Below are 57,671 nucleotides of genomic sequence, written 5' to 3' on the forward strand. Positions count from 1 at the left end.
GAGTCCGTTCGATTATCCCAAGCAGGTCCGGCTTCATTTGCATCGGGACATTCCCGATCCGTCCGTCCTTACGCCGCAATACGAGCAGGAAGTAATTCGTCGTTTGCCGGCCGCGCTTCAGCAGACGGAGGGGCGGGCCTTTGTGTTGTTCACCAGTTACCAGTTTCTTCAACGAGTGGCCAAAGAACTCCGACTGTGGTGTCAACGGGAGGGTTACACGCTGTTCGTGCAGGGGGAAGGCTTGCCGCCGGGGAAGTTGCTTGCGGAATTCCGCAATGCCCGCAAACCGGTGTTGTTGGGCGTGGATAGTTTCTGGCAGGGAGTGGATGTCAAAGGGGAGGCACTCTCGCAGGTCGTCATCACGAAACTGCCGTTCGCCGTGCCTGATCGGCCATTGACGGAAGCCCGCATTCAGAAAATCGAGGAAGAAGGGGGCAAGCCTTTCTTCGATTATCAGATTCCACAGGCGATCATCAAATTGAAGCAGGGATTTGGCCGGTTGATTCGCACGAAAACGGACACGGGCATCGTGACCTTGTTTGACCCCCGCGTGTTAAGCAAACACTACGGGAAGTCGTTTTTGGCCGCGTTGCCCGAATGCGATCTATACATCGACGGCGTGCGTCAATCAACGGTCACTTCGCCGGGATAAAGTCTTCCGTGTAAGTGCTGACGAATTTGTAGCTGGTACCATCGCCTTGGTGGTTGGCCAGTTCTTTTTCGATTTTCAGACGGGAGCCGTAATACCGTCCCGATTCGGCATGGAAGAACAAAGGGCCGGCTTGCATCGAGGGAATCAATGGGATTTGTTCGGCCGCCCCTTTGGGCAATTCGGTCACGTCGGTCGTCAGTCCGTAAATCAGAAACCCGTTCTTCGGATCGATCACTTTGTACGTTTGTTTGGCCGCGTACTTCTCCCCGGTGCCGTGCGGCGGGTCCAGTTGGATGGTGTAATCCCGTGTCCAATTCTCTTTGATCTCGCCTTCGGGAAAAGCCAGTTTGAAGGGGATGTCCGCCAGAAATCGGTGGGCCGGGCCAACTTTCGTTTCCTTGACGGCGATCACTTTGCCCGTGATGTCGACGGTCAGCACCGCCAGCACGGGGCCGACGTTTTTGGCCATGACGCTTTTGTTCAATTCATCCGGCTTGGCTGAATCAAACACATCGGCCTCGGCCTCGCCAACCTTTTGTTCCCAGCGCATTTTGATGATGGACATTTCAAGAGTGGCCGTCCCCTTTGCATCCACGTCCGACACTTTCCATTGCCGCACGAGGTCGAGGGCCGTGGCCACTTTTTTCGTTTCCGGCTTGCTGGTTTTTTCATCGATCACCGTCTCGGTGATCTCGGTTTTCTGGTCGATGTGGTACTGGAGCGTTTCGCCCGTCTTGAACTTGAAGCGGGGCGAATCGGCACTCGCTCCCGTCAATGAAAAAAACAAGGTGGCCAGCGAGAGGAGAATTCGTTTCATCCCTGATCATCCTTTTCAATCATCTTCCGCAATCATCCTGAATTGAGAAACATATATCCGATGATCCGCCGTGAGGGAAGGCCAGCTTGTTTGCGGGCGCCATCGGCATTGACAGAATTCCCGATTCGGGAAATCATGTTACGGGGGTTTATTGGCTGACGCTGGTTCCTGTTCAAGGATGTAAACGGGATGTCGAAACACTGGAACGCCTTGGAAGCCCGGATTCGGGAAAAGCGAGCCACCGTCGGGATCATTGGTCTCGGGTATGTCGGCCTGCCGCTGGCCCGCGCCTTCGCCACAGCCGGGTTTCACGTCATCGGCTTTGACCTCGACCCGATGAAGGTTCAAAAGCTGAACCGGGGCGAGAGTTACATCCGGCAGATCCCGGCGTCCGACATTGTCGCCATGCGGGAGAATCGCTTCGAGGCGACCGACCGTTTTGACCGGCTCGACGAGGCCGATGCCATTTTGGTTTGCGTGCCTACTCCACTGACCGACGCACGCGAACCCGATCTCAGCTATGTGGTCAACTCGACCCACGCCATTGCCGGACAACTTCGGGCCGGTCAATTGATCGTCCTTGAAAGCACGACCTATCCGGGGACGACCCGCAAAGTCGTGTTGCCCATCCTTGATCGCACCGATTTGAAAGTGGGAGAGGATTACTTCCTCGCGTTCAGCCCGGAACGCGAAGATCCCGGCAACCACACCTTCGGCCTCACCAGCATTCCGAAAGTGGTCGGCGGGCACGACGCAAAAACCACCGATCTCGCGGCTTTGTTGTACCAGCAAATCGTGCCGAGTGTGGTGAAGGTGTCCGCACCGGAAGTGGCCGAGGCGTGCAAGATTTTGGAGAACACCTACCGGGCGGTGAACATCGCCTTGGTGAACGAGATGAAGATTCTCTACGACCGCATGGGTATTGATGTTTGGGAAGTGATTGATGCAGCGAAGACGAAGCCCTTTGGTTTCCAAGCGTTTTATCCCGGTCCCGGCCTTGGCGGGCACTGCATTCCCATCGATCCGTTCTATCTGACATGGGTGGCCCGCCAGTATGGTCTCAGCACCCGCTTCATTGAACTGGCCGGCGAAGTGAACATGTCCATGCCGGGCTATGTGGCCGGGAAAGTGGCCGACGCCTTGAATGAACACGGCAAACCAGTGAAGGGGAGCAAGATCGCCATCCTTGGGATGGCTTACAAGAAAGATGTGGACGATCCCCGCGAATCACCGGGTTTTGAACTCATGGATCTCTTGTTGAACAAGGGAGCCAGCGTGAGTTACAACGATCCGCACATCCCGACACTGCCCAAAATGCGGCATTGGCCGCACCTGAAAATGAGCAGCAGTTCGTTGACCACCGAATATCTGGCTGGTCAGGATTGCGTACTGATCGCCACGGAACACTCGGCCTACGACTGGGGAATGATCGCCAAGAATTCCCGGTTGATCGTGGACACCCGCAATGCGCTGAAGAACATCAAAGAGGGGCGTGAAAAAATCGTCCGGGCCTGAAGCAACGATGCCAAAGACAATTTTTAGCCACGGATCAGACGCATGTTCGATCCTTGGCTAGCTGATTTTTTCATCCACATTTTCATTTCTTGATCCGCTTGAGGAAGACACCGCCCATCAGGTTGTCCACCGGGGCGTATTGATCGGTGAGGATCAGTTTCGGTCGTTGGGCGAGGTATTCGTCCATCTTGGCCTCCTCGAAGACTTTTGAATAATCCCGTTCACGGATCACGCTGGCAGCACCCTCCATCACGGGAGTCAAGAATGTTCCAAGAGCGGCGACAGCATCGACCTTGGTTGCGAGACTTTCGTTGAACTCCCTCGTCACTTTTTGGATTCCTTCTAAATCCAGCGGTTTGTCCGATCCGTAAATGACGTACACATTACGGTTTTCCACGGATTTGAAACCGATGGGCGACAGCATCACCACATGGGGGAACGAAGCCCGCATCGTGTTCACGGCCGCCCGCCACAGTTCGCCGTCCTTGATCGAATCAATCAACGTCAGCAGGTAAGCTCCGTCCGGAGTCAGGGTCGCTTTCACGGCGTCGTTGTATTCTTTCGTCATCAGGTGGGTCGGAACGGACAGGTCGTTCACGGCATCCTGAATCACCAGTTGGTAATGCCCCTTCTCGGCCGTTTCCCGCATGAACTGTCGGCCATCCATGTGGAATGATTTGATCTTGGTGTTGCGAGAGAGGCCAAGTTCGCGGTGGGCCACTTCCGTCACGCCCGGATCGATTTCCACAACATCAACGCCCACATCCGGCATCATGTGTTCCACCCAGCGGGGGAAGGTATAGCCGCCGCCGCCAATGATAAGGATGTTGGTTTTTTCTTTGGAATGGGCATATCGCACAAGTTCCCCTTGGATTTCTTCGTGCTTGTATCCCAACCAACTAGGATCATCGAGTTTCACATAAGAGTGGATCAACAGGTCCAAAGCCATCGTCATGATGCCGGATTCTTCATCTTGCTTGTTCACCTTGATCGCGTAATATTTTGTCTCCAACGTGTAATTTCCCCCGCCGAATTTCGTGGCGATCAATCCGGTCAACGCCCCGCCCAAGATGATGCTTCCCACGAACAACATCGAGGTGCTTTTCCACAACTGACCAATGAAAAAAGTGAGCAGCATCAGAACAAACGCGAGGCCATAAAGCATCCGGGCCGTTCCAAACTGCCCCAGCAGAAAATAACCGGCGGTGAACGTTCCGACGATGGCCCCTGCGGTGGACCAGGCGTAAATACTTCCCGATGTCTGCCCGGCTCGGGCGGTGTCCCGGATGCTTAGTCGGATCACTTGCGGGGATATCGTGCCGAGGAAAAGCATCGGCAAAAAGAACAGCAGGAAGGTCCAGGTAAGGATGTTCCAGATGAGATCGTAACCCATCAACACGTGCATCAGTCTCAATTTTTGGTTTTGAAACATGCCGTTCATAATGACAATCAGACCGATGAACAATGCCGCCATAAAGAAGCAAACTGTCAGATTAAGGGTCTTGGGGCGTTTTTCATTGGGCTGTGGATTCTCATAGAGCAACCCGAGCGAGATTAAGCCTCCCAACAGCGCCATGCTGGAGTGAATAACTAATGAATTGAGAAAATATTCAGTTGAAGTGCCCGTTTCCGGATCGAACAAAAAAGTGTCAGGATTGAACTTCATCAAACGGTCCGCCAGACCGCTCAAGGAACGCGCCACGGGGAATGCCATTGTCCATCCGAGCGCCGCGCCAAGCACAAACAGGTTGATGATTTTGCCGATAGTCAGTCCGCTGATGGCATTGCCAATCAGCACCAAGCCAACGGCAATCCCAGAACCGATCAGGCGGTATCCGATCAACATCACCACCTCGCCATCCTCCTCTTCACCGAGGGGATAACCGTCCATGCTAAATGATCGTAAAAACGCCGGGGTCGCGGCGAAACCGATCAGCACGGCCATCAACACAGCGAAACGTTTGAGAGCGTTCCCATGTCCCCGGTCGGCCAGAACTCCGCCGAGGTAGTTGCCGCAAGTCGTTCCTGCGAGCATCACGCCGATGATCCCCGTCCAAGAATAAAGCGACACCCCCAGCACGGGCGCCAACACGCGAGAAGCAGTCAGTTCCAAGGACATCCCGCAAAAACTGCTGACGAACACCACCGCGTAAGCGAGCCGGATGTCACGCTTGAAACCCAACGGATCGTCTTCCAAAATTTTCGAGGGGGCGGCGACCGTGGAGGCCGGGGCTGTGAACGTGGTGAAGAACATTGGCAACGACAACACAACCATCCCAATGGCCACAATGTAGGAAATCGTGTCCAAGGAGTAGAAGGCCATTAGTTTGAAACCGGTGACATAGTTGCCCGCCAGACACCCGAGCGTGCTGAGGGCGAAAACTAACCCAGCCACCCGGCCCGCTTTGGTGACATCTGAAAGCATGAGCTTGATCGTCAGCGGGGTGATAAGACTAATAATGAAGGCTGGAGGCAAACAGAATATGCCTGCCAGGATGGGAATGCGGATCGTGAGTGAAAGAGAAGAGTCAAATCCGGTTTTCTCGCATAAGATCGAACCCGCCAGCATTGACAGAGAACTGATACCACCGAGGAGTAGTAGAATTCCGAGCGTGCGTGAGTTGGGGGAGCGGTCGGCGATTGTTCCGCCGAAGTGGTTGCCCAAGGCAATCCCCGTGAGAAACACGCCGATCACCGATGTCCAAGTCTCCACCGAAGAGCCGATGAAGGGGGCCAGATAGCGCCCGGCCAGGAGTTGCAACACGAGCAACCCGGCGTTGGCGAGGAACACGACGGCCCCGAGGCCGGTGAGAAGAGCCGGAGATAAACGGGTCGGCATAAAGTCGGCCACCACGAAAGAACTGGTAAATTTGCTTCTTTGAGGAACTACGAAGCCGGACGAGGAAAGCAATCGTGTTGTTTGCGAGTTCGGGCGTGCAACCGGCCAATTGTCACAGGCAACCCGATCAACCGGACCGCCTGATTCTTGGTGAGAAATTCTTAATAAGGGGCAAGCATGAGTCAGAAAATCCGTGCGTATGCGATCACGAAGCAGGGGGGCGACTTCGAGCGTTACGATTTCGATCCGGGTCCGCTCGGGGCTGATCGGGTTGAAGTGGCCGTGGAATACTGCGGCGTCTGCCATTCCGATTTAAGCATGGTGAAAAACGACTGGGGCATGACCGCTTACCCGTTGGTTCCCGGTCATGAGGTTGTTGGAAAGATCACGGCCGTCGGAGAAGGAGTGACGACGCTGAAGCCCGGCCAAACCGTTGGAGTTGGCTGGTACAGCGGGTCATGTCTCCATTGCAAACAGTGCATGTCGGGCGATCAAAATCTTTGCCTCACCGCCGAATCAACCATCGTTGGAAGGCATGGAGGCTTTGCCGACCGAGTTCGCTGTCAGGCGGCATGGGCGGTGCCGTTGCCGGACGGGGTGGACATCGCCAAGGCGGGGCCGTTGTTCTGCGGCGGGATCACGGTGTTCAACCCGTTGGTGCAGTTCGATGTCCGCCCGACAGACCGCGTGGGTGTGATCGGCATCGGCGGCCTCGGCCACATGGCGTTGAAATTTCTGCGGGCTTGGGGATGTGAAGTCGTTGCCTTTACCTCATCGGATGGCAAGCGGGATGAAGCGATGAAACTGGGGGCGCATCGCGTCATTAACTCTCGGGACGAATCGCAACTCAATGCCGCGAAGGGAACATTTGATCTGATTCTCAACACGGTGAATGCCAGCATGAATTGGCCTCTCTATGTCGATTGCCTCTCCCAACGGGGGCGGTTGCACACGGTCGGGGCGGTGGCCGAACCGATTAGTCTGGGGGCTTTTCCACTAATCATGGGGCAAAAATCGCTTTCCGGTTCGCCATTGGGCAGTCCCGCCACGACGGCCAAAATGCTGGAGTTCTGCGCCCGGCATCAGATCAGCCCTGTCACCGAGACATTCCCGATGTCCAAGGTCAACGAGGCGTTCGCTCATCTGGAGGCGGGCAAGGCGCGTTTCCGGATCGTCTTGGCCAATGATTTCTGAACAGCCATTCGGCTTCCTTGAAGTGTGGCGATGAGGCATCATGAAACATTCCGAATCCAGCATTCAATGGATTCGGGGTGTTTTCAAGCAAGCCATTTTCACGATGCCCGCGACCATTAGATCACTTGAACAACTCGAAACCCCAAATATTCCCCGTAAAATAAGCATCGGATTCTCCGGGGAACATCAATGAACGGGTCGCGTTTCGCTGTCGGCATTGACTTGGGCACCACCAATTGTGCGTTGGCTTATGTGGACACCGGGGCCGGGGATTCGCCCGCCTGCCAGTCGATGGCTGTGCCGCAAGTGGTCAATCCGGGCATCGTCGAAGACCGGGCGTTGCTTCCGTCCTTTCTCTATCTGCCGGGACCGAACGAACAACCGGCCGGGAGTTTGAAACTCCCTTGGGATGCCCAACGAGATTGGTGCGTCGGTGAGTTCGCTCGGAACTTCGGCTCACAGGTTCCCACACGGTTGGTTTCCTCGGCGAAATCGTGGCTCGGTCATTCTGGTGTGGACCGAAAGGCGGCTATTTTGCCTTGGAAGGCCCCCGAAGGGGGCCGCAAGGTTTCTCCATTGGAAGCGGCCACCCGCTACCTCAAACATCTGGCCGAGGCGTGGAACGCCGGGATAGCCAAGGATGTGACCGAGAATCGGCTCGAAGCCCAGGAAATCATCCTCACAGTGCCGGCTTCGTTTGATGCCGTCGCCCGTGAATTGACGGTGGAGGCCGCGCGGGCGGCGGGTTTTGAACACCTTACATTGCTAGAAGAGCCGCAGGCGGCTTTTTACGCCTGGCTCAACGCCGCCGGGGATGACTGGCGAGAGCAGGTCAAGGTTGGCGATCTCATTTTGGTGGCCGATGTCGGCGGCGGCACATCGGACTTCACATTGATTGAAGTGACTGAAGAAACCGGAAATCTATCGCTGACCCGGCTGGCAGTCGGGGACCACCTGTTGCTCGGCGGCGACAACATGGATTTGGCGCTCGCCCACACGGCGGCCCAAGGTTTTGCGGCCAAGGGGTTGAAATTGGATGCGGGCCAGATGCACCAATTGTCCCACAGCGCGCGTTCGGCCAAGGAAACGATCCTCGGGAACGCGGCCGTCAACGCCGCTCCGGTGACGGTGCTGGGCCGTGGCAGCAAAGTGATCGGCGGGACGGTGAAGGGGGAGTTGACGCGGGCCGAAGTCGAGAAGGTATTACTGGATGGCTTCTTCCCCGGTTGCCCACGCGATGCGGAGCCGACCAAGGTTCGCACGACCGGCTTTCAAGAGTTGGGCCTGCCATACGTCGCGGATGCGGCCGTCACCAAACACCTCGCCCACTTCCTTACCCGGCAATCGGAATTCCTCCTCAACCGGGAGAACAAAGGGAAGAAAAAAAAGGCCCCAAGTGGATTGCCAACGGCGATCCTGTTCAACGGCGGCGTGTTCAAATCCCCGGTGTTACGTGAACGCTTAACCACGGTGTTGAATCAGTGGGCCAAGGATGCGAAAGCCGAATCTGTTCGCACATTGCAGGGAACTGACTTGGATTTGTCTGTGGCCCGCGGCGCGGCTTACTACGGGTTGGTGCGGCGGGGCAAGGGGGTTCGCATTCGCGGGGGAACGGCTCGCGCTTACTACATCGGCATCGAGACGGCGATGCCGGCCGTGCCCGGAATGCCGCGCCCGATGAAAGCCCTCTGTGTGGCTCCCTTCGGAATGGAAGAAGGAACCGAGAGCGATCTGCCGGGGCAGGAATTCGGCTTGGTGACCGGCGAACCGGTGGAATTCCGCTTTTTGGGTTCCAGCGTGCGGCGACAGGACACCACCGGCGTGATGGTCGAGGAATGGCAACCGGAGATTGAAGAACTCAGTCCGGTGACGGCCACCCTGCAGGGACAGGCGGGCCGCGTGGTGCCGGTTCACTTGCACACGAAAGTAACCGAGGTGGGGCAGCTTGAGTTGTGGTGTTTCGGGCGGGACAACAAAGAGAAGTGGAAGCTGGAATTCAGCGTTCGGGAAAAATCCGGCGAATGAGTATTGATTCCGCTTTCAATTGTCAAGGTTCTGCGGTAGATAATGGAAGATGAAATGAAGATCGCCCGCATCTTCCCACTCCGAGGGGCCATGTCATGCCCCGATTGTCGGCCTTGGTCGTCGTGCTGCTTGCATCCCAAGGGATGTTCGCCGACACACCGGCCGAAGAACAAATTCGCCAGTGGATCAGGGACTTGGATCATCCCCGTTACCGGGTGCGAGATGTCGCCACTCTGAAACTTCAACAAGCGGGCGTCCCGGCGGTGGCCGCGTTGGTCGGACCGGCGAAACACGGGAACGCGGAAGCATCCGACCGAGCGATGAAAATCTTGGGGGAATTGGCCGAGTCCAAAGACGAACCAACTGAACGTGCCGCTCGAAACGCCTTGAGACAACTCACCTCCGAACCCGGCAGCATTTCATCTGTAGCCCGGTCAATTCTGGAGAGGCGGCGAAATGAATACTTGGCCCGTTTGGAGGCTTACCAAGCAAGCCTTACCCGTCACGGGGATCAATTGCGAAGTATTCAACTTGAAGAAGTCTCGGAGGCAGACATTCTGAAGTTGATGCCTCTTTTGAAGGAGTTCCCCGAGATTGAAGAACTCTCGGCCCGAACCAAGGCCTTCGGCGACCAGGCGGCGAAACACCTGACGCTTTTGCCAAACCTGCGAGACTTGAACCTCTTTGAATCATCCATTAGTGATGAGGGATTGAAGACCATTGGGAAACTTCAAAACCTTCGCAGTCTCCCGATGGGACGCACCAAAATCACAGATGCGGGATTGAAACACATCGCCAAGCTCACGGAGTTGGATTATGTCGGCGTTCGCGGCAACCCCATCACAGATGAGGGGGTCCGAAATCTGAAAACGCTGGTCAACCTTTCCGGGATGAACTTGGCCGAAACCAAGGTGACTGATTCGGGTATTGCCGAACTCAAGCGGTTTCCCAAAATGCGAAGCCTTTTTCTCGACAACACCGCCATCACGGATGCTGCTTTGCCAGAACTGGCCAAACTGAAAGAACTGGAGCAGGCGACACTGATGAAAACCCGGACAACCTTCGAGGGGCGAAGCCGGTTGAAAGAAGCCCTGCCGAATCTGCGAATCACCGACGAGGAGCGGGATTACCCGTGAATGGATTCCAACAAAAAATCCCGGACGTTTTTGTCCGGGATTGCGTGAGTCAGAATTTTCCGGCGGTCAGGCCGACATGGATTGCGTTTCGGAGTTTTCCGAGGCCAGTTCCCGGTCCAAATCCATCCGGTCGTTCCATTCTTCCCGGCAGGCATCCAGAATCACGTTGCGGAGATCCCAGTTTGTCTGCCCGCCGTCGTCCCACGCCCGGATCACCACCGAGGTGGCGGGATTCATCCCGGCGATGTGGCTCAGCCAGATCACCCCGGCGTCATGCGTCATTTTGTTGGTCACCGGATGATGCCAGGCGATGTGCGTCGCCAGACAACCCATCGGGAGGGATTTGGTGAACGCCCCGTGGACAAGGAGGGGACTTCCCGATTCCAACAGGCCGATCAGGCGTTTCAAGCCACTATCCGTGGTGTGGGGGAACCATCCCTCTTGCAATTCCTTCACGCATGGTGCAAAGCTCATGGTCGTACTCCTAGACCGACGGAAGAACGGTTCGGTTCCGCTGACTACCTCAAATGCTGCCCACCGGGGGTGGGAATTGGACGACAAGGCCGATAGGGGTGAACGCACCGGCCGAAGAAAATTACCGATACGGGAGTGTGAGATTTCCCGGGGTGGAACGGTTCGGGGAGGAACCCGGCCGATCCGAAGGTGGATGTGTCATCCGAATGGCATCGTATGGCACGCTTCCAATGTGTGTCAAGTGGACGAGGATGCGGATTTTTCCGGTCGTGAGGCAAGTGATTGATTTGCAAGACGTTGCGAATCACCGAATCGGCAGATTTCCGTCGTCCGCGACGGGCAGCCACGCCGTTGCAGACGGCACAATCAGACAATCCGGCCCTTCATGCTTGGAGCTGTTGACCACTGGATTGGCCAGAATTATTTCCAAAACACTTTCAGAATAAGGCTTTAAAATTTTTAAGAGCGTGGCTTGATCGGTTGTGTTCGGGTCCAGCCAGTTGGCATGATCTTCTGGCGAGAGGATAACAGGCATCCGATCATGGAGGCTGCGAGTGAGTTCGTTGGCCTCGGTGGTAACAATCGCGCAAGTGAACAGTTTCTCAGTTCCCCGCTTCCAACAATCCCATATTCCGGCAAAACTCATCAGTTCCAAGTTCTTGTGACGGATGAACATGGGGATTTTCTGCCTCCCCTTGGTCAGCCACTCATAATATCCGCTTGCCGGGATGATGCAGCGACGTTTGCGAAAACTATCCCGAAACATCGGTTTGTTCGTCAAGGACTCGGCTTTCGCGTTCACCGGGCGCGGACCATTGGCCTCGGCGGCCCAATAGGGCACCAAGCCCCAATGAAATTGGGTCGCCCCCAGCGTGCGACGGTCGGCCTTCATTCCGAGGGCCAAAATCGGTTGGGAAGGGGCAATGTTGAAGCGGGGCGTTATCTCGGAGGTATCCGCAAAATGGTATTTTTCCATCATCATTTTGAGACTGGCATAGAGCGCGAAACGGGCACACATGATGAAGAATCCTGATGTGAGAAACCAGTTATTTCAGCTTAACATTTGATCGAAAAATTGAGATGTTGGTGATGGAAGTTCGCTGGCGAAATCATGTCTTGTAAACGATTATGAGTGATGCAATGGCAGGTTGTTTTGGCTTCCCAGATATCGAAGAATCCCCATTCCGGTAACAGATGAAAATCGGACCTCATTCTCGTGGTATTCGGGTATCAATTCTGGTATGATGAACAATTGCTCACATACCTGTCACGACAGAGAGAAGGCACCCATGCGTAAAACAGCCGAATCTTGGGTCATCTATCGGATGACTGTCCGTGGCAAAATTCCGGGCGGCAATGCCGTTTGCGAAAAGGGTGAGTGGGACGCGATGGAACTGTCCAATCCCGGATATCATGCCCTCATTCAAAGCGGAATTGCCACCGAAGAAGAAGCCGAAAAACTGGCGAGAGGGACATCAGGCGATAACTTTGGTCGCCGGGGTCGCAAAGTCTAACTCTCAATTATTCCTCTCCAAATCGTGAACAAGCCATCTCCTCTCATCGGCTTGCCGTTGGTTCATCAACCAACCAAGGAAGCCGTTACAGCCTTCGTCGAAGTATCGCTTTCCACATATCCGAAACTCGATCAGACCGGGACGGACTGGCTTGCCCACGAAGAACCGTTGGAAATCTCCTTGGAGTATTCCAACGGGAGCGAACGCATTCGCAAACCTATCTCGATCACGATGCGGACTCCTGGCGAAGACTTGGAACTGGCGACTGGGTTTCTCATTGGCGAGGGAATCATCTCATCCTCGCAACAGGTGGCCGATCATCACCTCGGGGCGAACCGTGTTCTCCTTCGCCTGTCAGCCGGTCATCAACCCGATGTTGCCCGGCTTGACCGCCATTTTTACACTTCTTCCAGTTGCGGTGTCTGCGGCAAAGCAACACTCGAAGCCATCAGCACCGTCTGTCAGCAATCATTGCCACATGACGGATTTCAAATATCCCCCGAGCAATTGATTCGATGGCCCAATATGTTGCGAAAAGCCCAGCCAACATTTGACCGCACGGGGGGGCTTCATGCCGCCGGGTTGTTTGATGCTTCCGGCCGTTTGGAATTCGTCCGGGAGGATGTCGGCCGGCATAATGCGGTGGACAAAGTCATCGGGTCGGCCTGTCTGGCCGGTCGGTTGCCGTTGGCCAATTCGGCTTTGCTTGTGAGCGGCCGGGCAAGTTTCGAGTTGGTGCAAAAAGCCTTGATGGCGGGTATTCCCCTGTTGGCGGCGGTTGGCGCTCCATCGAGTCTTGCGGTCGAACTGGCGAAGCGATACGACATGACGTTGATTGGCTTCGTGCGAAATGATCGCTTCAATGTGTATCATGGGGCATGGCGACTCTCCACGCCCGTTTCAATGAGTGACTGAACATGGCTGACACAAATCCAACCATCGACGGTGTTCCTCCCGAAGAATTCACCGGGCTGAAACTGACCCCGCCAAAAACGGCGGCCGCCGGTTTCACGGCTGTCGTCAAATCAATGAAAGAAGTGTGGGGCAAGGCGGGCATACTGCGGGGCACAAAAGCCCTGACGGTTCTAAACCAAAAAGGCGGAGTCGATTGCCCGAGTTGCGCCTGGCCCGACCCGGATGAACATCGATCGTTTGCCGAGTTTTGCGAGAATGGCGCCAAGGCCATCGCTTGGGAAACGGATTCACGACGAATCACCCCGGAGTTTTTCAAGCAGCATTCCATCGCCGATCTCGCGGCTCAATCGGACTATTGGCATGGTCAGCAGGGCCGCCTCACCGAACCGATGGTTGTCCGGGTGGATGGCACTCATTACGAGCCAATTTCTTGGGATGATGCTTTTCAGTTGATCGCCACGGAATTGAATTCGCTCGCTTCGCCCAGCGAGGCGGATTTCTACACTTCCGGCCGGGCATCCAACGAGGCGGCTTTCCTTTATCAACTGTTCGTGCGAGCCTACGGAACCAACAATCTGCCGGATTGCTCGAACATGTGCCACGAGTCGAGCGGTTCCGCGCTCAGCCCGACGGTCGGCATCGGCAAGGGAACGGTGAAACTGGAAGACTTTGAGAAATCGGAACTCATTCTGATTCTCGGCCAAAACCCCGGCACAAATCATCCACGAATGCTCTCGGCGTTGCAAAAAGCCAAGAAAGCCGGAGCGAAGATCATTGCCGTGAACCCACTGCCGGAAGCCGGGTTGCTCAATTTCCGCAATCCGCAATACCCCGGAGGGATGCTCGGTTTCGGCACCGACCTGACGGACCTGATGTTGCCGATCCGAATCAATGGCGATTCGGCCTTTCTTCAAGCGGTCATCAAGATTCTGTTCGAGAAGAATGCCATCGACACCGCCTTCATCGAGGAAAAGACGGAAGGCATCGCGGAATTGCGGGAAACGATCGCCGGGCTTTCTTGGGATGTCGTCCTCGAACAAACGGGCCTGTCACGGGAGCAGATCGAACAGGCGGCCGACCTGATCGCCAAGTCGGAACGCATCATCACCTGTTGGGCGATGGGATTAACCCAGCACAAAAACGCCGTGGGCACAATCCGCGATGTGGTCAACATCATCCTGTTGCGCGGCAGCATCGGCAAACCGGGCGCGGGCCTTTGTCCCGTTCGCGGGCACAGCAATGTGCAAGGCGACCGCACGATGGGCATCTGGGAGAAGCCCCCGGCTTGGTTCTTGGAAAACCTGAAGAAAGTATTTGGCTTTGACCCGCCGACCCATCACGGGCATGACACGGTAGAGGCGATCCGGGCCATGCACTCGGAGGAAGTAAAAGTGTTCATCGGGTTGGGGGGGAATTTCCTCTCGGCGACCCCGGACACCGTGTATACGGCGGCCGCCTTGCGGAAATGCCGCCTCACAGTTCAAGTGTCAATTAAGTTGAACCGCTCGCACTTGGTGCATGGCCAGACGGCCTTGATTCTTCCGTGTCTGGGACGCACCGAGGAAGACCTTCAAGGAGGCGAGCCGCAGTTCGTCACCACCGAGAATTCGATGGGCGTGGTGCAGATGTCTCAGGGAAAAATGAGGCCCGCTTCGCCACAGTTATTAAGCGAAACGGCCATCGTTGCCCGACTGGCGAAAGCAACACTCGGCTCAAAGTTTACCATCGACTGGGAAGGATTCTCCCAAAACTACGACCGTATCCGCGAATTGATCTCCCGCGTGATTCCGGGGTTTGACAATTACAACGAGCGGGTGCGAATTCCCGGCGGTTTTTACCTTCCCAACGGCCCGCGTGACGGAAACTTCAAGACGCCCAACGGCAAAGCCAAATTCACGGTCAATCCGCTTTCGGATATTCGGCTGGAACCTGGTCAGATGTTGATGATGACCATCCGGACACACGACCAGTTCAACACCACGATTTACGGCCTTGATGACCGATACCGGGGCATCAAACACGAACGTCGGGTGATTCTGATGAACAAGGCCGATGTGGCCGAGCGGGGTCTGAAAGCCGGGGAAATCGTTGACATCACCTCGCATTGGGCCGGTCAACAACGGGTGGCCCACAAGTTTATCATCGTCGAGTATCCGATCCCGACGAAGTGTGCGGCCACTTATTTCCCGGAGACGAATGTGCTGATTCCGTTGGAGAGCGTGGCCGACACGAGTAACACACCGACATCCAAATCAGTAGTCATCACTGTCAGCCGACATTCGGAATCGTAAGCGAATTGGCGAAGGTTCACTTTTTCAGTGGGGGGATCATTCCCGGTTCGCGGGCACCGGTTCCCGTTTTCTTCGTCAGGCTGTCGCCCAAGTCAGCCCGTATTTTGTCGGCAAGTTCTTGCAGGTGTTTCGCCACCTCGGGATTGTCGGCAAGAACATCTTTGGTTTCGCCGATGTCCGATTCCAAGTTGAACAGCGACAAGCCGATCTTGTTCGTCCCGTAGTCGGCCGGTTGGCCGTCTTTTCCCCCTTTTTTGAACTCCCGGTATTCATGCGGGAAGTGCATCTTCCAAGGCCCGGAGCGAACTGCGTGGAGTTCCTTGCCCCAGAAAATGAAATACGCATCCTGCGGCGATTTCGCGGTCGCCGGTTCCGTGAGCAAGGGAAGAATATTCTTGCCGTCGATGGGTAATTTCGGAAGCTCGGCATCAATGATCTTGGCCACCGTCGGCAGGATGTCGATGGTCATCGCCGGGGTTTTGCAAATCGAATCGGCCGGGATGTGATTTGGCCAGCGGGCGATGAAGGGGACGCGAACGCCCCCGTCGAAACTAGTTCCCTTGCCCTCCCGAAGCGGCCCGGCGGTTCCGGCGTGGTTGCCGTAATTGAGCCAAGGGCCGTTGTCCGAGGCAAACATCACCAGCGTATTCTGGTCGAGTTTGTTGTCCTTCAACGTCTTCAAAATCTCGCCGACGGACCAATCCAGTTCCTCGATCACATCACCGTACATCCCGCCGGCTGATTTGCCTTTGAATTTGTCCGATACATGCAACGGCACATGCGGCATCGCGTGGGGCATGTACAGGAAGAAGGGTTTGTTCTTGTTCTCGTTGATGAATTTGATGCCGTGTTCCGTGTACCAAGTCGTGAGTTGAGTTTGATCCGGGTTGGTCTCAATGACCTTTTCCTGATCGAACAACGGCAGTGGCGGGAACTTGGCGGTTGGGTGCTTCGGCCACATGTCGTTCGAGTAGGGCAGGCCAAAGTATTGATCGAAACCGTGCCGGGTGGGCAGAAACTCCGGGTGATGGCCGAGATGCCATTTGCCGAAAATGGCCGTGGAATATCCCTTGGACTTGCAGACTTCCGCGAGGGTGGTTTCTTTGGCGCTGATGCCGTTGCGGCTGGTGTGGGACAGCGCGCCGAGGATGCCCAAACGGTTCGGGTAGCACCCCGTCAGCAGGGCAGTTCGGGATGCGGAGCAAACCGCTTGGGCCACGTAGAAGTCCGTAAACCGTACTCCCTCTTTGGCCAGCCGGTCGAGGTTTGGCGTCTTGATGGTTTTGTTTCCGTAACATCCAAGATCGCCATATCCCATGTCGTCCGCATAAATGAGGACAATGTTCGGCGAAGGAGCGGCGATGGCGAATGTGGCGAACAGTAACAGGCCGAGAAGGGTGATGCGAAACATGATTGCTCAAAGGGAAGGAAGAGTTTCTCGCAAAGACACAATGGGGCAGGCTCGCCAAGAGTCTACGAAAAAGAGGAGAGGTTTCGCCAGAGAAATACCTCAAATCAATTTTCGTTAATCCGTGGCGAAGCTCGTCCTTTCACGCGGCTGCGTGTGACTCTTCTCTTCCGAGCGGCAAACAAAAAGACCCGGACACTTTTGGCGTCCGGGTCGCGGGGTTCGTTACTTTAGTTCAACATCCCAATAGGCCGCGTCGAGGAAGTTCTGCCAAGAGCGGTATTTTCGTTGGGACAGCTTCATCACCAACAACGGGCTGCGTCGCGGCTTCTCCGGCTTGCGGATCAGCGCCATGTTCGCCTGTCGCGGCGTGCGGCCCCCCTTGCGGACGTTGCAATCCACGCAGGCGCACACGATGTTCTCCCACGTTGTTCCCCCCTTTTGGGAACGCGGCAGCACGTGGTCAAGGCTCAGTTCGGAGGTCGGGAACTTCTTGCCGCAATACTGGCATTGGTTCCCGTCCCGCGCGAAGATGTTCCGGCGGTTGAACTTGACCGTTTGCTTTGGCACTCGGTCATAATCCAACAGGCGAATCACTCGCGGGGCTTGAATCTCGAAACTCGCCCCTCGCACCCAGTCGTCGTCTTCCGCCCGCTGGAAGTTCTTTGCCTTGAACTCGCTGACCTCCCGCCACGTGGCAAAGTCGTACGTCATGTACTGGCCGTCTTCCATGACCACCACTTCGGCAAGGTCTTTGAAGAGCAGGCAGAAGGCCCGCTTGACGCTCACAACGTGAACGGCCATGAACATCTTGTTCAGGACGAGGACGCTGGCCTCAAGCGGGGAAGGCTGGTGATAGTCGGACATCGCAGCATCCCTTTCTCCGGGTAAACCGGCTTGATTGCAGGCAACGACATGGTTTTGGGGAGGGAGGTTCTCACAGAAATCATTTTAACCATCGGATTCAAGGAAACGCAAGCGTTGATCCGTCATTGTTCACCAACCCTTCACGAAAGTTCACTAATCGACGATGACGCCGGGTCCATAACGTTCTTGAAGCGCGGGCAGGTGAAGGCGGGTGACGTGATTGTCGCCGAGATTGAGTTGTCGAAGGCTGACGAGGTGGCTGGTTCTGGTTAGTAATTCGGCTGAGTAATCCGTGAAGTTGTTCCGTCGCAAGTACAGCCATTCGAGTTCGGGAAGATAGCAGGCATGGAGAAAAGCGACCATGCTTCCATCTCCGAGGCCGCAGCCATCCATGAGCAGAGCTCGCAAACCGCTGAATTGGTGATTTGCCCCGATAATCATTCCTCCGGCGCCTAGCGGATTGTCTCCAAGCCCAAGAAATCGCAATTGATCCCATGAGCCGGCATTGTTCAGATGACCCAAACCGGAATGCGATATTCGGCATGAATTAAGCAGAAGTTTAGCCAGCTGGGTGATATGGCCGTTGCCCACCAATGATTCAATCCCGTCGTCATAAAAATCGTTTCTGGAAAGATCCAGATATCTGAGTTTTGGAGCAAGCTCCGGTGTGCCAATCAATCTGGCCGCGCTTGGTCCGAGATTGTTTCCCGGAAGACGAAGGGCATTTAAGGTCTTTAACTGTCCTTCTTCCACCAACGCTTCCACCCCGGCGTTGCCCGCCCGGCAACCATCTTCCATGTCCAATTCCTTGATTTGATTCAGGATGGACAGGGGAGCCATTCGGCGAACATCGTCCGAATAAAATTGATGCAGTCGAAGACGGGAGATCGGGGTGAACCGGAAGATGGAATCGGCATTCTCGAACAGAACATCCGGTTTCTCAATCCGGGCTGTTGAGATGAAACCCCGTTCAAAGATTTCCCAATGCAAACCGCGAATATGCGGAAGTTCGTTGATCCATTCCACCCCGTGTTCAAGTTCCAAATCGCGGATTTTGGACTGGATATTTTCACGGTCAGGATCGGTGAAAGTCATCCGGGCGATCCGAACTTGCAGCCGGATAAACTCGGCCCGGTCGCCATCTCCGGATTCTTCGAGGATGTCGGAATAAATCAGACGGGGGGCGTCGTCGTCGGGATCTTCCATGATCCTGGCAAAAAGGGCTTCACGGTCGGCCGGGTCGATCATTCACCACTCCGAAGGTCACACATGCACTCGCCGATTATAGATCCACCATTCCAGCAATAGGACAACCAAGGCCGCCAAAACCGGCCAGCGCCACAGTTCCCGGAGTTTTTCCCGCTGGACTCCCGCTTGAACTTCCACATCGCCGATTCGCACCGACGGCCGGGGTTCAATGTGGCTCTCGTTCGGATCAAAGAGATTCACTGCGAATCGGTGTGACTCCTTTTTCCACGTGGCTCCGTAAACCCCCAGTTCATTGGCCTGGCCGAACTGGAAATCATTCCGCGATCCCCGTTTCAGGTCAACGGACGCGCCATCGGGGCTGGCGATGCTGATCTCGGTCACATCTCCCGGCGGTTGCAGCCGGACAGGGTTGCCGGGAGTGACGCTTTCTTCAGTCGCGTTGTCCCGGACGTTGCCCAGCGTGCGGACCACGTTCCACAAGAATAACGGAAACACAGGCTTCAAAAACCAACGGGTGTTCCATTTTTCGTCGTTGGTCGAGAGGGGAAACGCCAGCACCAAATCCTTGTGTGTCTGCCGGGAGAGCGGAAAGAGCAACAGCAGATCCTTATCCCCTTCCAGCAATCGCGGCGTCTTCGGCGGCAGGTTCTTGTACCGATGGGCCTCGGCCACTTCCAGCTCGTACCAACCCCGGAGGCCGCGCATCACCGGGTCTTGGTCGGACCAGCCGCGAATTTGGGGAAATGTCACCTTTTCGACTTTGTACGCATCGTCCGCGCCTTCCAAGTGCCACGGCGGCGGCGGTTGACCGATGAACAAGGTGTTCGCCCTTGGCATGTCCTCTTCGCGGGCCGGGCCGCATCGGTCGAAGATCACCAAGTCGAAACGGCCTTCCTGAACCGGGATGCCGTAAGATTTTGAGTCGGCCATTTGAGCGGGCGTGATCTCAGCCACATCGCAGATCGTCCGGGTGGCCTTCGAGTCGAAGAAGTTTTTCAACAGCGGATTACCCGGCCCGACGATCAACACTTGAGCCTTGCGAATCTGGCTCAGGACAACCCACGCCTGATCGTCGGCCGTAAAGGCGTCTTTCGTCCCCACCAAGCGGACTCGCAGGGTGATGTCCGCGTTTTCCTCCACATTCCCCAAGTCGAATTTGACGACTGCTTCGCCGGGAACGTCCTTCGTCTGTTTCGCCGGGTCGGGGTCGCCCGCAGCCGGTTCCTGATAAACACGCGGCGGCAACACCAAGTCTTTTCGGCGAACATCCAAGACCCGCTGGTTGCCAGCCATCAAATCAAGTTCGAGGCCGACTTTCGCCGGGGCGTTTCGGAAGTTCATCAAGGTGACGAACGCCTGAATCTTCGTGGGGGTGGTTTCATCCCGGATGGCGTCGAACCGCGTGATTCCAATGTTGTTCGCGTTGCCTCGTTCCTTCGTCTCCGGGGCATGGAAGTTCAATTGAAGGTTGGCGAGCGCGAAAGTGGGTTGATCGGCAAAGCGTCCGTCCGAGTACAAGTGGATGTCAGCCAACAAACCTTCGATGGCGGCGTAAGTTCGCTCTTTGCCGGGTTCGGGATTTTCCGGGCGGACGGCCGCGTCTTCGGTGGATCGCATCGGATTGGCGAGGCTTGCCGCCAGGCTGAGGGCTTCGTCGATTTGAGTCGGCAGCATCGTTGGTCGGATTTCCTCGACGGCCTTCCGCAAGAGGGATTTGTTGCCGGTGTAAGACTGGCGAATCTCGGCCGTTGAGTTGAAGACAATCACCATGCCAATGTCCGAATCGGAAGCGACATCGATTTCCTTGAGAGCCTCGGCCTTCGCCCATTCAAGACGGTTCGGGGCCACATCGGTCGCGGACATGCTGGCCGAGTTGTCCACCATGATGATGAAATACTTGCCGGAGGTCTTCGATCCGTGCAATTGCGGAGCCAGCACGGCATACAGCCCGCAGGCGATCACCAGCAATTGAAGCAGCAACAGCACATTGCGGCGAAGCCATTGCAACAGGCTGTTCACATGCAAGTCTTCGATGCTCTTTTTCCATAGGAACGTGCTGGCCACCATCTGGGGCTTGCGTCGCAATTTGAGCAGGTAGAGCAGAAGCAAAACGACGGGCAAAATCATCAGGACGATGTTGGCCCAATTGGCGAGCGGTGAATGGTAGCTCAGTTTCAGCCGGGCCTCAAGCCAGGTGTTCACTTCGCCGCCATAGCCGAACAGATCCATTGCAAAAAAGACGATGGCGGGCAGGGTGAGCAGGATGGCCATGCCGAACGCCACGGGAAACCACCATCGGCCAAACATCGGGACACTTTCGCTTGAATGATCTGTCATCAGGATAACAGCGGACTCGGCCGATGTCACTTGCGGATTCGCGGACATTTGTTGAATCCAATCGCGTTTTTCCACGTCCAATCTTCACTTCAAGCTCTTGCACTGTTTGCCCGCCACGCTTATTCATGAACCTTACCTGCCACTGACACGCCCATTTGGTTTGAGTTATCCTCCTCTTGAAAGGCACGGACATGCATTCGCGGTCCCGATGGCTGCTTGCGACCCTCACCATTCTCTCCTTGGTGACGACCCTTCCCGCTGACGAACCGGAACTGGAAGTCGATCTGCCGAACGAGGCATTAAAACGCCCGTTCGCGGAACAGATTCCGATGGTGTTCGTGAGCCGCGGGCAGAACAAGGCCGAATGGGCGAAACTCCCCAAATTCTTCAACGAACTGACGGAAACAGCCCTCGACCCGCTGACCGGGAAAACTTCCGAACGCAAGGTCATCAAGATCAAGATGCCGTTGGGGCTGAACGTGGTTCCGACCGTTCCGGGTGAAAACGCGATGACGTTCGCCAAATGGCAGCTTGGCAAGCAACTCTATTATGATCCGATTCTTTCCAGCGACGGGGCCGTGTCGTGTTCGACCTGCCACACCCCGAAAGCGGGTTTTTCAGATGCATCCAAGACTTCCAAGGGAATCTCCGGCAGCATTGGCGGGATGAACGCCCCTACTGTGATGAACTCGGCTTTTAACCGCTTCCAGTTCTGGGACGGCCGGGCTGAGTCGCTGGAAGCGCAATCCCAAGGACCGGTCCAGAACAACGTGGAAATGTTTGACGGCAAGGGGAATCCTTGGAACGAGGCCATCAAGCGGGTTCGCAAGTCGGAAAAGTACGCCACCTTGTTCGAGAAAGAATTCGGCCACGGAGCCACGCGGGACACGGCCGCCAAGGCCATCGCCACCTACGAACGCACCGTGTTGGTCGGCAATTCGATCCAAGACCGGGCCGACGTGGCTGCCCGGACGCGAGCCGAGGAAGAAGAGAACAACAAATTCGATCCGCAACCCAAGGACTACGAGAAAGTGCTGAGGGAGGCTTTCGCGGCCAAGGACATCCATTCGCTGCAAGCCTTGAATCTTGATCCGGCCGCCGATGCGGGGAAGATTCCCGAAGTCGCCAAGTCAATCAACAACGGCCGATTGTTGTTCTTCGGGAAGGCCCGTTGCAACAATTGCCATGTGGGGGAGACGTTCACGGATCACACGTTCCATAACCTTGGCGTTGGCGTGGTGGACGGAAAGATCAAGCCGGGACAGGAAGGCCGCTTCGCCGCCCAACCAATTGGTGCGAAGGATGTTTCCCTTTATGGCGCATTCAAGACCCCGGCCCTGCGGGGGTTGCTCGCCAGCCGGCCATACATGCACGATGGCGGCGAGAAGACGTTGGAAGAAGTCGTGAATTTTTATGACAAAGGGGGGAACGCCAATGAATTCCTCGACCCGAAGATGCGGGACTTTGAAGCCGAAAAGGTGTTCATGATTGCCAACAAGAGCGGAGCGAAATACACCGGCCCCGAGCCGAAGATTTTCACTCGCGGCGGTTGGCCGGTCATCCCCAAGGTTCTCGGTCTGACCCCCGAAGAGAAGAAAGACCTTGTCACCTACATGCGGGCGTTGGAAGGCGACCCCATTGACGAAGTTCTTCACAAAGGAAAGTAAGCCGACAACTATTTTAATGATTGAAATACCCCGAAGATTCTTCGGGGTATTTTGGCGGGATGGACTGAAAGACGGCATTGGGTTTGCTGTAATACCAATCAAGTGCAATCATTCTCAACCGGGAGCCTCAAGATGAGCGAGCGTCACTTCTTCAAGACTCGAATCGATATCAAGTCCGATGTCCGCGAGAAAATCGTGGAATTGCTGAACCAACAATTGGCCGACACTTCCGACTTGTTCACGCAAACCAAACAAGCCCATTGGAACGTGAAAGGAGCGAATTTCATCGCCGTTCACAAAATGTTCGACGAATTTGCCGGACAGATCATCGAACATGTGGATGAAATCGCCGAACGGACCACCGCGTTGGGTGGCGTCGCGATGGGCACCGCCCGGATGGCGGCCAAGAATTCCCGGCTGCCCGAATATCCCACGGATGCCGTCAATTCCCAACAACACCTGACCGCTCTGGCTGATCGCTATGCGGCCTTGGCCAAGACGACCCGTGAAGCGATCGACAAGGCTGACGGACTCGGCGACAAATCCACTGCCGACTTGTTCACGTCGATCTCCCGCGATCTCGACCAGGCTCTCTGGTTCATCGAAGCCCATTTGCAAGGCTGATGTTCCGAAGATTGAATAGAAACAACCCCTTGCGTCTTTCCGAGTGATTCCCACAATCACCGAAGACACAGGGGTTTTTTCGTTTCTTAAGGTTAATCGTATGCCGGAACCGTTCTCTCCGATGGAACGTCGCATCTTGGGTGTGTTGGTTGAGAAGGCCATGACGGCCGCGACTTCCGAACCGCTGACTCTCAATGCCGTCGTCGTCGGCAGCAATCAAAAATCAAACCGCGACCCGCTGGTGAACTACGAAGAACCGGAGGTTGATGAGGCCCTCACGCAACTCGCGCGCAAGGGGTTGGTGTTCCGGCAAACCGGTGGCCGCACCGACCGCTGGCGGCACAACCTGTACGATGCGTGGAAACTCACCAAGCCTGAAGTAGCCTTGATGGCTGAGTTGCTCCTTCGGGGACCGCAAACCGCCGCCGAGGCCCGGACGCGGGCCTCGCGGATGGAGACCGTTGATAGCGAAGAACTGCCGGAGTTCTTAAGAAATTTGGTTGAACGTGGAATGGTTGTCTGGATTACCCCCGAGGCCCGGCGCGGGGCAATTCTGACCCACGGTTTCCACACGCCCAACGAACTTCATGCCATCCGTCAGCGGCACCCGGTCAGCGGCCTTGCCCCGGAGCCGGAAACCCCGCCGCCAACGCCGAGAACCGTGACCGCCCCGGTTGCCGAGATTGTCAAACCCGATCCCCGGTTGGACGAAGCGATTGCCCAGATTGCCCAATTGCGGGAGACGGTAAACCGGTTGGAGAAACAGCTTGTGGATCTACACGCCAATCTGGGGGTGCCACTGGCGGGTTCATGAAAACGCGCGCAAGACAGGCGGGTTTTTAACGTATCTATTTCATCAACCCGCCGGAAAAAGCCGACAAACTTTTTCCGGCGGATTAGGAAATTCAAGCCGACAGCCAGGGATTGGCGAGACAGGGCAGGGAGGCCACCATGACAAGCCGACGCACTTCCGATGAGGTTTCCTATCTTGACGAACGCTCCCAAACGGACACGGAAGTGTTGACGCTCGGGAATGCGGGCCATCATCAAGAAAATCTCCCCAAAAGTCGCCGCCGTCAAGCCGAACCTTCCTCGGGGGACGAACGCATCTCTCTCTTCTGGCGTGTCTTTGGCGGGACCATCTTCAGCATTGTCGCCCTGGCGTTGGTGACGGTTTACAACAATCTGAATGCGACGATCACTGAATTGCGAAACGAAGTTTCTCGGGCCAACGAAGCCCGTTCGGAACTGGTCAAGAAGGAAGAATTCAACAGCCGCACGCAAAGTTTTTGGAACAAGTTACAGGAAGTGCAAGAACTCCGAGGCATGTTGACCGGAATGAAAGATCAGATGGGCGGGTTGACGGAAAACCGCTCCGAGCAGAAGTCAATGATCGAACGGGTTTCGGTCTTCGAGCAACGGTTGAAGTCGGCGGAAGAGCAACACAAAACCCTCAGCCAGACCCAGTCGATGATCTATGGGTTGGAACAAAAACTCGCCGCCCGCGAGGCTCAAAACAAATCGCTGGAGGATGATCGCAAGGACTTGTGCAAGCAAGTCCTCGAATTGCGGGAACGGCTCGCCAAGCTCGAAACGATGGTTGATTACAAACCGATGTCAAAGATTCCCGCCAGCAAAGACTAATCCGTTCTTGATTCGGTAACTAGAATTCCCCGCAGACTCTCCCCTTTGCGGAGTTTGCGGATGCGTCATTTGATCATTTCGGTTCTCAGTCTGCTGTTCGTCACCTCCGTTGCGTCGGCGGAAATCGTCGCCAAAAACATCGAATATAAACACGGCCCGGTCGCACTGGAAGCCGTCCTTATTCACGACAACGCCTCGGCCGCCAAGCGTCCGGGAGTGTTGCTCGTATCCGAGTTGGGGGCGGCCCATGCGGATGCCCGTGTCAAGGCCGCTCAAATCGCCCGGATAGGTTACGCGGTTCTCAGCGTCGATCTGTATGGCAAAGGCGTGCTGCCTAAAGACGGCAAAGACGCGGCGACAAAGCTCGGCCTCGGCGGCAAAGACCGGGCTTTGGTGCGTGCCCGGATGGCGGCGGCCGTCGAACTCTGTGCGAAAATCCCCCAGATTGATTCCAAGAAATTGGCCGGTGTCGGATACGGTGTCGGCGGGCTGGCTCTTCTGGAACTGGCCCGTTCTGGCGGCGAGTTGGAAGGCATCGTTTGCATCCATTGCGATCTGTCAGCCATCGGGAATGATGCCAAGAAAATTGGCTGTTCCGTGCTGGTAATCGTCGGTTCCGAAGACCCGCTGGTTCCGGGGGGCAAGCTTGCCGCCTTCGAGGAAGAAATGCGGGCCGGGGGCGTCGACTGGCAAATGCTTCGGTTGGGTGGAGTAGCCGGAGAATTCACCAACCCCAAGGCTGGGCGTGACCTCAAGACCGGCCGGGCCTACGATGCCGACGCCGACCAACGGGCCAACGATTCGATCAAAACCTTCCTTGCGGAGATGTTTGTCCCCGCCACGAAAAGCCCCGCTGTTCCGGTGGCAAAAGGTCCGGTGGCGCCGAAGGGTGTGCCGGACAAGGCGATGAAAATGCTCGCCCATGTCGATCAGCATGGCGATGCCCCGGATGGTTACGAAGGGGGCCGGACATTCGGCAACTTTGAAAAACGCCTCCCCGCCGACGACAAGGGCCGCAAAATCAAGTACCGGGAATGGGATGTTAATCCATTGCGCCCCGGCGTCAATCGCGGACCGGAACGGTTGGTCACCGGGTCGGATGGCAGCGCGTATTTCACGGACGACCATTATTCCACCTTCAAAAAGATCCGCTGACCTGATCGGTCCATCTCACGGAGAATCTCCGATGCTCATCCTCAAAATCGACACCCGCCGGATCATTGATGCCGCCAGTTTTCACGACGTGTTGCAGGAAACCTTCGGGTTCCCCGACACCTACGGTCGAAACTTGGATGCCCTTGCCGATTCGCTCACTCACTTGGACGACCCCTCGGCGAAGATGTCCGCCGTGAATGTCTCCTCCGGCGAACACGTCACTCTGGTGTTGAACTACGCGGAAGCCTTCTCCCTGAAACGGCCTGTTTTGTGGGAACAATTGCTCGACGTGGTCGCCTTCGTGAACTGGCGGCGGATTGAAAAGAACCAGTCACCGGTGATTTGTCTGGCTTATCACCGTCATTGAAGATCAGGAAGTTTCGAGCCATCGGACGAATATTCCCCAGAAATTTAACGATGAATCAATCCCGCCGCCATCGGCTCCCGTCAAAAGGGTAACGGAACCATGAGCAATCCCGGCACGGGCCAGACCTTGGATCGACCCCCGGTGACGCCCGAACCCGTCCGCCCGGCTCCCGGCGAATGGGGCGACATCCTCACACATGCCTTCAACGACATGCGGGATGAGTTGCTCAGCACGTTGGTTTACGTGCTCGGGGATCGGGATGCCGCTCAGGATGCCGCCCAGGATGCCTTCTTAAAATGCTGGCGGTCCCGCGAATCGTTGCCGGACGTGCTCAATATCCGGGCGTGGATTTTCCGCGTCGGTTTGAACACGGCCAAGGACATGCAGCGGTCCGCCTGGAACCGTCGGGCCAGACCCTTTGCCGGGGACGAAAACATGCTCATGGGACGCGAGACAACAGTGAGTTCGGCCATTGAAGAACAGGAAGACCTGAGCCGTCTTCGCCAAGCCATCACCGAATTGAGAACCGAAGAGAAGGAAGTCTTTTTGTTGCGCCAGAACGGCGGCTTCACCTACGAGCAGATCGCGGAAATACGCCATTCTCCCGTGGGAACCGTGAAAACCCAGATGCGCTCTGCTCTCCAGAAACTACGTAAAGTCCTTGCCTGAAGACCTCCCGTCTTCGCAGACTCTCTTACCTGAATCCAACATCGATCTCCAATTGGCGGATCATTCCATGAGTGTTCCCATGCCCGATCGCGAACGATTTCAAGCCTTGATGCTTGAACACGTGTATGGTTTGCTCGACGACAAGGACCGTCTCGAACTCGAAGCCTATCTGGCCACCCCGGAGGGGGCCGAACTCGCCCGCGAAAGCGAAAAATGGCAGGCCCGGCTCGCCGGCGCGGCCAAAGACGCCCACCCGCAGGTGACGTTCCAAGTCCCCGCCAGCCCCGCGGTTCCGCCAATCCGGCACGCTGTCCCCGCAACAACTGCAACTCCAAGACCAACGATGGCGGGTGTTTGGCAACGCTGGGCCTTGGCGGCCAGTGTGCTGGTGGTGGCCTGTCTGGGCGTCCCGGCGGCCACCCAGTTCACCGGATGGTACTTCCAGAAGCAAGAAGTCCTGCAAGCGCAGCAGAAGGTTGGGGAGGCAGACCGGCTTCTGGCCGAGGCACGCCAGGAATCCAAGTCTCGCACCGAAGCTGTCGAGAAGGCCGCCAAGGAGGCCGAGACGGCGCAGGCCGAACTGGTTAAGAACTACCAAGACGCGATTTTCTCGGCCCGGAAGTCCATCGAGCAAAAGGACTTCATGGTGCAACTCTCGGGTCCGGCCCGCATTCAGCCGGGTGCCCCGAACGAGTGGCGAATCCAGACACTCAACAAACAAGGCGGCTACACCCTTCCCAAGAAGCTGGAAGTGGTGATGCGAGACCAGAACAACCGCGAATTGCTTCGGGAAACACATGACAAACCACAGGCCCCGTCAACGCTGAAACTCCCCACGAGTTTCTGGGAAGGAGTGAAGCCCGGCTCCGAATTGTTCTTGGAGGTGGTCGCCTACAACGAAGACAATCATAAGAGCGTTTTGGCCGAGAAGGTGCCGTTGGCCCGGTCGGTTTTCGTCACGCATTTGGCGACGGACAAGCCCCTTTACAAAAAGGGCGAGGTTGTCCATTTCCGCTCGCTCACACTGGACCGGGCGACCTTCCTGCCGCCGGACCATGACACTTTTTTGAAGTTTCGGCTTCGAGATCCCGCGTCGGCGGTTGTCGAACTGGACAACGGCAACGGTCGGGTGATGGACGGTTTGAAACCCCTTCTCGGGCCGGATCGCAAGCCGGTGCGCGGCATCGGCATCGGCGACTATGAAATCCCCGACGAAACTGCTGGGGGAGAATATGCCCTCGAAGTATGGGAAATTAACGAGCAAACTCGCGCGGAATCACTTCTCGCCACCCGCAAGTTTATTGTGAACTCCTATGTGACCGATGTGTTTGAAAAGAAACTGGAGTTCGACGGCAAATCCTACGGGGCCAACGATTGGGTGCAAGCCCGGCTGGAAGCCTCCCGCACGGCGGGCGGAGCCTTGGTTGACGGCCGGGCGAACATCGTCGCCAGTGTCGAGGGGGTTCCGTTTTACAATGAGGGCAATGTTCGCTTCAATTCCAAGGGTGTGTTAAACATCCGCTTCAAACTGCCGGGGAATGTGGGCAACGGCAATGCCTCCCTTGCCGTCACCGTCATCGACGGCGGCCAACCGGAAACCATTGTTCGTCCGATCCCGGTGATCGGCAAAAATCTCAACGTCGAGTTCTTCCCCGAAGGCGGGGACTTGGTTGAGGGAGTTTCTTCGCGGGTTTATGTGCAAGTCCGCACGCCGCAAGGCAAACCGGCGGACCTCAAGGGACAGATCACCGATGGCAAGGACAAGGTCGCCGATGTGGCCACCCTCACGGATGCGGAACATCCCGGTGTGAACCGCGGGCAGGGTGTGTTTGTTTTCACTCCGCTGGCCGGGAAAAAATATTTCCTGAAAGTCGAAACACCCGGCACGATCGAGCCGCCCGCGAAAGAAGGATTCCCGCTTCCGGCCGCCAAGGCCGACGGGGTGATCCTCACGGCTGCCGATGCGGTGACGGAACGGGGCGACCCAATCCGGCTCAAACTGCAAGTTGGCCAGGGGACAAAAACTCTCCAAGTCGGGGCGTATGCCCGTGGCCGGCTCATCGAACACAAACGAATCGAAGTGGTGGCCGGAAAGCCGGCGGATGTGCAACTTCAGGGAGATGAAAAACTTGGCGGCGTGACCCGGATCACCGTGTTTGAAGAACCGGCCAAGGCGGGCGAGGGCCGGGCGAATCTGATTCCCCGAGCCGAGCGTTTGGTTTATCGCAAACCGGCCGAACAGCTTCACATTGGAGTGAATCCGGACAAAACACGCTATTCACCAGCGGGCAAGGTCAGCTTGGAACTCTCGTCTGTCAACGAGAAGGAAGTCGCCGCCCCGGCGGTCCTGATGGTGGCCGTGGTGAATCAAAGCGTAATCACGATGGCGGACAACAAGACAGATCGCCTGATGCCGACGCAATTCCTGATCGCCGGTGATGTGAAGAACCCCGGTGAATTGGAACACGCGGACTTCCTGCTGACCGAACATCCGAAGGCGGCCGTGGCCCTCGATCTTCTGTTGGGCACCCAGGGCTGGCGGCGATTCGCCGAGCAGAACATTCCGGCGGCCAAACCGGAAGACCGATCCGAAGTGGAGCGGATGCTTGTCTCGAACGGTCAACGCACCCAAGCTCCGGTTGATCTTTATCACATGGAAGAACGGCGGGTGAATTCCGAATTCCAGCCCAAACTGGAAGAAGTCGCCCTGCGAGCCAACGAGGCTGATGAAAAGCAGGCGGAATTCTTTGGCAACGAAGCACCCGCCTTGGCGGCAAAAGTTCAATCGGCCGAAACAACCCGAACCCTTCGAGAAGACGAACGTTCGCGGGCCTCGGCCGAGCTTTTTGAGTTTGAAACAAGGTTCGGTCAAGTCCGCTCGATGGCCATGCCAGTGTTTCTGATCGCCGTCATGTGTCTGGCCATTGGAGCGGTGATTCTCTCCATCCGGCAACAAGCTGGTCGTCGGGCGATGTTCCATGCGACAGCCGTCGCAAGCCTTGCAATTGCCGTCGTGCTGATGGCGGGAATCTACGTCACAAGCGGGGATTATCAATCGGGCCGGGATTACAGCATGGCTCGCATGAAAAACGCGAACGGCACCAAGGTGGCCTCAAGGGATATCGCGCCCGGCAAGGCCCAAATGCCTGACATGCGGGATGATGCAGTCGGACTCGAAAACGCCAAAGAAGAAGCTGCTCCGAAGGCGGCCGCACAGTTCGACGGAGCCGGCGGCATTGGCGGGGGAGGAGCAATTCCCGCTCCCGCTCCGACCCCACCCGGAATGATGGCTCCGCGCATGGCCCCGGCCATGCGGGCCGACAAGGCGAAATTGATGGATGAAGCGAGGAAGTTTGAGAAGCAAGACGGCAAACCCGGAGCTTTCAATGATGCCAAAGGCGCGGTGCCGCGACTAGCCGCTGACCGGCAATTGAAAATGGCCAACAATCTGAATCGGGAATTGAAGGAAGAGCAGGCCAAGAGGGTGATGGCCAACGGCGCCGGAAAAATGATGAAAGATGCCCGTGCGGCGATGGCTCCCGGAAGAGGGTTTCGTCCAATGGGCGGACCGGCGGTGGACGAGCAGTTTGGCGGCATGCCCGGCGGTCCCGGCGGATTCGGCGGTGGTCGCAGGTTCCCCGGAGGCGGCCCTGGCATGCCCGGCGGGTTTCCCGGAGGAGGTTTCCCCGGTGGTGGATTCGGCGGGGGACGCGCTGACATGATGTTGAAAGGGGACATGGACCAACTGGCGCCAATCCAAGCCCTGCCGTTTGTTTATCGGGAATATGCCCATGCTCGCGATCCGGAACTGAGCGCCGATGTTCGCAGCGACTTTGCGGAAACGGTTTACTGGCACCCGGTGATCGTCCTGCCGGACAATGCCAAGACGAACGTGAACTTCCAATTGTCAGACGCCATCGCCACCTATCAAGTGATGGTCGCCGGGCACACCGTGGATGGCCGGATTGGGGCGGTCACCAAGACAATCGAAGCCCGCAAACCGTTCACGGTTGATCCGAAACTTCCGTTGGAAGTCACATCAAGCGACGTGATCGACGTGCCGGTTCGCGTGGTCAATGACAGCGACACTAACCGGTCGGTGAGCTTTACGCTCCATCCCACGGGACTGAAAGTCGAAGGAGGCTCGCTGACCACGGCCGAGGGATTGGTGAAAGACACCATCCTCCTCTCGGCCAACGAGAAGGGCCGCAAGGTGTTCCGAGTTCGCCCGACGACCGCAGGGGAAGCGGTCCTGATTGTGAACGGAAACAGCGAACCCACCGCCGAACCGGACATGGTTGGCCGGGTGATGAAAGTCGTTCCCGAAGGTTTCCCCGGCGTCGGGGCCACCAGCGACATGCTGGAAACAAAGGCCACCGGCTATGTGAGCCTTCCCAAAGACATGGTGAAGAACACCTTGAAAGTGAAACTGGATGTCTATCCGACCACGATGTCCGACTTGGTGAAAGGGCTGGATGGATTGCTTCGGGAACCCGGCGGATGCTTCGAGCAAACCTCCACCAGCAACTATCCGAACACGCTGATTCTGGAATACATGCAGAACGCGAACCAGACGAACCCCGAAGTCAGCAAACGGGCCAAGGATCTGCTGGACAGAGGATATGCGATTCTCAAGTCCTACGAGTGTCCGGACACGCCAGCCAAAATGCGTCAGGGTTTCGAGTGGTTCGGCTCGACCGACATGGCTCACGAAGCGCTGACCGCCTATGGCCTGCTCCAGTTCAAGGACATGGCCAAGGTTTTCCCGGTGGACCCGGTCATGATTAAGCGGACTCAAGATTTCCTCTTGAGCCGCCGGGACGGGCAGGGGGGCTTCAAGCGAAACGCCCAGGCATTGGACTCGTTCGGAGGCGCCCCGAAGCACACGACGGATGCCTACATCACATGGGCATTGGTTGAAAGCGACCCAGACAACAAGGAAGGGCTGGATCTCAAGAAAGAAATCGCCGCCCTCAAGGCGCAGGCTCTCAAGAAGGACTCCAAGGAAGAGAGGGATTCGTACTTCGTCGCCTTGGTGGCCAACATCTTGTTGCTGCGGGATGACCGCGAAACAGCCGTTAAGCTGATGACCGAACTCCAACAACGAGTGACGAAGGAAGGCTTCGTTCAAGGGGCCGAGACGAGCATCACTTTCTCGCATGGCCGGGATTTGGATATTGAAACCACAGCGATGGGCATGCTGGGCTGGGTCCGGGTCAAGGAGCTTTCCTTTGCCCCGACGATCAAGCAAACCACCAAGTGGATCAGCCAGCAACGCGGCGGCTACGGCGGGTTCGGCTCCACCCAATCCACGATCATGGCTCTCAAGGCCCTGATTACCCAAGCCAAGGCCAACGCTCATCCGCCCGAGGCCGGAGAAGTGACCTTGTCCATCGGCGGGCGTCGCGTTGGCACGAAGAAGTTCACCGAGAAAGATGTGGAAACGATCTCTCTGGACCTCGAAACCCCGGAAACGCTGTTCAAGGCTGGCGAGAAGACCGAAGTGTTGATCGAAACCAGCGCGAAGCAACCGTATCCCTTCACGCTGGGTTACACTTACACTTCTCTCACGCCGGTGAGCGGTGAGAAGTGCGAAGTGCGATTGACGACGAAACTGGCCAAGGATGTCGCCAATGAAGGTGACAGCGTCCCGTTGAATGTGAGCTTCGAGAATCTGAAGAACCAAGGGCAGGGAATGACGGTGGCGATCATCGGTCTTCCCGCCGGGATGAAGGTTCCGACTGACATGAAGCAACTGACCGACCTTCGCGAAAAGAAAACGATCAGCTACTTCGAGTTGCGGGGCCGGGAACTGATTCTGTACTGGCGGAACATGGCCCCGAATCAGAAGATCGACCTGACCGTTGATCTCGTCTGCGACATGCCGGGTGAATACCGGGGACCGGCCAGCCGGGGATATCTTTACTACACGGCCGATCACAAGAACTGGATCGAACCGCTGGCGATCAAGATCAACCCGCTTGCACCAAAGGATGAAAAAGTCGCGGCCAAGTGACCTGACCCGACTACTGTGATGATCGGAAGACTTCTCCGGGTTCGGGGAAGTCTTCCGTCGTTTCCGGCCCGCTGGCTTGGCATTTTTTCCTTTCGCCCGGATGCGATCATTTCTCCCGGCCGGCCGTTCGACGAATACAAGTGACGAATCACGGAATCATCGAGCGGAGACAGTTGATGGGACGCCGACGCGACTTGACCGGAATGCGAGTGCTGGTGACCGGGGCCTCCCAAGGCATCGGCCGGGCGCTCGCGGAACTGGCCGCGAAGCGGGGAATGAAGGTGCTGGCCGCCGCCCGTTCGATTGAACTTCTGAACCAATTGGCCGAGACGGTGCGGAAACAAGGCCAGACGCTCGAAGTGGTTCAAGCTGATGTGGCCAGCGAGGAAGGGCGCAACGCGATGGTGGCCGCCGCCCGTGAAAAGTTCGGCGGGCTGGACATCCTCATCAACAACGCCGGGATCGGGGCCACCGGGCATTTTGCGGATTCGGAGCCGGAAGTTCTTCGCCGCATCATTGAAACAAATTTCTTCGGAACGGTGGAAACCACGCGGGCCTTTCTTCCTTTGCTAAAGGAAGGCAAACTTCCGGCCCTCGTGAACGTGTCCTCCATCCTCGGCAAACGGGCCATCGCCGGGCGATCGCTTTATTCGGCCAGCAAGTTTGCCGTTGAAGGCTGGAGCCAGGCCATCCGGGCTGAATTTGCCCGGTTTGACATTGATGTCATCACGATCAACCCCGGCCTGACGCAGACGAATTTTTCCCAAAACATGCTGGAAAAAAAAGGCAAAATGCAACTCGACCACATGCGGGGAATGACCTCCGAACAAGTGGCCAATGCGACGCTGAACGCCATCGCCGGGGGAAAGAAGATCGTCAATCTGACGTTCAAAGGCAAGGTGTTGCTGTTCGTCAACCGCTTTGCTCCCGATTTGATTGACCGGATCAGCCGGAAAAAAGTCCGGGGCATTTTTGCGGAAGAGATCGCCGCACGGGAGAAGGCCCGTTAATCGGCGACGGTCACCAGATCACGGATCGCTTCCAGTTTCTTGACGCCGATGCCACCGACCCGGCGAAGGTCTTCCACGCTGGCAAATGGCTTTGCCGCGCGGGCATCGATCATTCGTTGGGCCAATACCCGGCCGATTCCGGGTAGTTTGTCCAATTCTTCCAACGATGCCGTGTTGATGTTGATTCGGCCGGTCGGAAGATTCGGCTTCGATGTCATCCGGGTCGGCGAGGCGCGGACCAGTCGATCCGGTTCCGGGGTAAGCGGTTTGTCCGTGATTGTCGGGGAGACGGTCACCCATGGAGAAATTTTTTCGAGCGTTCGCTCGCCAATGCCGCCCACTTTCTTCAAATCGTCAATCGAACGATATGGGCCGTTATGTTCGCGGAAACGCACCACCCGCTCGGCTGTTTGCGGCCCGATTCCCGGCAATTGTTCCAGATCGCCGATGGTGGCCCGGTTCAAATCAACGAGATGTTTTGGAGAGTGGGAAATTTCCGTGGGCCGGGCGCCGTGATGATCGCGATACCATCGCCCGCCCAGGAGAAGCAGCAAAAGACCAAGCAAAAGCAGAACCGCCCGATCCGGCCAGACGGAACGGACGAGCGGAGGCGGTTTCCCGGTCGTCGATGCGGAGGTGCTTTGGGAGTCGTCGGCCATGCAGCTTGGTCAGACAATTCGCAGAATGTCGTATCTTTCCAAGTCTACTCGTTTTTCAATCTCAACACCACATAACGGCTCCATTTTTCCAGCACAGGAAACCGCGACATTAATTGGGAATCCAAGCGATCCGTCCAACTCCCCGCCGGGGATTCGCGTTTCCAAATCCGTTGCAACACGCCGAGGAATTGGTGGCCCCGGCATTCCAAATTAGGGAAGTGAACACGCAACGCGGGCAGATCGGCGGGCCGAAGCGGTCGTTCGTCCGGCGTTCGGTGCTTGCCGGAGTAGGGGAGATGTCGGCGGGCAAACTCCAACAACGGATTGCCGCCCCACGGTTCACAGAACACAGCGACGCCGTTTGGCCTCAAGATTCGCTTGAGTTCTTTGCAGGCTTGGTCCATGTCCAAATGATGGAGGATGGCGTTCCCCCAGACGAGATCAAATGATGCGTCGGCGAACGGCAATCGCTCGGCATCGGCAACTTGAAAGTGTGCCACCACTTCGTTGGCGGTCGCCCGCCGTTTTGCTTCCTCGACATACTTTCCCGAGAGATCAAAGCCGGTGACCGATGCTCCCCGGCGGGCGAACATCACGGAGGCCATCCCGTGGCCGCAGCCGTAATCGAGAAGCATTTTCCCGGCCAGCGATCCGAGCATTCCGACCGCCGGTCGAATCCACGGCTCATGGTTCAGATACCATTCATCCGCGAAACGCAACAAGGCCAGATCCGCGAAACGTCTGGCTCGTTCCTCGGCCTGTTCGTCGTGAAACCGTTCTTCGGTCGTCAGGCGGTCCGTCGCCTTCATGATTAGCCTCCAAAATGCCGATGCACAGAATACGCCGAATGCCCGGTTGCCCGCAAGGCGATGTGGTTTTCGGACGAATAACGCTTGCCGATCAGGCAAGGTTGTGCGATAGTTTTATCAAGACCCACCCGCCGGAACTTCGCGACGACATTGCTCGTCGTGGGAGTCACCTTCAATGAAATCGTTTGTTTGTCCCGGCCCGATGACGCGGCGCCATTTTCTCGGCGCGGGAACCTTTGGCATTGGCTCGTTGGGCATGGCCAGCCTCAACCGGTTACAGGCAGAGGCAAGCCGCCCCTCGGTCAGCGAAATGCCCGCCGTGATTCTCCTCTGGCTGCCGGGTGGCGCGCCGCACATGGAGATGTACGATCTCAAACCGGATGCCCCGGCCGAATATCGCGGGGAGTTCAATCCCATCCGCACCAATGTGCCGGGGATTGATGTTAGCGAATATCTCCCGATGCACGCGAAATGTGCGGACAAATATGCGATCATCCGCTCCGTGCATCACACCTTCAGCGATCACGGTGGCGGGCACAAGCGATTTCTTACCGGCCGTGATCCGTTTCAGCCCGTCGGTTTTGTGAACGATCATCCGATGGTTGGTTCAATTGTCGCCAAATGCCGGGACGAAATTCACAACGGTCTGCCGAACTACATCGCCGGAACAGACAATGGCCGTCAGGGAACGGATGTCTTCAGTTTTGGGGCGGCCTATTTGGGCCAGGCGACGACACCCTTCACCGTGGCTGGCGACCCGGCTGACCCGAAGTTCGGCGTGCAAAATCTCAGCATCCCGGCCGAACTGGTTGACAAACTTCATGACCGCCAATCGCTACTGAAAAAGTTGGACACCGCCCGACGGGAAATCGACGCCACCGGGGCCATGTCCGCGATGGACACTTTCTCACGCAAGGCGGTTGATCTGGTCACCAGCACGAAGGCGAAAGAGGCATTTGATCTCGGCCGGGAACCTTTGAATGTCCGGGAACGCTACGGGATGCACCGCTATGGGCAGCGTTGTTTACTGGCCCGTCGGCTTGTTGAGGCCGGATGCTCGTTTGTCACGATGGTTCTGGAAAATCCTTCGCCCGTCGGCCAGTCGTCGTTCCCCGAAGACGTGACTTACAATTGGGATTCACACGCGGTCAACTGCCACATTTTCACGGATACCAAGTATCGTCTACAGTTTTATGATCGGGCGGTTACTGCCCTGATTGAAGACCTATATTCTCGTGGTCTGGATCGCCGGGTGATGTTGATTGTCACCGGGGAGTTCGGCCGGACTCCGAAAATCGAGCATGCCAAGAACCGGCCGGGTCGGGATCACTGGCCCCAATCGATGTCCCTCCTCGTCGCCGGTGGCGGCATGAGGGTCGGCCAGATTGTCGGGTCCACCGATTCCAAGGGAGCGCATCCCAAGGACCGCCCCCTCTCGCCGAACGATCTGTGGGCCACCATGTACCAACACATGGGCATCGACATTGAACGAACCTTCCCCGACCACACCGGCCGGCCGATGAGCGTGCTTCCCGACGGGAAAGCCATCAGCGAACTGATTGGTTGAGACCGAAAGCCCCGCCCAACTCTCCCATTGGCGGGTTTTGTTGTTGTTTGTTCATTCGTCCGAAGACGTGAAATTTCTGAACAAAGGGAAAAACACCATGACCGCCGGACTTCAACATCCCGTGTTTTCCCGGCGCACCATGTTGCAGGCCGGTGGTGTGTCCCTGCTTGGTCTGGGTTTGTCCGATCTGGCGGGTTTGCGGGCTGAAACAGCCAAGCCCAAGTCTCACCGGGCGGTGATTTACATTTTTCTCTCCGGCGGCTTGGGTCAGCACGACAGCTTTGATCTCAAGCCGGATGCCCCCGATTCCATTCGCGGGGAATTCAAACCCATCGCCACTCAAACGCCCGGCGTGCGAATTTGCGAGCATCTTCCCGAACTGGCGAAACGAAGCAACCGCTGGTCGTTGATTCGTTCGCTCACCCACCGCACCAACAACCACTCGGACGCCCATCTTTTCATGCTCACCGGCCGAAACGAGTTGCCGCCCGGTTTTGATGCGAGCAAACCCAAAGAAACGGACTGGCCTTCCATTGCGGCCGTCACCGGGGCGGTGACCAATCGCCGGAACAACCTGCCGCCCGCTGTGGTGTTGCCGGATCGCATTGTCCACAACACGGGGCGGGTGATTCCCGGCCAATTCGCCGGGATGATGGGCCGTCAGCGAGATCCTTGGTTCCTCGAAGCCTCGGCCTTTGAACCCAAGGCTTACGGGGCGTTTCCGGCTTATGAATTCGATCATCAGGAGCGCGCCTACAAGGCCCAACGGCAAGGCTTCCACATCCCGGATTTGTCGCTGCCACAGGGAATTGACGGCATCCGCTTGGATCAGCGGCTCGACCTGTTGAAAATCGTCGACGGTCAACGGGCCAAACTGGATCGGGAATCCGGCAAATCCCCGATGGATGGATATCGACAAGCGGCCGTTTCCTTGTTGACCGATGCGAAGGTCCGCAAGGCGTTCGATATTCGCCAGCAACCGGCCAAAGATGTCGAGCGATATGGGAACAATGCCTTCGGTTGGTCCTTGTTGATGGCGGCGAGATTGGTGGAGGCCGGCGTTAATCTGGTCCAGGTGAATCTTGGCAACAACGAGACGTGGGACACCCACGGCAACGCCTTCCCTCACCTCAAAGACAAACTCTTTCCACCAACGGACAAGTGTGTTTCCGCTCTCTTGGATGATTTGCAAGAGCGAGGATTGCTGGATGACACCTTGGTGGTGATGGCGGGTGAGTTTGGCCGGACCCCGCGGGTGTTTGGCTTGGCGACAGCATACAAATTGCCCGGCCGGGACCATTGGGGGGCGGCCCAGAGCGTGTTCATCGCCGGTGGCGGTGTGAAAGGAGGCCGGGTGATCGGTTCCACGGACAAAACCGGCGCCTTCCCGACGAGTGATCCGCAAACACCGGAAAACTTGGCGGCCACCATCTACGAATCACTCGGGGTTCCCAAGAGCTTCATGTGGCAGGACACCCAAAATCGGCCGCATCATGTTTATCATGGTGAACCGATTCGAGGACTCACTTAAATTAAACCATCAGATGGCTTTTGCGGCCCGTTCCAGCATGATGTCAGTCAACAAAGGATGACGCCCCAGCGGTTCCGCGACGGTGAACTCTCGTCCGGGATGTCGCTTCATCAACTCGTCACGGGCGGCGGTCAAATCCTCGACCACATGAATACCGGCTGAGAGAAAATAGGGCAACAGGATCACGCGGGTAGCCCCGGCTTCCACGCAAATGCCACCCCCGTCGATGATATCCGGCGGGCAGAGTTCCAAGTAAGCTGGCTGCACATGAAGGTATTCCCCTCGTTCCCGGATGCGACTAGCCAAAAACTCCAGATCGGCATTCGCCTCGGCCCGGCGGCTGCCGTGGGCGATCAGTAGCAGGGCGGTGGTTGCCAAACGGGCGGGTCGGTTTGCGGGGGTCATGTCTTATCGATAGCCCCTTGGCTCGTGAAAAAACAGGTTTGACGATCTTCGAGCCGGAATGCTGGTTCTTCGCTTTTTCCAACCGTAAGATGGAGGACAATTCAACGTGAGCGAAAACCGATGGCCGCACCGACGACGCTGAAAGAGTTCTGCACCCTGTTGGTGCGAAGCAAACTGATGACGCCGGACGAAGTGAAAAACGTCGTGCGGCATCAACAATCCTCCGGGAAAGATCCGGAGGATCTTGATACGTTTCGTAAATTACTTTATTCAAACAAATATCTGACAGAATATCAGCTTGCTTTGCTGACGCGAGGCCACTCGGATGGCTTTTTCCTCGATCAATACAAGATCCTCGAATTGATCGCCAAGGGAAGCATGGCCGGGGTGTACAAGGCCGTGCATCAATCGGGCCAGACCGTGGCCATCAAAGTGTTGCCGGGGTCCAAGGCCAAAGATCCGGACGCGCTTGCCCGTTTTCGCCGGGAAGCGAGGCTCATCACCAAGCTCGATCACCCCAACATCGTGCGGGCTTTTCAACTCGGCACATCCGGCAACAAGCATTATCTGGCGATGGAATACCTCGACGGGGATACTTTGGAGGATATCCTCGGAGAACGCAAACGCCTGCCGCCGATGGAGGCCATGCGGATCGCCCATCAGGTGTTGCTTGGGCTTCAAAATCTTTACGAAAAGGGCATGATCCACCGGGACATCAACCCGACAAATATCATGTTGCTGGATTCGGGAACCGGACGCAAAGACCCGGACACGCTTGACCGGCCTGTGAAAATTCTGGACATCGGCGTCGGCAAGTCGGTCTTTGATGAAAGCATCAAGGAAGATCCGACACAACTCACTTCCGACGGCGTTTTGCTGGGCAGCCCGGAATATCTGGCCCCGGAACAAGCCCGGAAGGCCAGTGCGGCCGACATCCGGTCGGACATTTATTCTGTCGGGTGTGTGCTGTTCCACATGCTCACCGGACAACCGCCGTTCCCGGACAAGAGCATTCTGAACCAAGTGATGCGCCATGCGACGGAACCCCCTCGCCCGCTTGCCGATCTGATTTCTCCGGTGCCGGACGGTTTGCAAAATGTGATGAACTGGATGCTCGCCAAAGACCCGGCGCAACGGTATTCGACGCCGGAGAAGGCCGCGCAAGCCTTGCAATTGTTGATTCGGAACATCCCGGCCAACATTCCGGCTCCCAAACCGTTGCCCGAGTATCTGAAGTGGCTCCAAGAAAGCGGCTCGACGGAAGCGGCCGCTTTGCCGTCCAATGCGGTTTCGTCCGCTCCTTCGCCGTTGCCCGTGCCTGTTGCCAAAACGTCGGCTCCCGCCGCCGGGATTGCAGTCGGCCGTCTTGAAACGGGCAAGCGGTCGGAAAACCCCAAGAAAGCCGTTCCGGCAGCCGTCCCCGCCGGATTGGTTCCCACGTCGTTGTCAATCTCGGGGGATGATTACGATGTGGAACTGGTTGATGTGGCGCCCGCTCCCACGCCCCTTCTGCCCGTTGTCACACCCATGCCCCCCCATGAGGCAGACGAACCTCGGGGGTTGTTTGAATTGGATCGCCGGGATGCCATCATGCTCGGCTTTGGCGGGGGCATGGTGTTGGGCGCCATCCTCGGCGGTTACGGCCTTTCTCGGCTGCTCCGAAGAGCGCCAATCGAGGCAAATCCTCCGACTGATCCCGAGCCAAATCAGGAATGATCGCATGGCCGAACGACTCGCCGAATGGCGCGGCGAATTCGATGCCAGTCTGCCTCTGAACGAGGCGAAGACAATCCCGAGCAAATGGCACGCATCACCGAAAATCACGTTCATCGGCTGCTTGCCGCCCGTTTCGGTTCCGTCTCCCCCTGACTTGGCTATACTGTTTTCATGTGGCCGACCAATGACCAAACCCAAAAGCTCCTGAACGACGCCCGCGCGGGCAGCCCGCAGGCCGTTGACCAACTCCTTGGGGAGTTCCGCGAACCGCTTCGCCAAATCGTCGGCCTGCGGCTCGATCCGGTGTTGGCCCGCCGCGTGGATGCCAGCGACATCGTTCAAGATGTGTTGCTGGAAGCCAACCAACGCTTGACGGAATATCTGAAATCGCCGATGATGCCGTTTCACCTTTGGCTACGGCACCTGGCCCAAGACCGGATTATCGACACCCATCGTCGGCATCGGCAGGCTCAACGCCGGAGCATCGACCGCGAGCAAGCCATTCAAAAGCCCGCATGGTCGGATGAATCTTCCATTCAACTGGCGGCCCAGTTGATCGACGGCGAACACACTCCGGCCTCGGCGGCCATCCACACCGAATTGCAACGGCGTTTGAACCTGGCGCTAAGTGATTTGAACGAGGATGACCGCGATATCATCCTAATGCGGCATCACGAACAACTTTCCAATCAAGACGTGGCGGCGATGCTTGGCCTGACGGAAGCCGCCGCGTCGATGCGCTACCTCCGGTCGCTTCGCAAACTTCGGGCGGTTCTCGTGCCGGAAACTCCCGGCGAGTCCCAATCTTCCTGAACTCACACCTCTGACGGGATTCCCATGCCCATTTGGACACTGGCCCGGAAGGATCTTCGCCAACTGCAACGGGATTACCGTTCGGCGGTGATCCTGCTGGCGATGCCGATCGTCTTTGTTGCGGTCCTCAGCCTTGCCGTCGGACGCGGATTCGGCCAGAAACCCGATGACCGGCTTCGCATTTCGGTGGTCAACCTCGACACGGGAAAAACCTCTGTTCACCGGGATTTTCCCGGCCGCCCGTGGAGCCAGGTGGTTCTCGACGATCTGGCCGGGACGGCTGACATCCGCATTGAAGTCATTCCCTCGCTTGCGGAGGCCGAAGAGTTGATCCGCAACAGCGATCGCTCGGCGATCCTCGTTTTTAGCGAAGACTTCAGCGAGAAAATGGATCGCTGTTCCTTTCTCACCAAGGCGGCTCCCGAGCCGTTGAACCCGCTTTATCGGGATGGCATCAACCCGGAGGAAGTGGGTCTGCGAATTCTTAAGGATCCCACGCAACAGGCGGCCGCCTCGATCATTGAACAGGTGGCCCAAGTGACGCTCTTCCGCGTGGTCATCCCTTGGATGATCGGCAAGGCGTTCGAGCGGGTGGGGGACGATGAATTCATGGAACTTCTCTCGGCTCGCTTCCAGCAAGTGAAGCCGGTGCCGACGCCGGCCTTGAAGGAACTTGACCCGGTGATGAACAAGATGCTCGCCAAGATGTTCGCCGATCCGAAGTTTCAAAAACTCTTGGAAAAGGAACTTGGATCTCTTGCGGCCATGACCTTCAAGCCGATGACGCCGAAGTTCCAGGCGATGCTCAAGAAGGTGTTTCAGGATGATGAATTCCTCGCCAACATGGGCAAGGACATTTCCTTGGGGGAAATGATGACCCCCACGATTCGCAAAGAAATTGGCCCAAAGGTGCAAGACGAGATTCAGGAGATTTTCAGCAACTATAACTTTCGGGCGAAGACATGGGCGGGGCTTACCAAGAGTCAGCAGAAGCAAACGCAAACGGAAAACGTCTCGGAATATCAACGAGAAGGGGCGTTGCCAAAACGAGGGGACATCCGCTTTCAAGTGCTTGTTCCCGGCTATGCGGTGACATTTGCCTTCTTTTTGGTGCTGACCGTCGGCTGGCAATTTGTCGCCGAACGACGACAGGGAACCTTGGTGCGATTGAGGGCGGCCCCGATCACCCGGTTTGATTTGCTTGCGGGAAAGAGCATCCCGTCTCTCGGGATATCGCTCTTTCAAGGCTTGTTTCTGATGTCGGCCGGGTGGCTGATCTTCGGCATGAGTTGGGGCGAGAAGCCCGTTTGGATGCTGGCGGTGATCGCATCCACAGCCATCGCCGCAACGGGCCTTTCTCTGTTAATTGCCAGCATCGCCAAAACGGAAACGCAAGTGGCCGTCTATGGCACATTGACGGTTCTCGTTTTGGCGGGGATCGGCGGCTCGATGATGCCCCGTGAATTGATGCCGGAAACGATGCGGATGGTCAGTCATGTCACGCCGCACGCTTGGGCGTTGGATGCCTACCAGCAACTCCTCATCAACCCGGAACCGAACATTCTCATCATCAGCCGGGCTTGCGGGGTGCTGGTGTTGTTCGGTCTCGCAAGTCTCACTGTGGCGTGGAAGATGATGCGTTTGGATTAGGCAATACCCGTCGTCCGAGGATCTGCCGAACCGTCTGCAACCATTCCCGCGTCGGCAAACCATACGGCCGGAATTTTTCCGGATAGGGCATTTCCTCGGTGGTGTACAAAGCCCGGTTTTTGCCCAGCCGGGAGGCCGCCGGGGTGTCGATCAGCGTGCTGGAATCGTTGGCGCTCATCTGGAACAACACCCGCTGGCCGAACTCGCGTTGTCCGCCCCGGTCAATGCTTCGACCGAGGTTCGCCGGGGTGTCGGCCCAGACGATGGTGAACACCTGATACAGAGGCCCGTCGCGCAGAATGGTCAACAGGTTTTCAGCGGCGCTCAACGTCCGCTCCGCCCCGCGTCTTCCGAATCCGTAATCATCTTCTTTGCGCAGTTCCCGGAACCACTGGATACCGTTGATGAACAAGAAACAGGGGGTTCGGTCCGCGCTTTCTCCCTTTTGCCGGGCGGTCACTTCATTGCCCAGGGCCGTCAACGCCGGCGCCAGGGCGTTGCGGTCAAGCATTTGAATATCGTGGGGCAGGGCATTGACGATCCGGCCCATCGTCCCGGCCGTGACGGCGTCGTCGGGTGTTCCGTCGAACATGAAAAACTTCACGGCATTCGGGGCGTGTTGCAAGCCGAGACTCAGCATCCCCATCGACATGAGTTGTACTGCAAGAGTTTCATCCTGCCCGATCATCAGCAGGTTGTTCCCGTTCATCGGCCGGAAGCTCGCCGCCGTTGGATCTTTGATGGCGATGGCGTCACCAAGCCAGAACGATGTGGACCGGATCGCCGCGGGATAAACCGGAGCATCCAGCAATTCCCTCAGCCGAACATTCTTGAGGATGTCGGCCGAAGAGTTCCCCTCGAACACCAGCGGCGTCTTGGCTTCCTGGCCCAGATTGTCGGCCTTGATGCGGATTTCCGACAAAATCTTTTCTCGCTTCTCGTCGGCCAGCCAGACCACCTGGAATAGGTCATTCCCTTCAACGAGGCCGTTGGCGTCGTTGTAAATTGCCTCGCCGGGCCGGGTGAGCAACCGGGCGCCGGTGTTGTCTTTGTTCAGAATCAATTGAGCGTCGGCCTCGGAACATTGCAGCGCGATCCGCACAGCCATCTGGTCGATGGTGCTGCGAGCCAGCGAATAAGCGCCGCCGAGCGTTTGCGAACCAAGCACGACATGCAACCCGAACGCCCGGCCTTGGCGGACCAACCGGTCGAGGAGCAAAGCGGATTCTTGGGCGAGACGGTCGTCTTCCACGAAGAATTCTTGAAACTCGTCCACGATCAACATGATGCGAGGCATCGGGGCGGTTTCCGTCCCGTGGTTCTTTCGCTGACCGTCCTGCCAGTCCCGGTATTCGCCGACCGAGTTCACCCCGGCGAGACGGAAGGTTTCCCCACGCTCTTTGAGGACGTTATCCAGACGTTGAAGCACGCTCATGCCGAATTCCCGCTCGCTCTCGATGGCGACGGCCTTGGCATGGGGAAGACGATTGCTGGCGTAGGCTTTAAACTCGACCCCTTTCTTGAAGTCGATCAGATACAGTTCGACTTCGCTTGGCGAATAGTTCAAAGCCAGGTTGGTGATGAGAGCATGGAGCAGCGTGGATTTCCCGGACCCGGTTTTCCCGGCGATGAGGGCATGCTGGGCCGTTCCCCGGCCGAGTTCCATGTATTGCCGCTTCGTCGCCCCGGCCCGGCCGATGGCCACGGAGATGCCGTAACGCGAATCGGAAGCCCATACTTCGATGGGTTTCGGCCCGACGAAATCAAAGTTCACCTCCACCCGGTTGGCGTTTTTGCTTCGCTCGCCGACCAGTCGAACGAGACGGGTGATCTCATCAAGCGAGGGAGGTGTTTCCAGTTGCAGGGGGAACGGCGCGAAATCCGGGTCTTTCCAAGTGAAACTTTTGTCCTTCCACACCAGATTGATGGAAGCCTGTTCGAGATCCGCGAGGTTGAATCCCTGCGGAACCGGATGCTTTGGGTCGTGGGTCACCAGCGTGTACACCCCGCACGAGGGGCCGCTGTTCACAATGCTCACCAGACGGCGGCAGGCTTCGAGGGAGAAATTCGCCGGGAAGTTGGCGACCACCAGCACCCGGAAAGGTTCGGCAACCTCACCCGCTTGGGCGTTGTATTCCTCGATGGATCGATATTGGTTTCGCAGGTATTTTTGGATGACTGTTTCCATGTGGGCCGTCAGATCGGCGAGGCGTTTTTCGATCTGGGCTGTTTCGGTCCAGATTCGCGAGCCGACCAATTGTTCGTCGTAATCGGCCAAGTGCATGAAGGCGGCGAAGTTTTCGCCAAGCCCCACGGGATCGACGATCGTGAAGCGAAGTTTGCCTGGCGGGATGGCGGTCAGCAGGCGGAGCATGATCGCCTGAATTGATTGCACCCCGCGAACGCGGCCCTGATCTTTGGCTTTCAGCAGCAGCGAGCAACGATCCGGAAACGGCAGGAACGCCGGAAGTTTTAGACGCACCGGCAGGGTGGGCATCTCGTCTTCGTCTTCCGGGACTCCGCCGGGGAGTTGGGTCAGGTCGATGTCGAAGTCGCCAAAGCGAATCCCCGTGGGAACCCGGATGGCCGCCGGGGGGCTATACCAGAACGGGCTGTTCCAGTCGGGGAAGTGTTCCAAGCCGTTGGCCCGCAGTTTGGTGATCGCCCGACCGATCCGCTCCTGTCCGTCCCGCCATTGCAGGGAAAGTTCTTGTTCGTGAGCGGCGAACAACGCTGTTGCGGTCTTCTTTTTGTCCTTGTGAATCCGCTCGATTTCACCAAGGATGGCGCTGTGTTTTTGCTCGCATTCGGTTTTATCGCCGCCGAAATGGGCCTCGGCCTTGTCTGTCGCATCCTCCCGCCATTGACGGATTTTTTCGCGGGTGCGGGAATACCTGTCAACCACGTTGCCGAGTTCCGTGCGGCGTTCCTCGTTCACGGCGGCGATGGTTGTTTCATATTCGGCCATCGCATGGGTGCGGGCCGATTCCCGAAGCACGCGGGCATTGCCCATCCGGTGTTCGTGTTCCTGCTCGGCCCGCCGAAGCAGCGTGGAACGGGCCTGCACATTCTGGGCAAGCAGGGCCGCGAATGTGAGAAGTTGCAGGCGGACATGGTTGAACGCCGCTTTTCGCAAGAGCCAGTGCGTCACGAAGGCAAAACCGGCCGCTACCACTGAGCCGCCAAGAATGGCGAGCCATTTGGGGTCGACAAACACGGACGGAATCGCCCCGATTAACGCAAAGGGAACCAGAATGATGAAAAATCCGGCCGCCCCGGAATACTTCAGTGTTTTGGATTGCTCCAGATTTTTCAGGATCGCCGTCGTCTGTTGGAAATTTTGCTCGATGAGTTGATAAGGATCGACAATCACCTCGCCGGTCGGGGGCTTTTGCTCCAGTTCACCCCGCTCCTCCTGAATCCGCTCCAAAATCGGCTCGGCTTGCGTCCAGGATTTTTCCACCCGTTCCAGCGTGTGGGCGGCCTTCCGCTTGTTCAGATCCAGATCGTCGTTTGCCTGCTTTTCCGCGGCTTCAAACATCGAGTCGGCGGTCCACCGGCTGTCCTGCAATTGGGCGCGCGCGCCTTGCTCCGTGTCGTCGTGTTGTTCAGTGATCGCTTTCTTTTTCTTGTTGTACTCGTGTTCCGCTTCGTCGAGTTCCTGCTTGCCACGTTGGGAGATTTCCTGGGTGGCCGCCTGAAAGTTCGTCTCGATCTGGGCCAGTTCGCGGTCCCGTTGGGCGGTCTGGGTTTTGGTGTTACGCGCGAACTCACGTTCCGAAGCGGAAAGTGATTGATTCCGTTCCGCAGTCATGGCCGTTTCGCGTTCGGCCCGGTGGGCCAGCAGCGTGAGCAATTCCCGCAGGGCGGCCCGCTCCAATTCAAAGAGATTCATCTTCTGCTGATGATTCAGAGGAGACGGAGAAGCGCTGGACATCGGCGAGATTCCGATCGGTAGGATGGCAAAGGGTTCAGGTGTCCCGACCCTCACACTGGCGGCGGCATTCATTTAAGATGGTCCTTAGGCGGTCGATGCGCCTCAGACAATCCCCGGTCAGCCGTTCCAGGGGATCCCACGTTTGTTCGCGGAAGGCAGCGTTCGTCCCGTCGGACCATGAATCGCAAACCTCGCGCCATTGGTGGCGGACCACTTCAAGGGCATCGTATAATTTTCCACGTCCGGCATCGACTTGCATCGGGTCATCCTCCGGGGGCCGACGGTCTGAGGTCGAGGTAACGCTCCAGCGCGGCGACCTGTTCAAGCAGGTGGGCCAAGGCGTTCAGGACTTCCGTCTCCAGCATGTTGGAGAGCTGCCGGGAAGCCACCTCATACTCCTCCGCGATCATCTTCGGCAATTTTCCGGCCCATTTCCGGCAGATGTCAACCTGTTGATGGGCGTGCGCCAATCGGGCCTTCGCGCGGGCGAGATTTTGTTCCTGCACGGTGGTGTCCGGAATTCGGCCGTCGAAGTTCGGCATCTCGCGCTGGGCCAGTTCCACCTTGCGCTGGACAACTTCTTCCTCGGCGTCGCGTATTTCAAATTTCCATTCGCGGGCGGTATGTTCGATCCAATCATAGGCTTTCCGGATTTCCATGCGGATCATCGACAGGGCTTCGAGAGCCTCCTGCCGAAACCGGGAAAACTGGCCATGCCATTCTTGGAGAACCGCAACCGCGCGGACATCGGCTCCCGCTTCCATGAATCACCGTTGTTGCATGTATTCTTCGATCCGTTCGGCCTTGCGGGTCAAAAACGGAACATGTTCATCCGAGATGTCGAGGAATTTTTCAAGCACGCCCATTGTTTCCTCGTATTCCTGCACGAACCGCTCATGCTCCTGATCCCGCCAGGTGTCCGACAGGGCCAGCAACTGTGAGTGGAGGGAGGACAGATTCGCCCGGAGATCTCCGTTGAAGATCTTCAAGGCATGGGCGAAACGACGAAGCTCGCCGGGATCGACGATGGCTTGAGCCATGGATGGGTTCCACAGGGGCGACAGTTCCGACAGACGGGAAACGAACCAAACGCAACCTGTTATGATTCTATCCCGGCGGTGTGTCATTCCATGCGGGTTTGGAAATTCCGGGCCGGGATTTTCAAAAATCTTCGTCATGGCCCGTCCGGTCGTGAGATAATCATCACACTCGTAGCTTTTTGCCACACAACGATGAGCGATTCCGCGTCACACCCCGTCAAACAATCCTCAATCATGATCGACAAACCGGTTGTTGACTGGCAGGAACACTATCGGCAACTCGTCCGATTGTCGTTTCAAAACCCTTGGGCGGCGACACCGGAGGGCCGGATTTATTGGATTGGCGATCTCTGGGAGCAATGGACCGGCCAATCCCCCGAAGAAGTTTTTCAGGATGGCTGGTTGGGCGTCGTCCACCCGGACGATCTGGACCGGGCAAAGCGAGCCCGTTTCTGCTCGGTGCGCGATCAAGCCTTGTTTGACTGCTCGTTTCGAGTGCGATTCCGATCCGGAGAACACCGTTGGGTTCGGGCCAGGGGGCTTCCCCATTTTGATGCCGAGGGCCGGTTCCTTGGCTGGTACGGAATGACGGATGACATCAACGACCAGCGGAACGCGGAGGAAGATCTCAAACTGAACGAGGCGAGGTTTCGCTCGGCCTACGAATATTCGGGCATCGGCATGACGCTCATCTCCCTGCAGGGGAGGTTCATGCAGGCAAACCCCTCGTTGTGTCATTTTCTTGGCTACGCGGAACAGGATCTGTTGAAGCTCGACTTTCAGACGATCACTCATCCCGATGATTTGCAGCGAGATCTTGACTACGTGCGAAAAGTGCTTGATGGCGAACTGGCCACCTACTCGATGGAGAAGCGGTATCGTCATCGGGACGGCTTCTATCTTTGGGGATTGCTGACCGTCTCATTGGTGCGGGACGAGGAGGGGCAGCCGTTGCATTTCATCTCGCAAATCCAAGACATCTCCGAGCGCAAGAACGCCGAGGAACGGACGTTGCGAACCCTGCGTGAACGGGAAACTTTGCTCCGGGAAATTCACCATCGTGTCAAAAACAACTTGACCGTGATTGTGAGTCTGCTGGGAATGCAGTCCCGTCGATCAAAAGACGACCGGGTTCGGGATGCGTTGACCGACACCCAGAACCGTGTTCAGTCGATGGTGACTGTTCACGAGATGCTCTACGGCAGTGATGACTTCACGCAGATTGATCTGCGGGCTTACCTCCGCCGATTGGCCTCGAATCTCTTGGGAAGTTATGCCTGCGAAAGCCGGGTGGCCCTGATGGTAAACGTGCCGCCCGGCGCGGTGGATTTGGACACGGCCCTGCCAATCGGGTTATTGTTGACCGAGTTGATTTCCAACGCCTTGAAACATGCCTTCCCCGGCGGACGACGAGGGACGGTGACGGTCAGTGTGGAATATCAGGAGGATGCCGTCCGATTGACCATTCGGGACGACGGGATCGGATTTCCAGAAAAGTTCGATGCGGAAACATCCCCGTCGATGGGCATGAAACTCGTCTCTTCTCTGACCCGTCAACTGAACGGTCGGCTGACAATTCATCGAGAAGTTGGGAGTGAATTTTGCGTAGAATTCCGTCTTCCAAAATCGCGGGCCAGTTCCGCAACCGACTGATCAAACCGGCTCACTTCACGGCCACTCCAAACTCCACCCATTTGGTGCGGGTGTTTTGGCCGGTTGGCACCGTCCAGTTCCCTTCGCCCGGCGCGCTGGTAAAGGTGTGATCGGCGGTATGGTCGCCTGTGGCGTCGGTGTAGGCGAAGGTAACACGAGTGGCGTCCTGCTGGGGCAGTTTGTAGGTCAGATGCAATTCGGCTCGGGCGTATTGCTTGCCTCCATTGTTCTTGAATCGCACCTTCACGGCTGTTCCCGCTTTCACGCCGGTCAACTCGCCCCAGCACATGCTTTGGGACCAGAAGTCGGCCGGCTCGTCGCCTTGGCGATTGATGGTCCAATCCTTCACGATTGGTTTCCAAGAGATCCCGTCATCGAAGCTCGCTTCGATCTGGTATTTGATCTTCGCATCCGGCGGATTGCTTGAACGAACATGCCCGGCCGCATAAATACCGGTGATGGTCTCTTTGCGGGGCGTTGCCAGCCCGAGAGTGACGGCCGGAGAGCCAAACCGGCCGTCAACAACATGTGTTGTTGCCTGTGGCAGCGTCGGCCCGGCCGACACCAATCCCTTGCCGGTGGCTTCAAACCGCACGATGGAACCGCCGTCCTTCAACCGGGGCATCGTCGCCGCGCTGGCTTCGCACACGGTTGTGATGGTGAGTTTGCTCGCCGCCAGTTTCTTGGCCCCGTTGTGTAATCGCAGCCAGTATTGCCGGTGCCCCTTGACGTGGTCGGTCAGATCGGGCGATTCGTTTAATTGGCCGCCATCGTGCCAGGTTGTTCCTCGATCCACGGACACCGACACTTTGCAGTCGCTTTCACCACGAACGATCAAGCCGTTTTTGGCGCCCGGATCATAAATGCCCCACGGTTTGGCATTGGCCGGGGTCGCGGCGATCACATAGGGCGAACGAAACTCGAAAGTCACTTGTGTGTCGTCCTCGGAAATCACGCCCTCGCGGTAATCACCGGAATCAAAATCTGGCCGATAGGTGAAGACCGCATTGGCGAACCGGGCTTGTCCGGGCTTTGAGCCGCTGCCGTTTTTCGATTTGAACATCGCCTCCGGTTGGTTCACCCAAGTGTTTGCGCGTTCCGGTCCGGGGATGCCTTCGGTGTTGTAGTTCATTCCCCAGAAGACAAAGGTTTTGCCGTCTTCCAAACCCGGTGAGAGATAACGTCGGAAGGTCTCTCCGCGTCGCAAATGAACACTCGGCGGCGGTCCGGCATACCCGGCCAGATATTCGGCTGTTCGGTATTCCGAATACGTTTGGTTGTCAGAAGGATGCAGGCCGCAAATCAGCCAACCGTGTTGTCGGTTTGGTTTGAAGGCGCGATCCGTCAGCTTTTTCCAATCCGGGGCAATTTCCTTTAAGCCAAGCAACCGCTTGCCATCCACATCAAACACCACGCATGATTGATCGCTGTCGAGCAGCGCCCATTTGCCATCGCCATAGGCGCCCCCTTTCAAAAACACTTCAAATGAATTATGGCCGCTACAGCCAAGATCGCGGCCACGCCCGTGACCGAGCAAGGCTTCCATCTCGGCGACGAATTGGGCATGGGTGGTGCCGCATAACCCGTAGCCGTGGGAGAACAACCCGGTCCAATACTCGCGGCTGCGGGAGTCCGCATCGTTTTTGAATCCTTTGCCCCAAAGGTTTTCAACGCCTTCCTCGGCATGGAAATAATGGGTGTTCCGCCAGAGCCACGCGGCAATCGCCTTGTCTTCATCGGTGACACATTCGCGGCCGGTGACCCGCTTGTAAACAGCCGCTTGGGTGGCGAAGAGGCGTTCAAAAGTGGAATAGGAAAGTTCGCCGGGATACCACAAGTGGTCCGTGGCGATCTGCGGATCGCCGACACCGGCTTGGGATGTTGAGGTGATGATGAGTGCGAGAACAAACCAACGAAACATGGATCACCGTTTGCCGGGAGGAGGGGGCAAAAGTCAAAAGCGACTTTAACACCCCGCCGCCCGGTCGTCGATGATTTTTCTTTGCCAAAAATTTGCCCGGATAGCTTAAGCCAGAAACAAAGCTGTCCGGTTCAAGAGTGCTTGCTTTCTTCAGGCTTCGCTTCCGGATGAGGATTGCCTTCTGGTTTTGTTTCTTGGTCTTTTAATGCTTCCGGTTTCTTGTCTCCTTCGTGAGGTTCTGCCTTTTTCGACTCGTCTTCTTGCTCTGGAGATGGCGGCTTGGTCAACGGTCCGGCCAGGCGCCGAACGACGTAATAAAACACAGGCGTCAGGAAGATGCCAAAGAATGTCACGCCCAACATGCCGGCGAAGACGGCGGTGCCAAGCGTTCGCCGCATTTCGGCCCCGGCTCCATGAGCGATCACCAAGGGCAACATCCCGAGGACGAACGCAAACGAAGTCATGATGATGGGCCGCAGTCGCACGGTGGCCGCTTCGACGGCTGCGTCGAATGAATTAGCCCCCTCCATTTCCCGGTCACGGGCAAATTCAACGACCAAGATCGCGTTTTTTGCCGCCAGGCCCACCAGAACCACAAAGCCGACCTGCACGAAAATGTTGAGATCCATCTTGGCGATCATGACACCAGCCAGCGCGCTGGAAAGGCACAACGGCACCACCAGAATCACCGCCATCGGAAGCGACCAGCTTTCGTACAAGCCCGCCAGCACAAAGAACACCAGCACCGCCCCGAGGACGAACGCACTGTAGGGGTTTTGTTGCAAATCCTTGAATGACTCAAGTTTGGCGGACTGCTTTTGCAAATAACTGAGCTCGGTCCATTCGTAAGTCATGTTGCGGGGCAATTCTTGGTTGGCGAGTCCCTCCATTGTGGAAAGCACGTCCCCGGTGCTGACTCCCGGCAATGATCCCCCGGCGAGCGTCGCGGCCGGGAACATGTTGTAACGGGTGACGGTCAGCGGGCCGGTGGTTTCTCGAAAGTTGACAACCGAACCCAAGGGGACCATGTCTCCGTTGGCGTTGCGGACCTTCAATTGTTTCGCTGCTTCAACATTGTTGCGGAAAATGGCATCCGCCTGGATGTTGACCTGCCAGGTGCGGCCAAATCTGTTGAAGTCATTGACGTAAAGACCGCCGAGATAAACCTGCAGCGTGGCGAACACATCGGTCAGGCTGACACCCATTGTTTTGCACTGGACACGGTCAACGTCCGCATAAAGTTGCGGTGTTTCCGACCGGAAGCCATCGAAAAGACCAACCAAGCCGGGTTGTTTGCTCCCTTTGGCGACCAGATTGTCTGTCTGTCCTTGGAGGCGCTGGTAATTGGCGTCGCCAATCGTTTCGACCATCATTTTGAAGCCGCCGGCATTGCCAAGCCCGTCCACGGCCGGAGCCCCGAAGACGTTGATGAGAGCGCCAGGGATTTCCTCGCGGAATCGTTTGCGAAGAATGCCGGCGATCACGTCGGCATACATCTTCGGATCACGTCGTTCGTCGAAGTCCTTTAAGGTGACAAACATCGATCCCAGATTGGAACCAATCGCATTCAAAACAAAAGACCGGCCCGGATTGCCTAACGTGTGGGCGACGCCGGGCGTTTCCAAGGCGATCTTTTCGATTCGCCTCATCACTTCTTCCGTCCGTTCCAAAGAGGCCGAGTCGGGGAGCTGAACGTTGACAATCAATCGGCCCTTGTCCTGTGACGGAATGAATCCCCCCGGAACGCGGGTCATGCCAAAACCAGTGAGGGCGAGCAAGCCGACATAAAGTAGCAGGGCAATGACACTAATCCGCAGAAACACGGCCACCGCCCGGCCGTACATTTTGGTGATCCATTCAAACAGCGAGTTAAAGCCGTGAAAAACACGGCCCAAAAACAGGTTGACCGGCCCGATGATAAACCATCCTAATGCCCCTCCGGCGATCAATCCGGGGATGAAGATGGCCAGCAGTGCGGTGTATTGCTTCGCTTGTCCCATGAACCCGATGGGAGCTGCCTCGCCGGTGTCCCCGTGTGCCGAAACCAGCCCCAAGTGCGGGCCAATGATTGGCTTCAATAACCATAAGGCCAGCAATCCGCCCAAGATCCCGAATCCCCACCAAGGGAAAGCTTCCTTCCCCTGATCCCCGTGTTGTCCCGGTTTGCGGTTGGCGAAAATCGAAGCCGCCCGTGCCGGGGTCATCGTCATGGCGTTGACGGCTGAAATAATCATGGCCGCCGAGATGGTGAGCGCGAACTGTCTGAAAAACTGGCCGGTGATGCCGCTCAGAAACGCGCTGGGAAGGAAGACGGAAGAAAGCACCAGCGTAATGGCCAGAATTGGCCCGGTGATTTCGCTCATCGATTTGATCGTGGCCTCGCGGACCGGCAAACCTTTGTCGAGCCACCGTTCGATGTTCTCCAACACCACGATGGAATCATCCACCACGATGCCGATGGCCAGCACCAAGCCAAACAACGTGAGGTTGTTGAGGCTAAATCCCATCAATTTCATCACGGCAAATGTGCCGACCAACGAAACGCCGATGTCAATCAAGGGCAGCAGCAACGATTTCCAATCCTGCAAAAACAACAACACGACAAAGGCCACCAGCAACACGGCGATGACCAGCGTGCGGATCACCTCATCGACCGATTCACGAATAAACGGGGTGGTGTCATAGACAATGGAATATTTCAATCCCTTCGGGAAACGGTTCGCCTGCTCAAACTCTCGCATTTTTGCCTTGATGCCATCGGCGGTGTCCAAGGCGTTTGATCCGGGCAATTGAAAAATCGCCAGACCAATTGAGGGACGCCCGTCGAGAGCCAATGTTTGATCCTCGCTTTTCGCGCCCAATTCGACCCGGCCCACATCCCGGATGTACAGCACTTCGCCGTTGGTTCCGGTGTTAAGAATGATGTTTCCAAATTGTTCCGCCTCGGTCAATCTCCCAAGGGCGTTGACGGAGTATTGAAATTCCTGTCCTTTGGGCACCGGGGCCTGCCCAATCTGGCCCGCCGCGACTTGGATGTTTTGCTCCCGCATGACCGCGGCCACGTCGGCGGCGGAGATATTTCTTGCCGAGAGTTTGTCGGGGTCGAGCCATACTCTCATGCTGTAATCCTGCCCGCCGAAGGTAAACACATCGCCGACCCCCTCAAGCCGGGCCAACGGGTCCAGCAATTGGATGGTGGCGAAGTTGCTCAGGTACAGCCGGTCGAAATAAGGTTTGCCGGTGGCAGGATCGTCCTCCGAGACAAGATTGACCACCAGCAAAATATCCGGCGAGCGTTTTTTCACGGTGACGCCCGTTGCCTTGACGACATCGGGCAATTGTGGTTGCGCGATGGCGACGCGGTTTTGGACCAGAACCTGGGCGATGTTCAAATCGGTGCCGAGTTCAAAGGTGACGTCCAGCGAATAGGAGCCATCGTTGCTGCTTTGGGAAGACATGTACAACATGCCTTCCACGCCGTTGATTTGTTGCTCGATGGGCGCGGCCACCGTGGTGGCCACCACCGGCGCGCTGGCGCCAGGATAAATCGCCGTGACACGAACAACCGGCGGTGTGATCTGCGGATACTGGGCCACGGGAAGAAACTTGTAGGCGATCATCCCCATGACGACGATGACAATTGAAATCACCCAAGCAAGAATCGGCCGGTCGATGAAAAATCTCGCAAGCATGCGCGGGCTCTCGCTTTAGGGTTTGTCTGATTTGGAAAGGTTCGTCGGGCCTTGATTGGAACTGTTCACCGGCATGGGAATGAGCTTGGGATCGACGACGGAGTCCGGCTTGACCTGTTGAAGTCCCTCCACAATGATACGCTCGCCGGGTTTTACCCCGCCGTCCTCGATGACACGCAGACCGCCATGAACCGCCCCCAACCGGACCGGACGGGTGAACACTTTGTTGTCCTCGTCAATCAGGTAAATGATTTTCTGGCCCTGATCAGTGTCAATGGCCCGTTCCGAAACCAAAACAGCCTTGTGTGGTTCGCCGATGGGCACGCGGACTCGCGTGAACAAACCGGGGGTGAAAACTCCATCCGGATTGGCGAACACCCCGCGCAGTTTAAGTGTTCCCGTTTTGGAGTTCACTTGATTGTCAACCAGATTGATCGTCCCTTGATGAGGGAAGCCATCCTCGTTGGCCAAACCCATCAAGACCGGTCTCGCCGTGTCTCTAGCGGATTTGGCCTTTCCTTCGCGGATCATTCGTTGCACTTGCAAGAGCGTGCGCTCATCGACATCAAAGTAGCAATACATGGGATCGACCGAGACGATTGTCGTCAGCAAAGTGCCCGTGCCGTTTTGGCCCGATTGAACCAAGTTCCCGACGGTCACTTGTGTCCGGCTGATCCGGCCGTCCACGGGGGCGATGATTTTCGTGAAATCGAGGTCCAGTTGTCTGGCGGCCAGATCCGCCTTGTCGGCGATGACGGTCGAAGCCGCGACATCCTTGGCGGCCAAGGCTTTTTCCTGATCGCTTTTGCTGACCGCGTCGCTCCGGGCCAGTGACACCAAACGGTTGTAATCGGCCAGACTGAAACGGGCCTGGGCCTCGTCCGTGGCGACTTTGGCCTTGGCTTGGTTCACGGCCGCTTCGTAGGTGCGGGGATCAATTTCATAAAGCACGTCCCCTTTCTTCACGAGAGCGCCTTCTTTGAAATTTACCTTGTCCAAAAAGCCGAAAACACGGGCGCGGATTTCAACGGATTCGACGGCCGCCGTCAGGCCGGTCAAGTCTGAATAGTCCGTGATTTCTTGTTCCACCGGATGGCTCACCATCACTTTTGTGGGCGTGGGCGGCGGCGGGGCCGGGCGGCCGCATCCTGCGGAGGCAAGAACAACTAATGCGAAGAAGAGGAGGGGGAGTCCGCGAGTTTTGGCGTCTCTCATAGCTCACCGGGTTCGATTCTGTTGAGGCCGGACTTATCCATAGAAGCGTGAAAGCCATACAGTCGAGAAATCCCAACAAGACAATTTTGGAATGATCTGGTCGTGGCCTTCTATGCAGGATACCGGCAAAAGTGCCTGTGGCTTTCATATGGCAAGCCGGAAAAATGTCGCCGGAGATTGGACCTTGCCTTGACCACACCGAGCCTGTTGCCTTATTTTGGGCCAAAACACCATTTTCGATAACTGGTTCACATCAAATGAGCCGGGGATTAGCCTTGGCTGGTTATTTTGGGCCATTTCCAAGGGCTCAAAATCGCTGCGCATTTGCCCAAAATCATCTGGCGACCCCTCTGTATTGCCGGGGTTTTTGAAAAATAGTGTTCAGTTGGCCCGGCGTTTTTGATCACTTTTGGGGGCCGAAATGGCTCGAAAATGGTCGCCAGAGGGTTGTTTGCTGACTTTTCAGGTCACTTTTGGGTCGGGTTTTGACCAGTTTGAAAATCGTAAAACTCCAAGCCCTGTAGCATCATGGCTCACAAGAAGATTCTCAACGTGTCGGAGAGATGGTGATGCGAATGAACGATTTGCAGCAAGACAACAATCGGGCGTCTTCGGATCAAATTGTCGTCGTGCGGACAGAATTCGGCCGCATGATGACAAGACGAATCTATTCGCCCACGACGCGATCAACAGAGATTCCGAGATCGCGGAGTTTGTA

Annotated in this window: 41 protein-coding genes (2 of these 41 only partly in view); 23 read left to right on the forward strand and 18 right to left on the reverse strand. The window is 56.9% G+C overall.

Going from position 1 to position 57,671, the window contains the following annotated elements:
* Positions 1-652: the final stretch of an ATP-dependent DNA helicase gene (locus BGIM_RS48980; RefSeq protein ID WP_020468970.1), read on the forward strand. 1,331 nt of this gene lie to the left of the window's left edge; only the last 652 of its 1,983 coding nucleotides appear in the window; the start codon falls outside the window, past its left edge; its stop codon occupies positions 650-652.
* Here BGIM_RS48980 and BGIM_RS0106400 read toward each other — a convergent pair.
* Positions 636-1,469 (reverse strand): hypothetical protein, encoded by an 834-nt coding sequence (locus BGIM_RS0106400; protein WP_020468971.1) that lies wholly within the window; start codon positions 1,467-1,469, stop codon positions 636-638. The genes BGIM_RS48980 and BGIM_RS0106400 overlap by 17 nt on opposite strands.
* A 189-nt stretch (positions 1,470-1,658) precedes the next feature.
* Between BGIM_RS0106400 and BGIM_RS0106405 the strand changes: the two genes are divergently transcribed.
* Positions 1,659-2,984, forward strand: coding sequence for a nucleotide sugar dehydrogenase (locus BGIM_RS0106405; protein WP_020468972.1), 1,326 nt, complete (start codon positions 1,659-1,661; stop codon positions 2,982-2,984).
* 82 nt (positions 2,985-3,066) lie between these two features.
* On the opposite strand, the gene BGIM_RS57045 is transcribed toward BGIM_RS0106405, so the two are convergent.
* Complete coding sequence (locus BGIM_RS57045) at positions 3,067-5,823, reverse strand: fused MFS/spermidine synthase (RefSeq protein ID WP_029629790.1); 2,757 nt, start codon at positions 5,821-5,823, stop codon at positions 3,067-3,069.
* A gap of 177 nt (positions 5,824-6,000) precedes the next feature.
* On the opposite strand from BGIM_RS57045, the gene ahr reads away from it, so the two are divergent.
* From ahr to BGIM_RS0106430, 3 genes are all read left to right on the forward strand, one after another.
* Positions 6,001-7,017: an NADPH-dependent aldehyde reductase Ahr gene (ahr, locus tag BGIM_RS0106415; RefSeq protein WP_020468974.1), complete on the forward strand. Its 1,017-nt coding sequence runs from the start codon at positions 6,001-6,003 to the stop codon at positions 7,015-7,017.
* Positions 7,018-7,206: 189 nt separating this feature from the next.
* Positions 7,207-9,042: an Hsp70 family protein gene (locus BGIM_RS0106425; protein ID WP_020468976.1), complete on the forward strand. Its 1,836-nt coding sequence runs from the start codon at positions 7,207-7,209 to the stop codon at positions 9,040-9,042.
* A 95-nt stretch (positions 9,043-9,137) separates the two neighbouring features.
* Positions 9,138-10,178 carry a leucine-rich repeat domain-containing protein gene (locus tag BGIM_RS0106430; protein ID WP_020468977.1) on the forward strand — a complete coding sequence of 347 codons (1,041 nt, stop codon included), beginning with the start codon at positions 9,138-9,140 and terminating at the stop codon, positions 10,176-10,178.
* Between the two features lie 66 nt (positions 10,179-10,244).
* Here BGIM_RS0106430 and BGIM_RS0106435 read toward each other — a convergent pair whose 3' ends face one another.
* Together BGIM_RS0106435 and BGIM_RS48995 are read right to left on the reverse strand one after the other, a co-directional pair.
* Positions 10,245-10,652: a hypothetical protein gene (locus BGIM_RS0106435; protein ID WP_020468978.1), complete on the reverse strand. Its 408-nt coding sequence runs from the start codon at positions 10,650-10,652 to the stop codon at positions 10,245-10,247.
* A gap of 304 nt (positions 10,653-10,956) precedes the next feature.
* The gene (locus BGIM_RS48995; RefSeq protein WP_020468979.1) at positions 10,957-11,670 is read right to left on the reverse strand and encodes an SOS response-associated peptidase; all 714 of its coding nucleotides are present in this window, start codon (positions 11,668-11,670) and stop codon (positions 10,957-10,959) included.
* Positions 11,671-11,941: 271 nt separating this feature from the next.
* Between BGIM_RS48995 and BGIM_RS0106445 the strand changes: the two genes are divergently transcribed.
* From BGIM_RS0106445 to BGIM_RS0106455, 3 genes are read left to right on the forward strand one after another with little or no spacing between them, the layout of a single operon-like run.
* Positions 11,942-12,166, forward strand: a complete 225-nt coding sequence (locus tag BGIM_RS0106445) for a hypothetical protein (RefSeq protein WP_020468980.1) — start codon at positions 11,942-11,944, stop codon at positions 12,164-12,166.
* Between the two features lie 24 nt (positions 12,167-12,190).
* Positions 12,191-13,081 carry a formate dehydrogenase accessory sulfurtransferase FdhD gene (gene fdhD / locus BGIM_RS0106450; protein ID WP_020468981.1) on the forward strand — a complete coding sequence of 297 codons (891 nt, stop codon included), beginning with the start codon at positions 12,191-12,193 and terminating at the stop codon, positions 13,079-13,081.
* Between the two features lie 2 nt (positions 13,082-13,083).
* The gene (locus BGIM_RS0106455) at positions 13,084-15,372 is read left to right on the forward strand and encodes an FdhF/YdeP family oxidoreductase (RefSeq protein ID WP_020468982.1); all 2,289 of its coding nucleotides are present in this window, start codon (positions 13,084-13,086) and stop codon (positions 15,370-15,372) included.
* Positions 15,373-15,388: 16 nt separating this feature from the next.
* On the opposite strand, the gene BGIM_RS0106460 is transcribed toward BGIM_RS0106455, so the two are convergent.
* The 4 genes from BGIM_RS0106460 to BGIM_RS0106475 all read right to left on the reverse strand — a co-directional run bounded on the left by BGIM_RS0106460 (position 15,389) and on the right by BGIM_RS0106475 (position 21,268).
* Entirely contained in the window at positions 15,389-16,783 is a 1,395-nt protein-coding gene (locus BGIM_RS0106460; protein ID WP_020468983.1) for a sulfatase family protein, read from the reverse strand.
* Between the two features lie 222 nt (positions 16,784-17,005).
* Positions 17,006-17,647, reverse strand: a complete 642-nt coding sequence (locus BGIM_RS0106465; RefSeq protein ID WP_020468984.1) for an HNH endonuclease — start codon at positions 17,645-17,647, stop codon at positions 17,006-17,008.
* A 153-nt stretch (positions 17,648-17,800) separates the two neighbouring features.
* The gene (locus tag BGIM_RS0106470) at positions 17,801-18,895 is read right to left on the reverse strand and encodes a TIGR02996 domain-containing protein (protein WP_020468985.1); all 1,095 of its coding nucleotides are present in this window, start codon (positions 18,893-18,895) and stop codon (positions 17,801-17,803) included.
* A gap of 15 nt (positions 18,896-18,910) precedes the next feature.
* Complete coding sequence (locus BGIM_RS0106475; RefSeq protein WP_020468986.1) at positions 18,911-21,268, reverse strand: vWA domain-containing protein; 2,358 nt, start codon at positions 21,266-21,268, stop codon at positions 18,911-18,913.
* 116 nt (positions 21,269-21,384) lie between these two features.
* On the opposite strand from BGIM_RS0106475, the gene BGIM_RS49000 reads away from it, so the two are divergent.
* From BGIM_RS49000 to BGIM_RS0106525, 9 genes are all read left to right on the forward strand, one after another.
* On the forward strand, positions 21,385-22,860 hold the full coding sequence (locus BGIM_RS49000) for a cytochrome-c peroxidase (protein WP_020468987.1): 1,476 nt from the start codon (positions 21,385-21,387) through the stop codon (positions 22,858-22,860).
* Between the two features lie 132 nt (positions 22,861-22,992).
* Entirely contained in the window at positions 22,993-23,484 is a 492-nt protein-coding gene (gene dps, locus BGIM_RS0106485) for a DNA starvation/stationary phase protection protein Dps (protein WP_020468988.1), read from the forward strand.
* Between the two features lie 121 nt (positions 23,485-23,605).
* A complete protein-coding gene (locus tag BGIM_RS0106490; RefSeq protein ID WP_157368640.1) occupies positions 23,606-24,298 on the forward strand; it encodes a DUF480 domain-containing protein in 693 nt (230 codons plus the stop codon).
* Between the two features lie 137 nt (positions 24,299-24,435).
* Positions 24,436-25,128, forward strand: coding sequence for an AAA family ATPase (locus BGIM_RS0106495; RefSeq protein ID WP_020468990.1), 693 nt, complete (start codon positions 24,436-24,438; stop codon positions 25,126-25,128).
* Between the two features lie 60 nt (positions 25,129-25,188).
* Entirely contained in the window at positions 25,189-26,283 is a 1,095-nt protein-coding gene (locus tag BGIM_RS49005) for a dienelactone hydrolase family protein (protein ID WP_020468991.1), read from the forward strand.
* A gap of 31 nt (positions 26,284-26,314) precedes the next feature.
* Positions 26,315-26,650 carry a barstar family protein gene (locus tag BGIM_RS0106505; RefSeq protein WP_020468992.1) on the forward strand — a complete coding sequence of 112 codons (336 nt, stop codon included), beginning with the start codon at positions 26,315-26,317 and terminating at the stop codon, positions 26,648-26,650.
* 99 nt (positions 26,651-26,749) lie between these two features.
* Entirely contained in the window at positions 26,750-27,319 is a 570-nt protein-coding gene (locus BGIM_RS0106510; protein ID WP_020468993.1) for an RNA polymerase sigma factor, read from the forward strand.
* A gap of 79 nt (positions 27,320-27,398) precedes the next feature.
* Positions 27,399-33,335 (forward strand): alpha-2-macroglobulin family protein, encoded by a 5,937-nt coding sequence (locus BGIM_RS66420; RefSeq protein WP_020468994.1) that lies wholly within the window; start codon positions 27,399-27,401, stop codon positions 33,333-33,335.
* A gap of 176 nt (positions 33,336-33,511) precedes the next feature.
* On the forward strand, positions 33,512-34,345 hold the full coding sequence (locus BGIM_RS0106525) for an SDR family NAD(P)-dependent oxidoreductase (RefSeq protein WP_020468996.1): 834 nt from the start codon (positions 33,512-33,514) through the stop codon (positions 34,343-34,345).
* On the opposite strand, the gene BGIM_RS49010 is transcribed toward BGIM_RS0106525, so the two are convergent.
* Positions 34,342-35,004, reverse strand: a complete 663-nt coding sequence (locus BGIM_RS49010) for a ComEA family DNA-binding protein (protein ID WP_020468997.1) — start codon at positions 35,002-35,004, stop codon at positions 34,342-34,344. The two genes, BGIM_RS0106525 and BGIM_RS49010, sit on opposite strands and share 4 nt — an antisense overlap.
* A 44-nt stretch (positions 35,005-35,048) precedes the next feature.
* A complete protein-coding gene (locus BGIM_RS0106535) occupies positions 35,049-35,813 on the reverse strand; it encodes a class I SAM-dependent methyltransferase (protein ID WP_020468998.1) in 765 nt (254 codons plus the stop codon).
* A 175-nt stretch (positions 35,814-35,988) separates the two neighbouring features.
* Between BGIM_RS0106535 and BGIM_RS0106545 the strand changes: the two genes are divergently transcribed.
* Together BGIM_RS0106545 and BGIM_RS0106550 are read left to right on the forward strand one after the other, a co-directional pair.
* On the forward strand, positions 35,989-37,380 hold the full coding sequence (locus BGIM_RS0106545; protein WP_020468999.1) for a DUF1501 domain-containing protein: 1,392 nt from the start codon (positions 35,989-35,991) through the stop codon (positions 37,378-37,380).
* 97 nt (positions 37,381-37,477) lie between these two features.
* The gene (locus BGIM_RS0106550) at positions 37,478-38,911 is read left to right on the forward strand and encodes a DUF1501 domain-containing protein (RefSeq protein ID WP_029629791.1); all 1,434 of its coding nucleotides are present in this window, start codon (positions 37,478-37,480) and stop codon (positions 38,909-38,911) included.
* A gap of 9 nt (positions 38,912-38,920) precedes the next feature.
* Here the strand turns inward: BGIM_RS0106550 and BGIM_RS0106555 are convergent, their stop codons facing one another.
* On the reverse strand, positions 38,921-39,316 hold the full coding sequence (locus tag BGIM_RS0106555) for a sirohydrochlorin chelatase (protein WP_020469001.1): 396 nt from the start codon (positions 39,314-39,316) through the stop codon (positions 38,921-38,923).
* A 120-nt stretch (positions 39,317-39,436) separates the two neighbouring features.
* Between BGIM_RS0106555 and BGIM_RS57050 the strand changes: the two genes are divergently transcribed.
* The 3 genes from BGIM_RS57050 to BGIM_RS0106570 all read left to right on the forward strand — a co-directional run bounded on the left by BGIM_RS57050 (position 39,437) and on the right by BGIM_RS0106570 (position 43,495).
* A complete protein-coding gene (locus tag BGIM_RS57050) occupies positions 39,437-41,032 on the forward strand; it encodes a serine/threonine protein kinase (RefSeq protein WP_020469002.1) in 1,596 nt (531 codons plus the stop codon).
* Between the two features lie 171 nt (positions 41,033-41,203).
* On the forward strand, positions 41,204-41,845 hold the full coding sequence (locus BGIM_RS0106565; protein WP_020469003.1) for a sigma-70 family RNA polymerase sigma factor: 642 nt from the start codon (positions 41,204-41,206) through the stop codon (positions 41,843-41,845).
* Positions 41,846-41,869: 24 nt separating this feature from the next.
* Positions 41,870-43,495: an ABC transporter permease gene (locus tag BGIM_RS0106570; RefSeq protein ID WP_020469004.1), complete on the forward strand. Its 1,626-nt coding sequence runs from the start codon at positions 41,870-41,872 to the stop codon at positions 43,493-43,495.
* Here BGIM_RS0106570 and BGIM_RS49020 read toward each other — a convergent pair.
* The 3 genes from BGIM_RS49020 to BGIM_RS0106585 all read right to left on the reverse strand — a co-directional run bounded on the left by BGIM_RS49020 (position 43,461) and on the right by BGIM_RS0106585 (position 48,472).
* Complete coding sequence (locus BGIM_RS49020) at positions 43,461-47,432, reverse strand: FtsK/SpoIIIE domain-containing protein (protein ID WP_020469005.1); 3,972 nt, start codon at positions 47,430-47,432, stop codon at positions 43,461-43,463. The genes BGIM_RS0106570 and BGIM_RS49020 overlap by 35 nt on opposite strands.
* 263 nt (positions 47,433-47,695) lie before the next feature.
* A complete protein-coding gene (locus BGIM_RS0106580) occupies positions 47,696-48,196 on the reverse strand; it encodes a hypothetical protein (RefSeq protein WP_020469007.1) in 501 nt (166 codons plus the stop codon).
* A gap of 3 nt (positions 48,197-48,199) precedes the next feature.
* Positions 48,200-48,472: a WXG100 family type VII secretion target gene (locus BGIM_RS0106585; RefSeq protein ID WP_029629792.1), complete on the reverse strand. Its 273-nt coding sequence runs from the start codon at positions 48,470-48,472 to the stop codon at positions 48,200-48,202.
* Positions 48,473-48,706: 234 nt separating this feature from the next.
* Between BGIM_RS0106585 and BGIM_RS0106590 the strand changes: the two genes are divergently transcribed.
* Positions 48,707-50,125 carry a sensor histidine kinase gene (locus BGIM_RS0106590; protein WP_029629793.1) on the forward strand — a complete coding sequence of 473 codons (1,419 nt, stop codon included), beginning with the start codon at positions 48,707-48,709 and terminating at the stop codon, positions 50,123-50,125.
* Between the two features lie 10 nt (positions 50,126-50,135).
* Here the strand turns inward: BGIM_RS0106590 and BGIM_RS0106595 are convergent, their stop codons facing one another.
* The 4 genes from BGIM_RS0106595 to BGIM_RS0106615 all read right to left on the reverse strand — a co-directional run.
* A complete protein-coding gene (locus BGIM_RS0106595; protein ID WP_020469010.1) occupies positions 50,136-52,046 on the reverse strand; it encodes a hypothetical protein in 1,911 nt (636 codons plus the stop codon).
* Between the two features lie 131 nt (positions 52,047-52,177).
* The gene (locus BGIM_RS0106600) at positions 52,178-55,738 is read right to left on the reverse strand and encodes an efflux RND transporter permease subunit (protein WP_020469011.1); all 3,561 of its coding nucleotides are present in this window, start codon (positions 55,736-55,738) and stop codon (positions 52,178-52,180) included.
* A 15-nt stretch (positions 55,739-55,753) separates the two neighbouring features.
* Positions 55,754-56,953 carry an efflux RND transporter periplasmic adaptor subunit gene (locus BGIM_RS0106605; protein WP_029629794.1) on the reverse strand — a complete coding sequence of 400 codons (1,200 nt, stop codon included), beginning with the start codon at positions 56,951-56,953 and terminating at the stop codon, positions 55,754-55,756.
* Positions 56,954-57,620: 667 nt separating this feature from the next.
* A protein-coding gene (locus tag BGIM_RS0106615) for a sigma-54-dependent transcriptional regulator (protein WP_020469013.1) crosses the window boundary here: on the reverse strand, positions 57,621-57,671 show its end. The gene runs 1,368 nt beyond the window's last position; only the last 51 of its 1,419 coding nucleotides appear in the window; the start codon falls outside the window, past its right edge; it ends in the stop codon at positions 57,621-57,623.

It is taken from the genome of Zavarzinella formosa DSM 19928 (genome assembly GCF_000255705.1).
Classification (GTDB): Bacteria; Planctomycetota; Planctomycetia; order Gemmatales; family Gemmataceae; genus Zavarzinella; species Zavarzinella formosa.

Excerpts from the sequence above, each read along its gene's own strand:
- BGIM_RS0106570 (WP_020469004.1), top strand. The coding sequence starts at position 41,870 with ATGCCCATTTGGACACTGGCCCGGAAGGATCTTCGCCAACTGCAACGG.
- BGIM_RS0106470 (WP_020468985.1), bottom strand. The coding sequence starts at position 18,895 with ATGATCGACCCGGCCGACCGTGAAGCCCTTTTTGCCAGGATCATGGAA.
- ahr (WP_020468974.1), top strand. The coding sequence starts at position 6,001 with ATGAGTCAGAAAATCCGTGCGTATGCGATCACGAAGCAGGGGGGCGAC.
- BGIM_RS0106465 (WP_020468984.1), bottom strand. The coding sequence starts at position 17,647 with ATGTCCGACTATCACCAGCCTTCCCCGCTTGAGGCCAGCGTCCTCGTC.
- BGIM_RS0106445 (WP_020468980.1), top strand. The coding sequence starts at position 11,942 with ATGCGTAAAACAGCCGAATCTTGGGTCATCTATCGGATGACTGTCCGT.
- BGIM_RS0106555 (WP_020469001.1), bottom strand. The coding sequence starts at position 39,316 with ATGACCCCCGCAAACCGACCCGCCCGTTTGGCAACCACCGCCCTGCTA.
- BGIM_RS0106565 (WP_020469003.1), top strand. The coding sequence starts at position 41,204 with ATGTGGCCGACCAATGACCAAACCCAAAAGCTCCTGAACGACGCCCGC.
- BGIM_RS0106405 (WP_020468972.1), top strand. The coding sequence starts at position 1,659 with ATGTCGAAACACTGGAACGCCTTGGAAGCCCGGATTCGGGAAAAGCGA.
- BGIM_RS0106535 (WP_020468998.1), bottom strand. The coding sequence starts at position 35,813 with ATGAAGGCGACGGACCGCCTGACGACCGAAGAACGGTTTCACGACGAA.
- BGIM_RS0106605 (WP_029629794.1), bottom strand. The coding sequence starts at position 56,953 with ATGAGAGACGCCAAAACTCGCGGACTCCCCCTCCTCTTCTTCGCATTA.
- BGIM_RS49010 (WP_020468997.1), bottom strand. The coding sequence starts at position 35,004 with ATGGCCGACGACTCCCAAAGCACCTCCGCATCGACGACCGGGAAACCG.
- BGIM_RS0106600 (WP_020469011.1), bottom strand. The coding sequence starts at position 55,738 with ATGCTTGCGAGATTTTTCATCGACCGGCCGATTCTTGCTTGGGTGATT.
- BGIM_RS0106435 (WP_020468978.1), bottom strand. The coding sequence starts at position 10,652 with ATGAGCTTTGCACCATGCGTGAAGGAATTGCAAGAGGGATGGTTCCCC.
- BGIM_RS0106585 (WP_029629792.1), bottom strand. The coding sequence starts at position 48,472 with ATGGCTCAAGCCATCGTCGATCCCGGCGAGCTTCGTCGTTTCGCCCAT.
- BGIM_RS0106400 (WP_020468971.1), bottom strand. The coding sequence starts at position 1,469 with ATGAAACGAATTCTCCTCTCGCTGGCCACCTTGTTTTTTTCATTGACG.
- dps (WP_020468988.1), top strand. The coding sequence starts at position 22,993 with ATGAGCGAGCGTCACTTCTTCAAGACTCGAATCGATATCAAGTCCGAT.
- BGIM_RS0106590 (WP_029629793.1), top strand. The coding sequence starts at position 48,707 with ATGATCGACAAACCGGTTGTTGACTGGCAGGAACACTATCGGCAACTC.
- BGIM_RS48995 (WP_020468979.1), bottom strand. The coding sequence starts at position 11,670 with ATGTGTGCCCGTTTCGCGCTCTATGCCAGTCTCAAAATGATGATGGAA.
- BGIM_RS66420 (WP_020468994.1), top strand. The coding sequence starts at position 27,399 with ATGCCCGATCGCGAACGATTTCAAGCCTTGATGCTTGAACACGTGTAT.
- BGIM_RS0106495 (WP_020468990.1), top strand. The coding sequence starts at position 24,436 with ATGACAAGCCGACGCACTTCCGATGAGGTTTCCTATCTTGACGAACGC.
- BGIM_RS0106545 (WP_020468999.1), top strand. The coding sequence starts at position 35,989 with ATGAAATCGTTTGTTTGTCCCGGCCCGATGACGCGGCGCCATTTTCTC.
- BGIM_RS0106425 (WP_020468976.1), top strand. The coding sequence starts at position 7,207 with ATGAACGGGTCGCGTTTCGCTGTCGGCATTGACTTGGGCACCACCAAT.
- BGIM_RS0106505 (WP_020468992.1), top strand. The coding sequence starts at position 26,315 with ATGCTCATCCTCAAAATCGACACCCGCCGGATCATTGATGCCGCCAGT.
- BGIM_RS0106595 (WP_020469010.1), bottom strand. The coding sequence starts at position 52,046 with ATGTTTCGTTGGTTTGTTCTCGCACTCATCATCACCTCAACATCCCAA.
- BGIM_RS0106430 (WP_020468977.1), top strand. The coding sequence starts at position 9,138 with ATGCCCCGATTGTCGGCCTTGGTCGTCGTGCTGCTTGCATCCCAAGGG.
- BGIM_RS49000 (WP_020468987.1), top strand. The coding sequence starts at position 21,385 with ATGCATTCGCGGTCCCGATGGCTGCTTGCGACCCTCACCATTCTCTCC.
- BGIM_RS0106460 (WP_020468983.1), bottom strand. The coding sequence starts at position 16,783 with ATGTTTCGCATCACCCTTCTCGGCCTGTTACTGTTCGCCACATTCGCC.
- BGIM_RS57050 (WP_020469002.1), top strand. The coding sequence starts at position 39,437 with ATGGCCGCACCGACGACGCTGAAAGAGTTCTGCACCCTGTTGGTGCGA.
- BGIM_RS57045 (WP_029629790.1), bottom strand. The coding sequence starts at position 5,823 with ATGCCGACCCGTTTATCTCCGGCTCTTCTCACCGGCCTCGGGGCCGTC.
- BGIM_RS49020 (WP_020469005.1), bottom strand. The coding sequence starts at position 47,432 with ATGTCCAGCGCTTCTCCGTCTCCTCTGAATCATCAGCAGAAGATGAAT.
- BGIM_RS0106580 (WP_020469007.1), bottom strand. The coding sequence starts at position 48,196 with ATGGAAGCGGGAGCCGATGTCCGCGCGGTTGCGGTTCTCCAAGAATGG.
- BGIM_RS49005 (WP_020468991.1), top strand. The coding sequence starts at position 25,189 with ATGCGTCATTTGATCATTTCGGTTCTCAGTCTGCTGTTCGTCACCTCC.
- BGIM_RS0106510 (WP_020468993.1), top strand. The coding sequence starts at position 26,750 with ATGAGCAATCCCGGCACGGGCCAGACCTTGGATCGACCCCCGGTGACG.
- BGIM_RS0106525 (WP_020468996.1), top strand. The coding sequence starts at position 33,512 with ATGGGACGCCGACGCGACTTGACCGGAATGCGAGTGCTGGTGACCGGG.
- BGIM_RS0106455 (WP_020468982.1), top strand. The coding sequence starts at position 13,084 with ATGGCTGACACAAATCCAACCATCGACGGTGTTCCTCCCGAAGAATTC.
- BGIM_RS0106550 (WP_029629791.1), top strand. The coding sequence starts at position 37,478 with ATGACCGCCGGACTTCAACATCCCGTGTTTTCCCGGCGCACCATGTTG.
- BGIM_RS0106490 (WP_157368640.1), top strand. The coding sequence starts at position 23,606 with ATGGAACGTCGCATCTTGGGTGTGTTGGTTGAGAAGGCCATGACGGCC.